57 protein-coding genes and 1 riboswitch (2 of these 58 only partly in view) are annotated in these 55,464 nt (G+C 71.8%); of the genes, 33 read left to right on the forward strand and 24 right to left on the reverse strand.

Going from position 1 to position 55,464, the window contains the following annotated elements; genetic code table 11:
- A protein-coding gene (locus ACZ67T_RS05665; protein WP_469981712.1) for an aminotransferase class V-fold PLP-dependent enzyme crosses the window boundary here: on the forward strand, positions 1-5 show its 3' portion. Its footprint begins 1,357 nt before the window's first position; 5 of the gene's 1,362 nt are visible here — the last part of the coding sequence; its start codon lies beyond the left edge, outside the window; it ends in the stop codon at positions 3-5.
- A gap of 69 nt (positions 6-74) precedes the next feature.
- On the opposite strand, the gene ACZ67T_RS05670 is transcribed toward ACZ67T_RS05665, so the two are convergent.
- Both ACZ67T_RS05670 and ACZ67T_RS05675 read right to left on the reverse strand, forming a co-directional pair.
- Positions 75-356, reverse strand: coding sequence for an Lrp/AsnC family transcriptional regulator (locus ACZ67T_RS05670; protein ID WP_100592167.1), 282 nt, complete (start codon positions 354-356; stop codon positions 75-77).
- A gap of 45 nt (positions 357-401) precedes the next feature.
- On the reverse strand, positions 402-1,151 hold the full coding sequence (locus tag ACZ67T_RS05675; RefSeq protein ID WP_469981713.1) for a rhomboid family intramembrane serine protease: 750 nt from the start codon (positions 1,149-1,151) through the stop codon (positions 402-404).
- A 156-nt stretch (positions 1,152-1,307) separates the two neighbouring features.
- On the opposite strand from ACZ67T_RS05675, the gene ACZ67T_RS05680 reads away from it, so the two are divergent.
- The 5 genes from ACZ67T_RS05680 to ACZ67T_RS05700 all read left to right on the forward strand — a co-directional run bounded on the left by ACZ67T_RS05680 (position 1,308) and on the right by ACZ67T_RS05700 (position 6,835).
- Entirely contained in the window at positions 1,308-1,547 is a 240-nt protein-coding gene (locus tag ACZ67T_RS05680) for a hypothetical protein (RefSeq protein WP_100592168.1), read from the forward strand.
- A 43-nt stretch (positions 1,548-1,590) separates the two neighbouring features.
- Complete coding sequence (locus tag ACZ67T_RS05685; RefSeq protein ID WP_469981714.1) at positions 1,591-2,940, forward strand: NYN domain-containing protein; 1,350 nt, start codon at positions 1,591-1,593, stop codon at positions 2,938-2,940.
- Between the two features lie 317 nt (positions 2,941-3,257).
- Positions 3,258-4,289 carry a C40 family peptidase gene (locus ACZ67T_RS05690; RefSeq protein ID WP_469981715.1) on the forward strand — a complete coding sequence of 344 codons (1,032 nt, stop codon included), beginning with the start codon at positions 3,258-3,260 and terminating at the stop codon, positions 4,287-4,289.
- A 243-nt stretch (positions 4,290-4,532) separates the two neighbouring features.
- Entirely contained in the window at positions 4,533-5,576 is a 1,044-nt protein-coding gene (locus tag ACZ67T_RS05695) for a C40 family peptidase (protein WP_469981716.1), read from the forward strand.
- A gap of 50 nt (positions 5,577-5,626) precedes the next feature.
- The gene (locus tag ACZ67T_RS05700; RefSeq protein WP_469981717.1) at positions 5,627-6,835 is read left to right on the forward strand and encodes a hypothetical protein; all 1,209 of its coding nucleotides are present in this window, start codon (positions 5,627-5,629) and stop codon (positions 6,833-6,835) included.
- 13 nt (positions 6,836-6,848) lie between these two features.
- On the opposite strand, the gene ACZ67T_RS05705 is transcribed toward ACZ67T_RS05700, so the two are convergent.
- Positions 6,849-8,087: a glycosyltransferase 87 family protein gene (locus ACZ67T_RS05705; RefSeq protein ID WP_469981718.1), complete on the reverse strand. Its 1,239-nt coding sequence runs from the start codon at positions 8,085-8,087 to the stop codon at positions 6,849-6,851.
- A 78-nt stretch (positions 8,088-8,165) separates the two neighbouring features.
- Between ACZ67T_RS05705 and ACZ67T_RS05710 the strand changes: the two genes are divergently transcribed.
- Positions 8,166-9,308 carry a glycosyltransferase family 4 protein gene (locus tag ACZ67T_RS05710; RefSeq protein WP_469981719.1) on the forward strand — a complete coding sequence of 381 codons (1,143 nt, stop codon included), beginning with the start codon at positions 8,166-8,168 and terminating at the stop codon, positions 9,306-9,308.
- 86 nt (positions 9,309-9,394) lie between these two features.
- Here the strand turns inward: ACZ67T_RS05710 and ACZ67T_RS05715 are convergent, their stop codons facing one another.
- A complete protein-coding gene (locus ACZ67T_RS05715) occupies positions 9,395-11,191 on the reverse strand; it encodes an AMP-dependent synthetase/ligase (protein ID WP_469981720.1) in 1,797 nt (598 codons plus the stop codon).
- Positions 11,192-11,500: 309 nt separating this feature from the next.
- On the opposite strand from ACZ67T_RS05715, the gene ACZ67T_RS05720 reads away from it, so the two are divergent.
- The 6 genes from ACZ67T_RS05720 to ACZ67T_RS05745 all read left to right on the forward strand — a co-directional run bounded on the left by ACZ67T_RS05720 (position 11,501) and on the right by ACZ67T_RS05745 (position 16,453).
- Positions 11,501-12,262 (forward strand): metallophosphoesterase family protein, encoded by a 762-nt coding sequence (locus ACZ67T_RS05720; protein ID WP_469981721.1) that lies wholly within the window; start codon positions 11,501-11,503, stop codon positions 12,260-12,262.
- An 80-nt stretch (positions 12,263-12,342) separates the two neighbouring features.
- Positions 12,343-12,777, forward strand: a complete 435-nt coding sequence (locus tag ACZ67T_RS05725) for an SRPBCC family protein (protein WP_469981722.1) — start codon at positions 12,343-12,345, stop codon at positions 12,775-12,777.
- Positions 12,778-12,862: 85 nt separating this feature from the next.
- On the forward strand, positions 12,863-14,029 hold the full coding sequence (locus ACZ67T_RS05730; RefSeq protein WP_469981723.1) for an ArsA family ATPase: 1,167 nt from the start codon (positions 12,863-12,865) through the stop codon (positions 14,027-14,029).
- 88 nt (positions 14,030-14,117) lie between these two features.
- Positions 14,118-14,612 (forward strand): DUF5304 domain-containing protein, encoded by a 495-nt coding sequence (locus tag ACZ67T_RS05735; RefSeq protein ID WP_469981724.1) that lies wholly within the window; start codon positions 14,118-14,120, stop codon positions 14,610-14,612.
- A gap of 53 nt (positions 14,613-14,665) precedes the next feature.
- Positions 14,666-15,619 (forward strand): ROK family glucokinase, encoded by a 954-nt coding sequence (locus ACZ67T_RS05740; protein WP_453773548.1) that lies wholly within the window; start codon positions 14,666-14,668, stop codon positions 15,617-15,619.
- A 75-nt stretch (positions 15,620-15,694) separates the two neighbouring features.
- Entirely contained in the window at positions 15,695-16,453 is a 759-nt protein-coding gene (locus ACZ67T_RS05745; protein ID WP_469981725.1) for an endonuclease/exonuclease/phosphatase family protein, read from the forward strand.
- Between the two features lie 6 nt (positions 16,454-16,459).
- On the opposite strand, the gene ACZ67T_RS05750 is transcribed toward ACZ67T_RS05745, so the two are convergent.
- Together ACZ67T_RS05750 and ACZ67T_RS05755 are read right to left on the reverse strand one after the other, a co-directional pair.
- On the reverse strand, positions 16,460-17,167 hold the full coding sequence (locus tag ACZ67T_RS05750; protein ID WP_469981726.1) for a hypothetical protein: 708 nt from the start codon (positions 17,165-17,167) through the stop codon (positions 16,460-16,462).
- A complete protein-coding gene (locus ACZ67T_RS05755) occupies positions 17,160-17,939 on the reverse strand; it encodes an alpha/beta hydrolase (protein ID WP_469981727.1) in 780 nt (259 codons plus the stop codon). Before ACZ67T_RS05755 ends, ACZ67T_RS05750 begins: the two co-directional genes overlap by 8 nt.
- Before the next feature lie 153 nt (positions 17,940-18,092).
- On the opposite strand from ACZ67T_RS05755, the gene ACZ67T_RS05760 reads away from it, so the two are divergent.
- The 5 genes from ACZ67T_RS05760 to ACZ67T_RS05780 all read left to right on the forward strand — a co-directional run bounded on the left by ACZ67T_RS05760 (position 18,093) and on the right by ACZ67T_RS05780 (position 23,218).
- Positions 18,093-18,884 carry a lysophospholipid acyltransferase family protein gene (locus ACZ67T_RS05760; protein WP_469982268.1) on the forward strand — a complete coding sequence of 264 codons (792 nt, stop codon included), beginning with the start codon at positions 18,093-18,095 and terminating at the stop codon, positions 18,882-18,884.
- A 57-nt stretch (positions 18,885-18,941) separates the two neighbouring features.
- The gene (macS, locus tag ACZ67T_RS05765; protein ID WP_469981728.1) at positions 18,942-20,171 is read left to right on the forward strand and encodes a MacS family sensor histidine kinase; all 1,230 of its coding nucleotides are present in this window, start codon (positions 18,942-18,944) and stop codon (positions 20,169-20,171) included.
- Positions 20,168-20,863: a response regulator gene (locus ACZ67T_RS05770; protein ID WP_469981729.1), complete on the forward strand. Its 696-nt coding sequence runs from the start codon at positions 20,168-20,170 to the stop codon at positions 20,861-20,863. The genes macS and ACZ67T_RS05770 overlap by 4 nt, the downstream gene beginning before the upstream one ends.
- 151 nt (positions 20,864-21,014) lie before the next feature.
- Positions 21,015-22,043 (forward strand): 6-phosphofructokinase, encoded by a 1,029-nt coding sequence (locus tag ACZ67T_RS05775; protein ID WP_469981730.1) that lies wholly within the window; start codon positions 21,015-21,017, stop codon positions 22,041-22,043.
- A gap of 170 nt (positions 22,044-22,213) precedes the next feature.
- Positions 22,214-23,218 carry a 2-hydroxyacid dehydrogenase gene (locus ACZ67T_RS05780; protein ID WP_469981731.1) on the forward strand — a complete coding sequence of 335 codons (1,005 nt, stop codon included), beginning with the start codon at positions 22,214-22,216 and terminating at the stop codon, positions 23,216-23,218.
- On the opposite strand, the gene ACZ67T_RS05785 is transcribed toward ACZ67T_RS05780, so the two are convergent.
- Positions 23,161-25,104, reverse strand: a complete 1,944-nt coding sequence (locus tag ACZ67T_RS05785) for an anthranilate synthase family protein (RefSeq protein WP_469981732.1) — start codon at positions 25,102-25,104, stop codon at positions 23,161-23,163. The genes ACZ67T_RS05780 and ACZ67T_RS05785 overlap by 58 nt on opposite strands.
- A gap of 106 nt (positions 25,105-25,210) precedes the next feature.
- Positions 25,211-25,297, reverse strand: coding sequence for a trp operon leader peptide (locus ACZ67T_RS05790; protein WP_469982270.1), 87 nt, complete (start codon positions 25,295-25,297; stop codon positions 25,211-25,213).
- A 70-nt stretch (positions 25,298-25,367) separates the two neighbouring features.
- Between ACZ67T_RS05790 and ACZ67T_RS05795 the strand changes: the two genes are divergently transcribed.
- Both ACZ67T_RS05795 and ACZ67T_RS05800 read left to right on the forward strand, forming a co-directional pair.
- Entirely contained in the window at positions 25,368-26,720 is a 1,353-nt protein-coding gene (locus ACZ67T_RS05795; RefSeq protein ID WP_469981733.1) for a class II 3-deoxy-7-phosphoheptulonate synthase, read from the forward strand.
- Positions 26,721-26,863: 143 nt separating this feature from the next.
- Positions 26,864-27,118, forward strand: coding sequence for a (2Fe-2S)-binding protein (locus ACZ67T_RS05800; protein ID WP_469981734.1), 255 nt, complete (start codon positions 26,864-26,866; stop codon positions 27,116-27,118).
- Positions 27,119-27,157: 39 nt separating this feature from the next.
- Here the strand turns inward: ACZ67T_RS05800 and bfr are convergent, their stop codons facing one another.
- Complete coding sequence (gene bfr / locus ACZ67T_RS05805) at positions 27,158-27,637, reverse strand: bacterioferritin (protein WP_116502549.1); 480 nt, start codon at positions 27,635-27,637, stop codon at positions 27,158-27,160.
- A gap of 164 nt (positions 27,638-27,801) precedes the next feature.
- On the opposite strand from bfr, the gene ACZ67T_RS05810 reads away from it, so the two are divergent.
- Positions 27,802-28,434, forward strand: a complete 633-nt coding sequence (locus ACZ67T_RS05810; RefSeq protein ID WP_469981735.1) for a sulfite oxidase-like oxidoreductase — start codon at positions 27,802-27,804, stop codon at positions 28,432-28,434.
- Positions 28,435-28,478: 44 nt separating this feature from the next.
- On the opposite strand, the gene ACZ67T_RS05815 is transcribed toward ACZ67T_RS05810, so the two are convergent.
- From ACZ67T_RS05815 to thiO, 6 genes are all read right to left on the reverse strand, one after another.
- Positions 28,479-29,003 carry a DUF4396 domain-containing protein gene (locus ACZ67T_RS05815; protein ID WP_469981736.1) on the reverse strand — a complete coding sequence of 175 codons (525 nt, stop codon included), beginning with the start codon at positions 29,001-29,003 and terminating at the stop codon, positions 28,479-28,481.
- A gap of 104 nt (positions 29,004-29,107) precedes the next feature.
- Positions 29,108-29,983 (reverse strand): deoxyribonuclease IV, encoded by an 876-nt coding sequence (locus ACZ67T_RS05820; protein WP_469981737.1) that lies wholly within the window; start codon positions 29,981-29,983, stop codon positions 29,108-29,110.
- Between the two features lie 34 nt (positions 29,984-30,017).
- Positions 30,018-31,964 carry a Stk1 family PASTA domain-containing Ser/Thr kinase gene (gene pknB / locus ACZ67T_RS05825; protein ID WP_469981738.1) on the reverse strand — a complete coding sequence of 649 codons (1,947 nt, stop codon included), beginning with the start codon at positions 31,962-31,964 and terminating at the stop codon, positions 30,018-30,020.
- A 94-nt stretch (positions 31,965-32,058) separates the two neighbouring features.
- On the reverse strand, positions 32,059-32,853 hold the full coding sequence (locus tag ACZ67T_RS05830; protein ID WP_469981739.1) for a thiazole synthase: 795 nt from the start codon (positions 32,851-32,853) through the stop codon (positions 32,059-32,061).
- A 4-nt stretch (positions 32,854-32,857) separates the two neighbouring features.
- Complete coding sequence (gene thiS, locus ACZ67T_RS05835) at positions 32,858-33,073, reverse strand: sulfur carrier protein ThiS (RefSeq protein WP_326776159.1); 216 nt, start codon at positions 33,071-33,073, stop codon at positions 32,858-32,860.
- Positions 33,070-34,254 (reverse strand): glycine oxidase ThiO, encoded by a 1,185-nt coding sequence (thiO, locus tag ACZ67T_RS05840; RefSeq protein WP_469981740.1) that lies wholly within the window; start codon positions 34,252-34,254, stop codon positions 33,070-33,072. The genes thiS and thiO overlap by 4 nt, the downstream gene beginning before the upstream one ends.
- Positions 34,252-34,363: riboswitch (TPP riboswitch) on the reverse strand. Its footprint overlaps the gene before it by 3 nt.
- 60 nt (positions 34,364-34,423) lie before the next feature.
- Between thiO and ACZ67T_RS05845 the strand changes: the two genes are divergently transcribed.
- From ACZ67T_RS05845 to ACZ67T_RS05870, 6 genes are all read left to right on the forward strand, one after another.
- The gene (locus ACZ67T_RS05845; protein ID WP_469981741.1) at positions 34,424-34,768 is read left to right on the forward strand and encodes an avidin-fold protein; all 345 of its coding nucleotides are present in this window, start codon (positions 34,424-34,426) and stop codon (positions 34,766-34,768) included.
- 116 nt (positions 34,769-34,884) lie between these two features.
- The gene (locus ACZ67T_RS05850) at positions 34,885-36,120 is read left to right on the forward strand and encodes an NAD(P)/FAD-dependent oxidoreductase (RefSeq protein WP_469981742.1); all 1,236 of its coding nucleotides are present in this window, start codon (positions 34,885-34,887) and stop codon (positions 36,118-36,120) included.
- 75 nt (positions 36,121-36,195) lie between these two features.
- Positions 36,196-36,561: an Rv2175c family DNA-binding protein gene (locus ACZ67T_RS05855; protein ID WP_100592200.1), complete on the forward strand. Its 366-nt coding sequence runs from the start codon at positions 36,196-36,198 to the stop codon at positions 36,559-36,561.
- A 76-nt stretch (positions 36,562-36,637) separates the two neighbouring features.
- Positions 36,638-37,285: a thiamine phosphate synthase gene (gene thiE, locus ACZ67T_RS05860; protein WP_469982272.1), complete on the forward strand. Its 648-nt coding sequence runs from the start codon at positions 36,638-36,640 to the stop codon at positions 37,283-37,285.
- Between the two features lie 86 nt (positions 37,286-37,371).
- The gene (gene metF / locus ACZ67T_RS05865; protein ID WP_469981743.1) at positions 37,372-38,292 is read left to right on the forward strand and encodes a methylenetetrahydrofolate reductase [NAD(P)H]; all 921 of its coding nucleotides are present in this window, start codon (positions 37,372-37,374) and stop codon (positions 38,290-38,292) included.
- A 47-nt stretch (positions 38,293-38,339) separates the two neighbouring features.
- Complete coding sequence (locus tag ACZ67T_RS05870) at positions 38,340-39,182, forward strand: hypothetical protein (RefSeq protein ID WP_469981744.1); 843 nt, start codon at positions 38,340-38,342, stop codon at positions 39,180-39,182.
- A 19-nt stretch (positions 39,183-39,201) separates the two neighbouring features.
- Here ACZ67T_RS05870 and ACZ67T_RS05875 read toward each other — a convergent pair whose 3' ends face one another.
- The 5 genes from ACZ67T_RS05875 to ACZ67T_RS05895 form a co-directional block, all read right to left on the reverse strand.
- A complete protein-coding gene (locus ACZ67T_RS05875; protein ID WP_469981745.1) occupies positions 39,202-40,701 on the reverse strand; it encodes a phytoene desaturase family protein in 1,500 nt (499 codons plus the stop codon).
- A gap of 59 nt (positions 40,702-40,760) precedes the next feature.
- Entirely contained in the window at positions 40,761-41,375 is a 615-nt protein-coding gene (locus ACZ67T_RS05880) for a DUF4126 domain-containing protein (protein ID WP_469981746.1), read from the reverse strand.
- 372 nt (positions 41,376-41,747) lie between these two features.
- Positions 41,748-42,356, reverse strand: coding sequence for a TetR/AcrR family transcriptional regulator (locus ACZ67T_RS05885; protein ID WP_469981747.1), 609 nt, complete (start codon positions 42,354-42,356; stop codon positions 41,748-41,750).
- Between the two features lie 35 nt (positions 42,357-42,391).
- Positions 42,392-44,476, reverse strand: coding sequence for a YhgE/Pip family protein (locus ACZ67T_RS05890; protein WP_469981748.1), 2,085 nt, complete (start codon positions 44,474-44,476; stop codon positions 42,392-42,394).
- Entirely contained in the window at positions 44,448-45,230 is a 783-nt protein-coding gene (locus ACZ67T_RS05895) for an ATP-binding cassette domain-containing protein (RefSeq protein WP_469981749.1), read from the reverse strand. The genes ACZ67T_RS05890 and ACZ67T_RS05895 overlap by 29 nt, the downstream gene beginning before the upstream one ends.
- 160 nt (positions 45,231-45,390) lie before the next feature.
- Here ACZ67T_RS05895 and ACZ67T_RS05900 point away from each other — a divergent pair, with 160 nt between their 5' ends.
- The 3 genes from ACZ67T_RS05900 (at position 45,391) to ACZ67T_RS05910 (ending at position 47,528) form a co-directional block, all read left to right on the forward strand.
- Positions 45,391-45,945 carry an SAV_6107 family HEPN domain-containing protein gene (locus ACZ67T_RS05900; protein WP_469981750.1) on the forward strand — a complete coding sequence of 185 codons (555 nt, stop codon included), beginning with the start codon at positions 45,391-45,393 and terminating at the stop codon, positions 45,943-45,945.
- Positions 45,946-46,073: 128 nt separating this feature from the next.
- Positions 46,074-46,844, forward strand: coding sequence for a methyltransferase (locus tag ACZ67T_RS05905; protein ID WP_469981751.1), 771 nt, complete (start codon positions 46,074-46,076; stop codon positions 46,842-46,844).
- A 273-nt stretch (positions 46,845-47,117) separates the two neighbouring features.
- Positions 47,118-47,528: a DUF3040 domain-containing protein gene (locus tag ACZ67T_RS05910; protein WP_469981752.1), complete on the forward strand. Its 411-nt coding sequence runs from the start codon at positions 47,118-47,120 to the stop codon at positions 47,526-47,528.
- A 151-nt stretch (positions 47,529-47,679) separates the two neighbouring features.
- Here ACZ67T_RS05910 and ACZ67T_RS05915 read toward each other — a convergent pair whose 3' ends face one another.
- The 4 genes from ACZ67T_RS05915 to ACZ67T_RS05930 form a co-directional block, all read right to left on the reverse strand.
- On the reverse strand, positions 47,680-50,097 hold the full coding sequence (locus ACZ67T_RS05915) for a transglutaminase TgpA family protein (protein ID WP_469981753.1): 2,418 nt from the start codon (positions 50,095-50,097) through the stop codon (positions 47,680-47,682).
- A 34-nt stretch (positions 50,098-50,131) separates the two neighbouring features.
- A complete protein-coding gene (locus tag ACZ67T_RS05920) occupies positions 50,132-51,481 on the reverse strand; it encodes a DUF58 domain-containing protein (RefSeq protein ID WP_469981754.1) in 1,350 nt (449 codons plus the stop codon).
- Positions 51,481-52,500 carry an AAA family ATPase gene (locus tag ACZ67T_RS05925; protein WP_326776168.1) on the reverse strand — a complete coding sequence of 340 codons (1,020 nt, stop codon included), beginning with the start codon at positions 52,498-52,500 and terminating at the stop codon, positions 51,481-51,483. Before ACZ67T_RS05925 ends, ACZ67T_RS05920 begins: the two co-directional genes overlap by 1 nt.
- A 196-nt stretch (positions 52,501-52,696) precedes the next feature.
- Entirely contained in the window at positions 52,697-53,245 is a 549-nt protein-coding gene (locus ACZ67T_RS05930; protein ID WP_469981755.1) for a beta-class carbonic anhydrase, read from the reverse strand.
- A gap of 318 nt (positions 53,246-53,563) precedes the next feature.
- Between ACZ67T_RS05930 and rsmH the strand changes: the two genes are divergently transcribed.
- The 3 genes in view from rsmH to ACZ67T_RS05945 are tightly spaced (at most 25 nt apart) and all read left to right on the forward strand, a layout consistent with a single transcriptional unit that may run on beyond the window.
- Positions 53,564-54,523: a 16S rRNA (cytosine(1402)-N(4))-methyltransferase RsmH gene (gene rsmH / locus ACZ67T_RS05935; protein ID WP_100592215.1), complete on the forward strand. Its 960-nt coding sequence runs from the start codon at positions 53,564-53,566 to the stop codon at positions 54,521-54,523.
- Positions 54,524-54,548: 25 nt separating this feature from the next.
- Entirely contained in the window at positions 54,549-55,088 is a 540-nt protein-coding gene (gene ftsL, locus ACZ67T_RS05940) for a cell division protein FtsL (RefSeq protein ID WP_469981756.1), read from the forward strand.
- 4 nt (positions 55,089-55,092) lie between these two features.
- On the forward strand, positions 55,093-55,464 hold the start of the coding sequence (locus ACZ67T_RS05945) for a peptidoglycan D,D-transpeptidase FtsI family protein (protein ID WP_469981757.1). Its footprint extends 1,596 nt past the window's final position; the window shows 372 of its 1,968 coding nt (coding positions 1-372); it begins with the start codon at positions 55,093-55,095; the stop codon falls past the right edge of the window.

Here is a 55,464-nt window from a genome sequence, read left to right on the forward strand (position 1 = left end):
TGTGATCCGCCGACCTCACCGGACATGACGAAGGCCGCCCCTCGGGGCGGCCTTCGGTCGTCGAGCGGGCCGGATCAGGAGTCGAGCCCGATCGCGAACGCCGCCTCCAGGTCGTGCTGCGAGTACGTGCGGAACGCGACGTGCGTGTCCGTCGCCTCCACGCCCGGGATCTTGCTGATCTTCCCGGGGATGACGTCCGCGAGGTCGTCGTGGCGCGCGACGCGCACCATGGCGATCAGGTCGTACGTACCGGTCACGGAGAAGACCTCGCTGACGCTGTCGAGGGCGGCGATCGACTCGGCGATCTCGGGGATCCGGTCCACGCTGGTCTTGATGAGCACGATCGCGGTGATCACGGCTGGCTGTCTCCCTCGGTGGCCGTGGCTGGGGCTGCTTTCACTTTAGCCCTCCTGTCCGTCGCCACCTTCCTCGCACAGAAGCGCTTCGCGTCCCCCTCTTCTCCCCCTGTAGCGCACCCACGCGTAGAGGAAGCCGACGGAGAACCCGACCAGGTGCGCCAGGTAGGCCACTCCCGGCCCCTGGCCGCTCTGCCGGGCCGCAGCCCACTGGAGCGTCACCCAGAACGGCAGCACCACCCACGCGGGAAACCGCAGCGGCAAGAAGAACAGGAACGGGAACAGGCTCGTCACGCGCGCCCGGGGGAAGAGATACAGGAACGCCCCGAGCACCGCGGAGATCGCCCCCGAGGCGCCCACCAGGGTCTGTTCCGAGCCCGCGTACGCGATGGCGTAGCCGAGCAGCGCCGCGCAGCCGGAGAGCACGTAGAAGAGCGCGAACTGGAGGTGGCCCATTCCCTCTTCGACCATCGCGCCGAAGACGTACAGGAAGAGCATGTTGCCCAGCAGATGCAGCCAGCTGCCGTGGACGAAGAGGGCCGTGACGGTGGTGAGCGCGGCGCGTGGGGAGCCGGTGAGCAGCTGGGCGGGGATCACGCCCCAGCGCTCGAAGTAGTCGCTCTGCGCCGCCAGCAGCCGGTCGCCCGTGCCGTAGACGGGGTTGAGCCCGGACGCCGGGGACAGCATGAACGCCACGCAGCACAGAGCGATCAGCCCGTACGTCACCGGTGCCGGGTGGTTCCTGACAGCCGCTCCGAACGTCCTGCCCGCCGTCGCACCCCGATTGTCGATCATGTAACAGATCATGACGTAACGGTGCACACCTGCCCAGACGGCCTGCCGGGATTCCCCACTGTGGACGCCCGCGCGGTGGGTACCCGCCAGGCCGTAGGGTTACGGGCACCACGCACCACGGAAAACGTACGACCCCGAAAGAAGGCGACAGTCCCGATGACGGTTCCCCTGCCGACCGCCGAGACCCGTTGGCGCTGCACTCTCTGCGGCAACCTCACGCGTTTCGACGTGACCCGTTCGTCGAAGGTCGTCGAATACGTGCACCTCGATCTCGCTGGTGACCCGAAGGTCGAGGAGCGCGAGGTGGTCAGTGAGACCATCGAGTCGGTCCGCTGCCGCTGGTGCAACGCCGTGGATCAGGTCGAACTCGTGGACAGGCCGGGTGCCGGCTCCTGAGAGGGAGCCCAGCCCCCGGAACATACTCACATTGGGGTGACGGATGGTGGAGAGCGCAGGCGGGGAGGCCGGGGACGGCGCCGCTGAGGTGCTCGACCGGCCGTTGCCCGAAGGTGTGCGGCGTCGGGTCGTGCAGATCGTCTCGGACGGCTTCGGCGGGCTGACGGTCGCCGAACTGCCGCCCCAGTTGCGGCAGTATGCGCGCTTCACCCCGACCCGGCGTGCCAAGTTCGCCGGCAATGCGATGGCCGCCGCCCTCGAGGGTGACACGATCTTCCGCCAGCGCATCGGCGAACGTCTCAGAGATGCTCAGCCGGAGCTCGCCGGCGCCCTGGACTCCGGGGCGCCGCCGCCCGCCGCCGACCCCCTCGACGTGGCCGCCGCGGCCTATGTGCTGCGGCCCACCGGCTGGGTGAAGCTCGTCGCGGCCGCCGGCGAGGAGGCCGTGCGGGCCGACGCCGAGCGCGCCGACGAGGAGGCGCGGGCCGAGCTGGAGCGGCTGCGCGCCGAGGTCGGGGCCGCCCGCGACCAGGCCAGGTCCGAGACCGAACGGCTGCGCACGGAGCTGGAGTCGGCGAAGAAAGAGGCCGAGTCCCTCCACCGCAAGCTGCGCAGTGCGCTCAGTGACGTCAAGCGCGGCGAGGCCGCCGTGCGCAAGATCCACGGCGAGACCGAGGCCGTACGGGCCGAGATGCAGGCACAGCTGTCCGCCGCCGACAGCGAGACGCGGCGGCTCAAGGCGCGGCTCGGCGAGACGGAGGCGGCGCTCGAGGCCTCCCGCAAGGCGGCGCGCGAGGGCCGCAGCATCGAGGACATGCGCGTACGGCTGCTGCTCGACACCGTCCTGGAGTCCGCGCAGGGGCTGCGCCGCGAGCTGGCGCTGCCGCCCGTGTCCGTGCGCCCCGCCGAGACCGTGGACGCGGTCGAGCCCGGGCGGATGTCGCCCAAGGACATCGCGGCCCGCGCCCTGTCCGAGCACGACCCCGCCATCCTCGACCAGCTGCTCGCCCTGCCGCAGGCCCATCTCGTGGTCGACGGCTACAACGTCACCAAGACCGGCTATCCGACGATGCCGCTGGAGAAGCAGCGGCTGAGGCTGCTCGGCTCGCTCTCCCAGCTCGCCGCGCAGACCGGCGCCGAGGTCACCTGCGTCTTCGACGGGGCCGAACTCGCCGCGCCCGTACTGCTCGCGCCGCCGCGCGGTGTGCGCGTGCTCTTCTCGAAGGCGGGTGTCACCGCCGACGAGCTGATCCGCCAGCTGGTGCGCGCCGAACCCTCCGGACGGCCCGTGGTGGTGGTCTCCACGGACCGGGAGGTGGCCGACGGGGTCGCCAAGTCGGGTGCGCGTCCCGTCGCCTCCGTGATGCTTCTCAAGCGTCTCTCGCACGGCTGACCGACCGCCGCGCAGGTTCCGACCCTTCGCCGCATTGGCAACGTAGGTCTCATACGTAACCTCTGGTCCTGATGCCCGAATTGGCGGATCGTTTACGCAACGTAGTGTCAAACGAGCATTACCGCACGTGAGTTGAGTGCAAAGAATGCGCTCGGTGACCGACTTTTTTCTCGTCAGGATTTGAACTGATCACAGGAAGGTCACTAAGGTCTGGCCTCGAACCTCCGCTCGGGTGATCGCTCATCGGGAGTGACGGCAGAGGGTCACCGCCCACCGGCGTGTCGGTAGGCGGCTGGAGGAAGAAGGAGCTCGCCTTCGTGGCGTCCCACCGTCGACCCAAGCAGCCGAGCCGCACCCGTGTGACCGTGCTCACCGCAACCGCCGCCGCAGCCGTGGCCCTCACGTCACAGGCCGCGCAGGCCGCGCCGAAGCCGAGCAAGAGCGAGGTCAAGGCCAAGGTCGACAAGCTCTACGAAGAGGCGGAGAGGGCCACCGACAAGTACAACGGGGCCAAGGAGAAGCAGAAGAAGCTCGAGAAGGAGATCGGCGACCTCCAGGACAAGGTCGCCCGCGGCCAGGAGGACCTCAACGAGCTGCGCACCGGCCTCGGTTCGATGGCCAGCGCCCAGTACCGCTCCGGCGGCATCGACCCCTCCGTCCAGCTCTTCCTCTCCGCCGACCCGGACGACTTCCTGGACAAGGCCTCCACGCTCGACCAGCTCAGCGGTCAGCAGGTCGAGGGCCTGAAGAAGATCCAGGAGAAGCAGCGTTCGCTGGCGCAGGAGCGCCAGGAGGCCGCCGACAAGCTCAAGGACCTCGCCGACACCCGCACGGAGCTCGGCAAGAAGAAGCAGCAGGTCCAGAGCAAGCTCAGCGCCGCGCAGAAGCTCCTCAACAGCCTCACCGCCGCCGAGCGTCAGAAGATGGCCGAGGAGGAGGCGCGCGCCAGCCGCTCCGCCGGCTCGCGCGTCGACCTGGGCAACGAGGTCCCCGCCTCGAAGCGCGGCGCCGCCGCCCTGAACGCCGCCGCCACCCAGCTCGGCAAGCCGTACGTCTCCGGCGGCACGGGCCCCAACTCCTACGACTGCTCCGGGCTCACCCAGTGGTCGTACGGACAGGCCGGTGTGGGCATAACCCGGACCACGTACACGCAGCAGAACGACGGCCCGAAGATCGGCATGAGCCAGCTCAAGCCCGGCGACCTGGTCTTCTTCAACAACCTCGCGCACGTGGCCCTGTACGCGGGCAACGGCCAGGTACTGCACGCCCCGCACCCCGGCGCCGTCGTGCGCTACGAGTCGATGAGCACCGTCGGCTCGTTCCAGTTCGGCGTCCGCATCTCCGGCTGAGAACCCCGTCCGGATCCGCCGGGCGAGCGCCCAGCGAAAACGCGCCCGTTCGGGCGAATTCCGGCATCACCCGCTGACCCCACGCCCCGCCCTTGACCTGCGTCATAGGCGGGGCGTCGCGGTTTCCGCCCGCACAGCGGACGTTGGCCGTGCCCGCCCCTCACGGCTACTGTCGCCGCGCATTCCCCTGACCGGGCTCTCCGGCCGGGGGTCGTTCGTCAGCGGAAGGGGGAGCGGCTACCCGTGGGGTCCCATCGCCGTCCCGCGCAGTCCGGCCTCGACCGGAGCGCGCGCGGCTCCACTGTGTACGTCCTGTCGGCCGTGGCGGCCACCGCCGCCGCCGGGCTCACCGCCGCCCCCGCGGGCGCCGCGCCGCAGGACCGCCCGTCCGGCACCCGGGCCGAGGTCGACCGCCTCCTCGAGCAGGCCGAGCAGGCCACCGAGGCGTTCAACAAGGCCGACGAGCGCGCCGACAAGCTCCGCGACGAACTGGGGGACCTCCAGGACAGCGTCGCCCGCGGGCAGGAGCGCATCAACACGATGCGCGGCGCCCTCGGTTCGCTCGCCGGCGCCCAGTACCGCTCGGGCGGCATCGACCCCGCCCTCGCCCTGCTCCTGTCGTCGGACCCCGACGGCTATCTCGACAAGGCGTTCGTCCTCAGCCGCGTCACCGCCCGCCAGGCCGGCGAACTCAGCGAACTGCAGCGGGCGCAGCGCGACCTGTCCCAGCAACGCGCCGAGGCCACCCGCAAGCTCGTCGACCTGGAGCGCTCCCGCAAGGACGTCGCCCGCCACAAGCGGACCGTCGAGGGCAAGCTGGCCAAGGCCCGGCGCCTGCTCGACTCCCTGCCCGCCTCGCAGCGTGAGGCCTACGAGCGCGCCTCGCGCGGCGGCGAACGCGACGGCGTCCCCGACCTGTCGGGCGCGGGCGTCCCGTCGTCCGGCCGGGCCGCCGCGGCGGTCGCCGCCGCGATGTCCGCCGTCGGCAAGCCGTACGTGTGGGGCGCCAACGGGCCCTCCGGGTTCGACTGTTCGGGCCTCATGCAGTGGTCGTACGCGCGCGCGGGCGTGGGCCTGCCGCGCACCTCGCAGGCCCAGCGGTACGCGGGACGGCAGGTCCCCCTCTCCGAGGCGCGGCCCGGAGACCTCGTCGCCTACCGCTCGGACGCCAGCCATATCGGGATGTACGTGGGCAACGGCCAGGTCATCCACGCCCCCTATCCCGGCGCGCCCGTGCGGTACGACCCGGTGGGCATGATGCCCGTGTCGTCCGTGACGCGGGTCTGAGCGGTCGAGGCCGGCGGGGCCCGGCGCGGGGGCGCCGTACGATCGGGAGGATGTCTGGTCGAGGGCGTGGTGCGGGTGGAGCGGGGGCATGCGTCGCCGTGCTGTCCGTGGCCGCCCTGCTCGCCGGGCTCGTCGGCTGCGGCGGGGGACCGGCGCAGGACACGGTCCGGGGCGATGTGCAGCACACGCTCGACCGCAGGGCCGACGCCGTCCTCGTCCGGGATCCGGCCGCGTACCGCGCCACCGGCAGCGCGGACGCCGCGGTTCTGACGAACCTCGCCGACGTCCCGCTGTCCTCCTGGACGTACCGGCTCACGCGCCTGGACCGCTCGGGCAGCCACGCCACCGCCGACGCGGAACTGCGCTACCGGATCGAGGGCTACGACAGCGCGCCCGTCGTCTCCGCGCGCTCCCTCGAGCTCGAGCTGCGCGAAGGACGCTGGTACGTGACCTCCGACCGGCCCGCCCCGAAGGCCGGCGAGCAGCTCTGGGAACAGGGCAGGGTCGTCGTCGAGAAGGGCGCGCACAGTCTCGTCCTCGGCGTCGGCAGGTCCCACGGCGCGCTGCGCGACTACGCGGACCTCGCCGACGAGGCCGTGCCCGCCGTGAGCGACGCCTGGGGGACCGGCTGGGCCCGGCGGGTCGTCGTGCTCGTCCCGAAGTCCCTGGACGGCATGGGCGCGCTGCTCGGGACCCCCGCCGCCGGATACCGGGGCATCGCCGCGGTGACCACCGGCGAGGCGGGCGCGCCGGGGCGGACGCCGGCCGACCGGATCATCGTGAATCCCGACGCCTACGGGGTGCTCGGCTCCTTCGGCAAGCAGGTCGTCCTCACGCACGAGACGACCCATGTCGCCAGCCGCGCGGCGACGTCGGGGGCCACTCCGCTGTGGCTGTCCGAGGGGTACGCGGACTGGGTCGGCTACCGCGGCACCGGGCGCTCCGCGGGGCAGGCCGCGCCGGAACTGGAGCGCGCGGTGCGGCTCGGCCGGCTGCCGGCCGAGCTCCCCACCGACCCCGACTTCGGGTTCACCGGCGACGCGGGGCGGCTCGCGCAGGCGTACGAGGGCGGGTGGCTGGCCTGCCGGATGATCGCGGACCGCTGGGGCGAGGCGAAGCTGAACGACTTCTACCGCGCGGTGGGGAAGCACAAGCGGCGGACCGGGGCGGTCGAGGAGGCGATGGCGAGCGTGCTCGGGACGACGGAGGAGAAGTTCACGGCACAGTGGCGGGATTATCTGCGGGCCCAGCTCGGCTGACCGGCCGGCGCGGTCATGACGTGAGCAGGGTCTCGTCGCGGGCCGTTTGGGGAGGCGGCGCCTGTTCGAGCGTCCGCGGCACCGCGGCCGTCTGCCGCCACAGGCGCCGGGCGGCGGTGAGGGAGGCGGCGACCAGCAGGCCGTTGCGCACGAGGATCAGGGCGAGGCCGAGTCCGTCGCCGTACACGACGTGTCCGAACCCGAGCGGGAACTCCAGGAACGTCACGAGGGACGCCGCCAGGACCAGGCAGGCGGGCGGCGTCATCCGGCTCGCGGAGAACAGCGTCGACACCGCGGCCAGGCCGGTCAGCCACAGCATGTACTGAGGGCTGATCACCCGGCTCGTCGTCGTGAACAGCAGCACCGCCACGAACGCCGCGTCCGCGAGCGTGCCCGGCGCCCAGGCCCGCGCCCGCAGCCGCCACATCAGGAGCCAGCCGAACGCGAGCAGCGTCAGCCCCTGCGCGACCGTGCTGACGACGTCCACGTAGGGGCCGAGGAACTCCATCGAGCCGTAGTTCAGCCCGACCGAGCCCGGCCAGCCGAACTGCCGGGCCACGTGGAACACCAGCGCGCCGAGCGACTCCACCTCCGTGCCGCGGTCGCGCTGGGAGGCGACGAAGTCGAGCGCGCCCGGCATCGCCGCCGCGAGGGCGACGACCAGGGCGCCGGCGGTGAGGGCCGCGCTGCCCCAGGAGACCCGCGTGACGCGCCCGCGGCGGGTCCCGAGCAGCAGGAGCACGGGCCACACCTTCAGCAGCGCGCCGAGCCCCGTGAGCACCCCCATGAGGCGCGGATGCCGGGCCCCGGCCAGCAGCGCCGCCACCGCGACCGCGGTGACCATGACGTCGTAGCGGGCATATGCGGTCGGACCGAGCAGCGGCACGCCCGCCACCCACACCCACGCCCCGCGCCACGACCGGCCGGGCCGCCCGCCCGCGTACGCGAGGAGTCCGAAGGTGATCGCGTCGGCGACGAGGGCGAGCACGAAGAACGCGGTGGCGTAGGACAGGAACGGCAGGAGGCCGGGGGAGAGGATCGCGCCCGCGGCGGCGGGCGGGTACTGCCAGGTGACGTCGTCCAGCGGGAACGTGCCCGTGCGCAGGACCCCGTACCAGTTGCGGTAGATGACGGAGACGTCGACCGTCACGTCCGGCCCCGGGACCGTGATCACCTTCAGGACGCACAGGAGGAGCAGCGCCCGGGTCGCGGCCCACACCAGCACCGCGCGGACCGGGGTTCTCGGCATCATTCGGGCCATGATGCCCGGCAGAACTGTGCAGGGGCCATGAAGCACGGCCCACCGGCGCGTTAGGTACTGTCGGCGACGATGCACAAGACCCTGATCGTGACCAACGACTTCCCGCCCAGGCCCGGTGGCATCCAGGCCTTCCTGCACAACATGGCGCTCCGCCTGGACCCCGAGCAGCTCGTCGTCTACGCCTCCACCTGGAAGCGCACCCGCGAGGGCGTCGAGGCGACCGCGGCCTTCGACGCCGAGCAGCCCTTCACCGTCGTCCGTGACCGTACGACGATGCTGCTGCCCACGCCCCGCGTCACCCGGCGCGCGGTGGGCCTGCTCCGGGAGCACGGCTGTACGTCGGTGTGGTTCGGCGCGGCCGCCCCGCTCGGTCTGATGGCACCGGCGCTGCGCAAGGCCGGCGCCCGGCGCCTGGTGGCCACCACACACGGGCACGAGGCCGGCTGGGCGCAACTGCCCGCGTCCCGCCAACTCCTGCGCCGCATCGGTGAGTCGACGGACACGATCACGTATCTCGGCGAGTACACGCGGTCGCGGATCGCCGCCGCGCTGACGCCCGCCGCGGCGGGGCGGATGGTGCAGCTGCCGCCGGGCGTGGACGAGAAGACGTTCCACCCCGGCTCCGGCGGCGACCTGGTGCGGGCGCGGCTCGGACTGACGGACCGGCCCGTCGTCGTGTGCGTCTCGCGGCTCGTGCCGCGCAAGGGTCAGGACACGCTGATCCTCGCGATGCCGCGGATCCTCGCGGCCGTCCCGGACGCGGTACTGCTCGTCGTGGGCGGCGGCCCGTACGAGAAGGAACTGCGCAAGCTCGCGGCGGAGACGGGTGTCAGCGACTCGGTGCGCTTCACGGGGGCCGTGCCGTGGTCGGAGCTGCCCGCGCACTACGGGGCGGGCGACGTGTTCGCCATGCCGTGCCGGACCCGGCGCGGCGGCCTCGACGTCGAGGGCCTCGGCATCGTCTACCTGGAGGCGTCGGCGACGGGCCTGCCGGTCGTGGCGGGCGACTCCGGCGGGGCGCCGGACGCGGTGCTCGACGGGGAGACGGGCTGGGTCGTCAGGGGAGGTTCGGCGGAGGAGTCCGCGGACCGGATCGTGGCGCTGCTCGGCGACGCGGAGTTGCGGCGGCGCATGGGGGAGCGGGGGCGCGAGTGGGTCGAGGAGCGGTGGCGGTGGGATCTGCTGGCGGAGAAGCTGCGCGGACTGCTGTGACGCCGAACGCCGGACGGGCTGGATGATCCATCCAGCCCGTCCGGCGTTCGAGGGCAAGGGACGCGGGGGCTCGGCCCCCGCGGAGCTCAGCCCCGGTAAAGCGCCTCGATCTCGTCCGCGTAGTCCTTCGCCACGACGTTTCGCTTCAGTTTGAGGGACGGCGTCAGGTGACCCGACTCCTCCGTGAACTGGGTCGGCAGGATGCGGAACTTGCGGACCGACTCCGCCTTGGAGACCGCCGCGTTGCCGTCGTCCACGGCCGTCTGGATCGCCGCGAGGAGATCCGCGTCGTCCCGCAGCGACACCGCCGTCGCGTCGGCCGGCTTGCCGTGCTCGGCGGCCCAGCGGCCGAGGAACTCGTCGTCGACCGTGACGAGCGCGCCGACGAAGGGGCGCCCGTCGCCGACGACCATGCACTCGGCGACCAGGGCGTGCGCACGGATGCGGTCCTCGATGACGGCCGGGGCGACGTTCTTGCCGCCCGCCGTCACGATGATCTCCTTCTTGCGGCCGGTGATCCGGAGGTAGCCGTCCTCGTCGAGCGTGCCGATGTCGCCGGTGTGGAACCAGCCGTCGGCCAGCGCCTCCTCGGTCGCGGCCTCGTTGTTCCAGTAGCCCGAGAACAGGTGCTCGCCGTGCAGCAGCACCTCGCCGTCGTCGGCGATCCGGACCACGGAACCGGGCAGCGGCTGGCCGACCGTGCCGATCTTCTGCCGGTCCCACGGGTTGAAGGCGGTGGCGGCGCAGGACTCGGTCAGGCCGTAGCCCTCCAGGACCGTGAAGCCGATGCCGCGGAAGAAGTGGCCGAGGCGCTCGCCGAGCGGGGCGCCGCCGGAGATCGCGTACTCGCCGCGCCCGCCGAGGACGGCGCGCAGCTTCGAGTAGACGAGCTTGTCGAACGTCTTGTACTTCACCTTCAGGGCGAGCGACGGGCCCTTCGGCGTGTCCAGCGCGCGGCTGTACTCGATGGCCGTGTCGGCCGCCTTGTCGAAGATCTTGCCCTTGCCGTCGGCCTGCGCCTTGGCACGCGCCGAGTTGTAGACCTTCTCGAAGACGCGCGGCACACCCAGGATCAACGTCGGCCGGAACGCGGCCAGTTCATCGGTGAGGTGCTTGATGTCGGGGGCGTGGCCCAGCTTGATCGGGGCCATCAGCGAGGCGACCTCGACCAGGCGGCCGAAGACGTGCGCGACGGGCAGGAAGAGCAGCACCGAGCACTCGCCCGTACGGAACAGGGGCTTGAGGCGCTCGACCACGTTCCCGCACTCGGCGAAGAAGCTGCGGTGCGTGAGGACACAGCCCTTGGGGCGGCCCGTGGTGCCCGAGGTGTAGACGATCGTCGCCGCGTCGTCGGCCTTCGCGACCGCGCTGCGCTCGTCGACGGTCACGTCGGAGACATCGGCGCCCGCGCGGTCCAGCTCCCGGACACCGCCGGCGTCGATCTGCCAGACGTGGCCGAGGCCGGGGAGGCCGTCGCGCACGGACTCGACGGTGGCCGCGTGCGCGGCGCTCTCGACCACGCAGGCCACGGCGCCGGAGTCGCCGAGGATCCACTGGATCTGCTCGGCGGAGCTGGTCTCGTACACCGGGACGGTGATCGCTCCGGCGCTCCAGATCGCGAAGTCGAGGAGCGTCCACTCGTAACGGGTACGGGACATCAGGCCGACCCGGTCGCCCGGCAGCACGCCGGAGGCGATCAGGCCCTTGGCGGCGGATCGCACCTCCGCGAGGAAGGTGGTGGCCGTGACGTCCTGCCAGGTGCCGTTCACCTTGCGGGCGATGACGGCGACGTCGGGGTGCTGCGCGGCGTTTCTGCGGACGATGTCGGTCAGATTGCCGTCCGCAGGGACCTCGTACAGGGCCGGAAGGCTGAACTCGCGCAAGACTGCTGCTCCTCATAGGGCACCGGCGCCACGGCATGGTGTGAGTCGACGATGCGGTCCAAGATCGGGCAGGTGCTCAGCTGCTGAAGCAGTGGTAGCCCCAGTGGTTGAAATGCTGAGCACTACTGGACTGCCCGGACGTTACCCACCGGTACTGCTTTTCCGGTAGGGGGTCCTGGCCAGATGTTCGCTGCGTCACACGCCGTGTAACTGCTCCGCCGACCCTAGTCCACGAAATCGGCCAATAGGAAGTAACCGCAGGTCCGGCCCCCTCTACCCACGATTCCCACACAGTTCTAGGGTGATCGCATGCGCGTACATGTGGTCAGCGATGTGCACGGAAACTCCACAGACCTCGCCCGGGCGGGAGACGGGGCGGACGCTCTCGTCTGCCTCGGTGACCTGGTGCTCTTCCTCGACTACGCAGATCATGCGCGCGGCATCTTCCCCGATCTGTTCGGTGTGGAGAACGCGCACCGCATCGTCGAGCTGCGCACCGCCCGCCGCTTCGAGGAGGCACGCGTGTTCGGAGCCGGGCTCTGGGCCGGGATCGATCGCGGGACCGCCATCGAGACGGCGGTCCGCAGGCAGTACGCCGAGCTCTTCGCGGCGTTCCCCACGCCGACGTACGCCACCTACGGCAACGTCGACATCCCGCACCTGTGGTCCGAGTACGCCGGACCAGGCACGACCGTCCTCGACGGCGAGCGCGTCGAGATCGGCGGGCTCGTCTTCGGCTTCGTCGGCGGCGGACTGCGCAGCGCCATGCGCACCCCGTACGAGATCAGCGACGAGGAGTACGCCGCCAAGCTCGACGCCGTCGGGGAGGTCGACGTGCTGTGCACCCACATCCCGCCGGACGTCCCCGAACTCGTCTACGACACCGTCGCCCGCCGCTTCGAGCGCGGCAGCCGCGCCCTCCTGGAGGCGATCCGGCGCACCCGCCCCCGGTACTCCCTGTTCGGCCATGTTCACCAGCCGCTCACCCGCCGTATGCGGATCGGGGCGACGGAGTGCGTCAATGTCGGCCACTTCGCCGGTTCGGGCAGGCCCTGGGCCCTGGAGTGGTGACCGGGCCGCCGCCGGTGCGCGGTAGCCTTCACGCGATACACACCACCCCTCAGCGGACCGCATCTGGAGGAGCCACCGCGATGGCGGAACACACCAGCTCGAGCATCACGATCGAGGCGGCACCGGCCGATGTCATGGGGGTGATCGCCGACTTCGCCCGCTACCCCGACTGGACGGGAGAGGTGAAGGAGGCCGAGGTCCTCGCCGAGGACGGCGCGGGCCGCGCCGAGCAGGTGCGACTCGTCATGGACGCCGGAGCGATCAAGGACGACCAGACCCTGGCCTACACCTGGACCGGGGACAACGAGGTCTCCTGGACCCTGGTCAAGTCCCAGATGTTGCGCTCCCTCGACGGCACGTACCTCCTCAAGCCGGCCGGCACGGGCACCGAGGTCACCTACCGCCTCACGGTCGACGTCAAGATCCCCATGCTCGGCATGATCAAGCGCAAGGCCGAGAAGGTCATCATCGACCGCGCCCTCGCAGGCCTGAAGAAGCGCGTGGAGACGAAGTAGCCTCCAGCACTCGCGTCCGGCGGCCCGCCGTCTTTGTCCGGCGGCCTGCCGGGGGTGACCTGCGCCCCAGGTAGCCTCACACTCCATGCGCACCGTTCTGGTAACCGGCCCCGGCGGCTCCGGCCGGACCACCGCCGCCGCGGCCACGGCCCTGACCGCCGCGCGCCGCGGAGCCCGCACTCTCGTGCTCTCGGCGGACCCCACGGACACCCTCGGCGCCGCCCTCGCGACCCCCACGGGCGCGGCGCCGACCTCCGTCGAACCCGGTCTCACCGCGATACGTCTCGCCCCGGCGGACCGCTTCCGCGAGGACCTCGCCGGCCTCCAGGAAAAGGCCGCGTCCGCCCTCGACCTCCTGGGGGCCACCCGGCTCGACGCCGAGGAGCTCACCCCGCTGCCCGGCAGCCACGAACTCGCCCTGCTCCGCGCACTGCGCGACAGCGCCCACGGTCCCTACGACCTCGTCGTCGTCGACCTCCCCCCGGCGCCGCAGGCCCTCGCCCTGCTCGCCCTGCCGGAACAGCTGCGCCGCTATCTGCGCCGGCTGCTCCCCCCGGAACGGCAGGCCGCCCGCGCCCTGCGCCCCCTCCTCGGCCGCCTCGCCGGCGTCCCCATGCCCGCGGAGTGGCTGTACGAGACGGCGGACCGCTGGGACACCGCGCTCGCCGCCGTCCAGGCCGTGATCGAGGACCCGCACACGACCGTGCGCCTCGTCGCCGAGCCCACGCCCGCCGCGGCCGACGCCCTGATCACCACGACCACCGGCCTCGCCCTGCACGGCCTGCGCGCCGACGCGCTGCTCGCCTCCCGCCTGCTCCCCGACGGCTCCACCGACCCGTGGCTCACCGACGCGGCCGCCCGCCAGCGCAAGGTCGTCGCCGCCTGGCAGGGCACGTACGACGTGCATGAGCTGCCGCATCTGGGCCGTGACCCGCGCGGCGCCGACGACCTGGCAGCGCTCGGCGCCCCGCCGGTCCCGCCCGCGCCGCCCGCCATCGCCTGGCCCGTCGAGGACCGCATCGCCGACGAGGGCGTCCTCGTGTGGCACCTGCCGCTGCCCGGCGCCGTCCGGGAGGACCTCGGTCTGGTGCGGCGCGGCGACGAACTCGTCGTCACCGCCGGACCGCTCCGCCGCATCGTCACCCTGCCGTCGGCGCTGCGCCGCTGCACCGTCGCCGGCGCCGGCCTGCGCGACGGCGTCCTGCGCATCCGGTTCACTCCCGACCCCGGCCTGTGGCCGCGGGGACGGTGAACCGACTACCGCCGTTCGGGTAACGTCGAAGGTACGCACCCACCTGGTACGCACCCACTCGCATACGTTCTCGCAGGAGTCAGCCGTCATGAGCGACGCCACCGAGCAGCCCGCACCCGACGCCGACGCCGACGCCTGGGAGAAGGCGTGCGCCGAGGACCTCGCTGAGGAGAAGGCCCGCCGCCGTGCCCAGCACGGGCCCCCGCCCGGCTCGGCCGCCGAGGAGCTGCGCAAGCTCGTCGACGCCGTCGCCGAGAAGCTGTCGGGACTCCAGACGCCCCTTCTCGGAGCGGTCGCCCAGGGCACCGCGCAGCAGGTCGTCAACGAGGTCGTCAAGCAGGCGAAGGCGGCCGTCGAGCCGGTCGTCGAACGCAACCCCGAGGTCTTCGACCACCTCGCCGCCGCCGGCAACGAACTGCTCGCCGCCTACCGCTCCGCCGTGGAGCGCCAGGAGCAGCGCTGGACCCAGCGCTCATCGGGCTCGTCGGGCACGCAGGCCGGACGGGCCGCCGGGGACGGCACGGACCCCCGTGACGAGGGCCCCGAGGGGCCTTCAAAAGGTGAACACATCGACCTCGACTGAGAGCCGCTCGGGTACGGTGGGCCGTAGCGGGGCTCGACCGAACTGAGGGATTCATGGGACTCACCATCGGCGTCGACATCGGCGGCACAAAGATCGCGGCCGGCGTGGTCGACGAGGAAGGCAACATCCTCTCGACGTTCAAGGTGCCGACTCCCAGCACGTCCGAGGCCATCGTTGACGCGATCGCCTCGGCCGTCGAGGGCGCACGGGCAGGACACGAGATCGTCGGCGTGGGCATCGGCGCCGCCGGCTACGTCAACCGCCAGCGCTCCACGGTCTACTTCGCGCCCAACATCGACTGGCGCCAGGAGCCGCTAAAGGAAGAGGTCGAGAAGCGGGTCGGCCTGCCGGTCGTCGTCGAGAACGACGCGAACGCGGCGGCCTGGGGTGAATACAAGTTCGGCGCCGGCAAGGGCCACCGGAACGTCATCTGCATCACGCTCGGCACCGGCCTCGGCGGCGGCATCATCATCGGCAACAAGCTGCGCCGCGGCCACTTCGGCGTGGCCGCCGAGTTCGGCCACATCCGGATGGTCCCGGACGGTCTGCTGTGCGGCTGCGGCAGCCAGGGCTGCTGGGAGCAGTACGCCTCCGGCCGCGCGCTCGTCCGCTACGCCAAGCAGCGCGCCAACGCGACCCCGGAGCACGCGGAGTTCCTGCTCTCCCTGGGCGACGGAACCCCGGACGGCATCGAGGGCAAGCACATCTCCATGGCCGCCCGCCAGGGTGACGCCGTGGCCGTCGACTCGTACCGCGAGCTTGCCCGCTGGGCCGGCGCGGGCCTCGCCGACCTGGCCTCGCTGTTCGACCCGTCCGCGTTCATCGTCGGCGGTGGACTCTCGGACGAGGGCGAGCTCGTCCTCGACCCGATCCGCAAGTCCTACAAGCGCTGGCTGGTCGGCGGCAACTGGCGCCCCGTGGCGGACGTCATCGCGGCCCAGCTCGGCAACAAGGCGGGCATGGTCGGGGCGGCGGACCTGGCGCGGGAGCCCGACCCGATCATGTGACACCGGCTGCTTCAGCCACCGGACGCCCGCCGTTTTCCCGGAGAAACGGCGGGCGTTCGTCGTATCTTGATCGTCATGGTCACCGGATCACTCCCCAACTCCCGCACCGAACCCGACGGTTCGGCCGTCGTCCGGGTGCTCAGCTACAACATCCGCTCGATGCGCGACGACACCGCCGCGCTCGCCCGGGTCATCGCGGCCTGCGCCCCCGACCTGGTCCTGATCCAGGAGGCGCCCCGCTTCTTCCGCTGGCGCAAGAAGCTCGCCCGGCTCGCGGCCGCCGCGGACCTGGTGATCCTCTCGGGCGGCGCGAGTGCGGCCGGCCCGGCGCTGCTCTGCTCGCTGCGCGCCACCGTCGAACGCACCGAGGACGTCCTGCTGCCCCTCACCCCCGGTCTGCACCGGCGCGGCTTCGCGACCGCCGTAGTCCGCTTCGGCGGCGCCAGGATCGGCGTACTGAGCTGCCATCTGAGCCTGCAGAAGGACGAGCGGTACGCGCAGGGCGGGATGCTCCTCGACCGGCTCGCGGCGCTCGGTGTCGAGCACGCCGTCGCGGGCGGTGACCTGAACGAACGCCCCGGTGGCCGCACGTTCCGTCGTCTTGCCGGGGCTCTGCAGGACGGCTGGGCCACAAAGCCGTGGCTCGGGGAGTACACCTCGACGCCGTCCGACCCGCATCAGCGCATCGACGCGATCCTCGCGACACAGGGCGTCGAGGTCCTCGGCTGCGGGGTCCCGGTGGGCATGCCGGGGGTGCGCGAGGACGACCTGAGGGCGGCCACGGACCATCTGCCGGTCCTGGCCGCCCTCAGGGTTCCCGCCGCCCGGGGCTGACGCGGGTCAGACGACCGCGCCGCGCCCCGGATCGTCGTCGTCATCGTCGCCCTGCATACGCATCACGAGCGTGCCGAAGCCGCCGAGGAAGCCACCGACGCAGACCGTCGTGAGCCACCACGTCATCTGCCAGCCGAGCAGCACCGCCAGCAGCATCAGGACCGGGCCGCCGATCACGGCGAGCCAGGCGAACTTGGCGGTGACGTCCGCCTCGGGCAGCGGCGGGGGCTCCGGGGGCACGAAGTGGCCCTCTTCGTCGGCGTCGCTGTCCGACGGCTGGGACGGCGCGTAGTCGCGGGGGCCGCCGACGCCGGGTGCGAAGGAGACAGAGGAGCCGAGCGGCGTCGCGGGCCTGCCGGTGCCCGGCTCCGAGTCGTTCGTCCCCGAGTCGTTCGTCTCCGAACCGTTCGTCTCGGAGCCGTCCGTGTCCAGGTCGGGCAGGGCCAGGTCTTCGATCGGCTTGAACGGCCTGGCGCCCGGCGGGTCCGGCGGCTCCGTGCCGTACCCGGCGACGATGGCGGCCCAGACGGCGTCCTCGTCCATGGGCTCGCCGGCGTCCCCGGCAGCCGCCGCTGCTTCCGCGGGGGGCTGCTGTTCCTTGCCGAGCTGCGCCGGACCGGGCAGCGCCGTGCCCGACGCCGCCGTCTCGGCGGACGCGTCCTCCGGCTCGCGGCTCTCGTCGCCGGCGGGTTCACGTCGGTCCTGCTCAGCCACCGGTGGCCGTCCCTTCCTTACCGACACTGGGCGCGAGCCGGCCGATGAACGCAAAGCTCTCGTCGAAGATCCGGTCCGCATCATGGTCCAACGTCGCGACGTGGTAGCTCTGTTCCAGCAGGATCTCCTCGACGTCCGTGGACGAGATCCTGCTGAGGATGCGCGCCGAGTCGACGGGCGGCACGACATGGTCCTGGGTGCTGTGCAGGACCACCACCGGCTGTGTCACCTGCGGAAGTTCACCGTCGACGATGCGGAAGAAGTTCCGCAGGGAGTGCGCGGCGTGCAGCGGCACCCGGTCGTACCCGATCTCCGTCGAGCCCTCCTTCGCGATGTCGCTGGCGATGCCCTTCGTCGTGCGCACGAGGTGCCGGGCCACCGGGAGGGCGTGCGCGGCGAGGCCGTGCACCTTGTTCCCCGGGTTCACCAGGACCAGGCCCGCCACCTCGTCCCCGTGTTTGGCCGCGAGCCGCAGCGCGAGGGCGGCGCCCATCGACAGACCGAAGACGAAGACCTGGGAGCACCGGTCCCGCAGCTCGCGCAGGGCGCGGTCCACCTCCGCGTACCAGTCCTGCCAGCCGGTGACCTGCATGTCCTCCCAGCGCGTGCCATGACCGGGCAGCAGGGGGAGCGAGACGGTGAGGCCGCGCTCGGCGAGGTACTCCGCCCAGGGGCGCAGCGACTGCGGGGAACCGGTGAAACCGTGACAGAGGAGGACGCCGACCTCTCCGCCCTCGTGGCGGTACGGCTCGGCTCCAGGAATGACCGGCACCTTCGGTCTCCTGTTCGTGAGAGGGGGATCGCCCGGGACTGCGGGGCGTACTTCACCGTACGCGACCGCGCTGACACCGACCAGGGTCGTCGGGCCCCCGGCCTGCGGCGCGGGTTAAGGTCTGATCCACGCACAAGGGAAGGCAGTGGGTTGATCTACGGCGCAATGAAGGTGGCCATCGGAGGGCCGCTGAAGCTCGGCTTCAGGCCCTGGGTGGAGGGCCTCGAGAACATTCCCGCCGAGGGTCCCGCCATCCTGGCCAGCAACCATCTGTCCTTCTCGGACTCCTTCTTCCTGCCGGCGGTGCTCGACCGCAAGGTCACCTTCATCGCGAAGGCCGAGTACTTCACGACACCCGGTGTGAAGGGCAAGCTCACGGCCGCGTTCTTCAAGGGCGTCGGCCAGCTCCCCGTGGACCGCTCCGGTTCGCGCGGCGCGGGAGAGGCCGCCATCAAGAGCGGCATCGAGGTCCTGGAGCGAGGCGAGCTGTTCGGTATCTACCCGGAGGGCACCCGCTCGCCCGACGGCCGCCTGTACCGAGGCAAGCCCGGCGGCCTCGCGCGCGTGGCGCTCGCCACCGGCGCGCCCGTCATCCCGGTCGCGATGATCGACACCGAGAAGATCCAGCCCCCCGGCAAGGTCCTGCCGAAGCTGATGCGTCCCGGCATCCGCATCGGCAAGCCCCTCGACTTCGGGCGCTACCAGGGCATGGAGCACGACCGGTTCGTGCTGCGGGCCCTGACCGACGAGGTCATGTACGAGATCATGAAGCTCTCCGGCCAGGAGTACGTCGACATGTACGCGACCGCCGCCAAGCGGCAGATCGCGGACGCGGCGAAGGCCGAGGCCAAGGCCGAGAAGGAGGCCAGGGCCGAGAGGGAGGCCAGGGCCACGAAGGCAGCCGAGGAGAACAAGGGCGGCGGTACGGAACGGCCGGCCTCCTAGCCGCGTCGTCGTTCTGAGAGCGGTCGATCCGGGAGCAGCGGTTCGGGGGGTGGGTGCGTGGCCAGGCGCGAACGCGTCATGACGATGTCCGTCGAGCAGCCGCTGTGGCGCGCGCTGACGGCGTACCGGCTGCTGACGATGCTGTACGCGATCGGCCTGTTCGTCACGGCGCAGGACAGGTTCGACCGCCCCTGGGTGGCGATCGGCTACTTCGTGGTCCTGGTCGTGTGGACCCTGGCCACGCTGCCGCGCGTCGCGAACGCCGCGAGCTGCACCAAGCGCTTCCTCACCGCCGACCTGATCGTCGCGCTCGCCGGCATCCTGCTCACGCCGGTCGCCGTCGAGCACAGCCGGATCGTGGAGGGCGGTCCGACCCTGCCGTCGATCTGGACGGCCGGCGCGGTCCTCGCGTACGCGGTCAAGGGCGGCTGGCGGTGGGCGGCGTTCGCCTCGCTGCTCGTCGGCGTCGCGAACGTGGTGCAGCGCGGCGCCTTCAGCCGCGACACCCTCCACAACGTCCTGCTCGTGTGCATCGCGTCGATCGCCATCGGCTACGTCGTCGAGGTGGCCCGCGCCTCCGAGCGCACCCTCGCCCGGGCCCTGGAGATCGAGGCGGCCACCCGCGAGCGGGAGCGGCTCGCTCGCGACATCCACGACGGAGTGCTCCAGGTCCTCGCCATGGTGCAGCGCCGCGGCACCGCCATGGGCGGCGAGGCCGCCGAGCTCGGCAGGATGGCCGGCGAGCAGGAGGTGGCCCTGCGGACCCTGGTCGCCGGCGGTCTCGTGCCCGCCTCGCGCGCCTGCGAGGACGCCTCGCAGGGCGCGCTCGTACGGGCGGTGGAGGAGCCGGACGAGCTGCCCGACCCCTCGGCGCCCACCGATCTGAGGTTGCTGCTCGCGCCGCACGCCGGGGCGCGGGTGAGCTTCGCCGAGCCGGGCGCCCCGGTGTTCCTCGCGCCGGTCGCGGCGAAGGAGCTCGCGGCGGCTGTCGGCGCGGCCCTGGACAATGTGCGCAGGCACGCGGGGACGGACGCCCGGGCCTGGATTCTCGTCGAGGACGAGCCCGACGCGGTGATCGTGACGGTGCGGGACGACGGACCCGGCATCCCGGAAGGGCGTCTCGCGCAGGCCGAGGGGGAGGGGCGGCTCGGTGTCGCCCAGTCCATCCGCGGTCGGCTGCGGGACATCGGCGGCACCGCCGAGCTGCTCTCGGTCCCGGGACAGGGCACCGAGGTCGAACTGAGAGTTCCGAAGGTTTCACGGGGGAAGGCGGGATCGGGAAGATGACCGGGCAGCAGCAGGAAGGCGCCGTCGCGGGCGCGATCAGGGTCATGGTGGTCGACGACCATCCGATGTGGCGCGACGCCGTCGCGAGGGACCTCGCCGAGGCGGGCTTCGACGTGGTGGCCACTGCGGGCGACGGCGAGCAGGCGGTGCGCCGGGCCGGCGCCGCCGCGCCCGACGTCCTCGTACTCGACCTGAACCTGCCGAAGAAGCCCGGCGTCCAGGTCTGCAAGGAACTCGTGGGCGCCAACCCCGCGCTGCGCGTCCTCGTCCTGTCGGCGAGCGGGGAACACGCCGATGTCCTGGAGGCGGTGAAGTCCGGCGCCACCGGCTATCTGCTGAAGTCGGCGTCCACCGAGGAGCTGACCGACGCGGTGCGCCGCACGGCGGCAGGCGACCCCGTCTTCACCCCGGGGCTCGCGGGCCTCGTCCTCGGCGAGTACCGCCGCCTGGCCTCCGAGCCCGCGCCCGCCGCGGGCGCCGGCGAGCCCAAGGCCCCGCAGCTCACCGAGCGCGAGACCGAGGTCCTGCGCCTGGTCGCCAAGGGTCTGAGCTACAAGCAGATCGCCGAGCGGCTCGTCATCTCGCATCGCACCGTGCAGAACCATGTGCAGAACACCCTGGGCAAGCTCCAGCTGCACAACCGCGTCGAGCTGGTCCGATACGCCATCGAGCGCGGCCTCGACGAGGCGTGAGCGCCCCCGCGGTCTCCTGAAGGATCACCACACAAAGGTCAACTCCCGCACTCTTGAGTGGAATTCACCCTTCACGTGCTGCCGAAGTGACATGGATCACTATTAGCGTGACCCGTGTCAGCTCACAGTGCTGTGGCGAAGGGACATTTCCATGCGGGTCGGAGTACTGACCGGAGGCGGCGACTGCCCCGGACTCAACGCCGTCATCCGGGGCATCGTCCGCAAGGGCGTGCAGGAGTACGGCTATGACTTCGTAGGCTTCCGGGACGGCTGGCGCGGGCCGGTCGAAGGCGACACCGTAAGGCTCGACATCCCGGCCGTCCGCGGCATCCTGCCCCGCGGCGGCACCATCCTCGGCTCCTCGCGCACCAACCCCCTCAAGGTCGAGAACGGCATCCGCCGCATCAAGGAGACCCTCGCCAAGGAGGAGGTCGAGGCACTCATCGCGATCGGCGGCGAGGACACCCTCGGCGTCGCCGCGCGCCTCACCGACGAGTACGGCGTGCCCGTCGTCGGCGTGCCGAAGACCATCGACAACGACCTGTCCGCCACCGACTACACCTTCGGCTTCGACACCGCCGTCGGCATCGCGACCGAGGCCATCGACCGGCTGCACACCACCGCCGAGTCCCATATGCGGGTCCTGGTCTGTGAGGTCATGGGCCGCCACGCGGGCTGGATCGCGCTCCACTCCGGCCTCGCGGGCGGCGCCAACGTCATCCTCATCCCCGAGCAGCGCTTCGACGTCGATCAGGTCTGCGCCTGGGTGACCTCCCGCTTCAAGGCCTCGTACGCCCCGATCGTCGTCGTCGCCGAGGGCGCCATGCCCAAGGACGGGGAGATGGTCCTCAAGGACGGGACGCTCGACTCCTTCGGGCACGTCCGCCTCTCCGGAGTCGGCGAATGGCTGGCCAAGGAGGTCGAGCGGCGCACCGGCAAGGAGGCGAGGACCACGGTCCTCGGCCACATCCAGCGCGGGGGCACCCCCAGCGCCTTCGACCGCTGGCTCGCCACCCGCTTCGGGCTGCACGCCATCGAGGCCGTGCGCGACCGCGACTTCGGGAAGATGGTCGCGCTGCGCGGCACGGACATCGTCCGGGTGCCGATCGCGGAGGCGACCGCCCGGCTGAAGACCGTCGATCCGGCGCTGTACGAGGAGGTCGGGGTCTTCTTCGGCTGAGGAGCGAGGCTGGGGTCGACGCCCGGAGTGACGCCCGGAGTGACACCCGGAGTGACACCGGGGGTGGGCGGGGCGAGGTCCTCCCACTCCCGGGTGTCGTCGGTTTGCCCGGCCCGTATATTCGCCATGACAGGCACACACGACGCGATACGGAAGAAACGGGAGCAGTCGTGGAGATCCTCGCATTCGGCGTGCAGTCCGACGAGAAGCCCCTCATGGAGAAGGCGTTCGAGGGGCATCACGAGGTCCGCTGCGTGGGCGTCTTCCTCGACGAGGACACGGCCCCCATCGCGGCCGGCTACGAGATCATCTCCACCAGCGTCAACGCCACCCTCAACAACCGTGTCCTGCAGACCCTCGCCGCCGGCGGCACGCAGATGATCGCCCAGCGTTCCACGGGCTTCAACAACATCGACCTGGAGGTCGCCGAGCGCCTCGGCCTGACCGTCGCCCGCGTCTCGTACTACTCGCCGTACTCCGTCGCCGAGTTCGCCTGGACCCTCGCGATGGCCGTCAACCGCCGTGTCGTCCGCGCCTCCAACCGCACTCGCGACTTCGACTTCAGGCTCGACGGGCTGATGGGCCGCGACCTGCGCGGCCGCACGGTCGGTGTCCTCGGCACCGGCAAGATCGGCGAGGCGTTCACCCGGATCGCCCACGGCTTCGGCATGAACCTCCTCGGCTGGGACATCGCCGAGAACCCCGCCTGCGTCGAACTCGGCATGAAGTACGTCGACAAGGAGCGCCTCTTCGCCGATGCCGACCTGGTCAGCCTGCACGTACCCCTGCTCCCCGCCACCGAGCGCCTCGTCGACAGTGCCGCCCTGCGCACCATGAAGGACGACGCGATCCTGGTGAACTCCAGCCGCGGCGGCCTCATCGACACCGAGGCGCTCGTCTCCGAGCTGCGCGAGGGCCGCTTCACGGGCGTCGGCCTCGACGTGTACGAGGCCGAGGCCGGGCTCTTCTTCCTCGACAAGTCGCTCGACGTCGTCGAGGACGACACCCTGGCCCGCCTCGTCACCTTCCCGAACGTCCTGGTCACGTCGCACCAGGCGTACTACACCGTGGACGCGGTGAACCAGATCATCGAGACCACGGTGGCCAACGTCCTCGACTACCGGGCGGGCCGGCGCTCCGAGAACGTCCTCGTGCCCTCCGCGCCCAAGAGCTGAGCCAGCAGCTCCCGCACGACGTCGGCCCCGCGCAGCGACAGCACCGACTCCGGGTGGAACTGAACGCCGGCGAAGCCCGGCCCGCGCAGAGCGTGCACCTCGCCGCTCGCCGCGTCCCGGCTCACCTCGACGCCGTGCGCGGCCAGCTCCACCGCCGCGTCGTCGTCGCAGCGCGCCACGAAGCTGTTGTAGAACCCGACGGTCTCGTTCCGTCCGAACAGATCGACGTCCGTCTGCGCGCCCTGGTACGGCACCTCCTTGCGGACGATCTCCAGGCCGAGCTCGGCGGCGATCAGCTCGTGGCCGAGGCACACGCCGAGCACGCCGTGCCGGTGATCACGCAGCACCTCGGCGGTCAGCGCGCGCAGGAAACGCATCTTCGGGTCCGCCTCCTCGGAGGGGTTGCCCGGTCCGGGGCCCAGGACGACGGGGCCCTCGTGGGCGAGCACGGCCTCCCGCAGCCCCGGCTCGTCGTAGCGCCGCACGGAGACCGCGAGCCCCGACGACCGCAGCAGATGCGCCAGCATCGCCGTGAACGTGTCCTCGGCGTCCACCACCAGCGCGTGCCCCTCCAGAGCCGCCGCCTTCTCCTGCATCCGCAGCCAGAACGGCGCCAGCGCCGCCCGCCGCCCGTCGAGCGCCGCCTGCACCCGCGGATCGTCGGCGAGCGCGGGCCGCACGCCCTCGCCGCGCGGCCGCCCGGGCCGCACCCCCAGCGCGGCAAGGACCCCGGCCGCCTTCGCGTGCGTCTCCTGGACCTCGCTCGCCGGGTCGGATCCGCGCACCAGCGTCGCCCCGACCGGCACCCGCAGCCTGCCGCCCGCGTCGATGTCGGCCGTACGGATCAGGATCGGCGAGTCCAGGGTCTGCGCCCCGCCCGCGTCCCGCCCGACCAGCGCAAGCGCCCCCGCGTAGTAGCCGCGCCCGCCGACCTCGTGTCGCTCGATGACCCGGCACGCGTTCTGCACCGGCGACCCCGTGACGGTCGCCGCGAACATCGTCTCCTTCAGCACGTCGCGCACATCCAGCGAGGACCGGCCCCTCAACTCGTACTCCGTGTGCGCGAGATGGGCCATCTCCTTCAGGCGCGGGCCGATCACGACCCCGCCCATGTCGCCGACGGTGCACATCATCTTGAGCTCCTCGTCGACGACCATCGACAGCTCCTCGATCTCCTTCCCGTCGGCGAGGAAGTCCAGCAGGTGTTCGGGCGTCGGGCCTCCGGCCGGGTAGCGGTAGGTCCCGCTGATCGGGTTCATCACGACCGTGCCGCCGCTCATCCGCACATGCACCTCGGGGCTCGCCCCGACCAGCGTCCGCCCGCCCGTCGCCCGCCCCCGCCCGTCCGGGGAAGTCCCTTCGGTCCCCTGCTCGTCTCCGGTGTGCACGACGAACGTCCAGTACGCGCCGCGCTCCCCGGCGAGCAGCCGCCGGAACAGCGCGAGCGCGTCCGCCCGCCCGAACCCCCGGATCTCACCCTCGTACGTCCGCCGGATCACGAAGTTGGCGCCCTCGCCCTGCCCGATCTCCTCGCGCAGGACCCGTTCCACGATGTCCGCGTACTCGGCGTCGTCCACGTCGAAGCCGCCGTCCGACACGCGGACGTCATGGGCCGGGAGCTGCGCAAGGACGTCGGCCAGCGGGAGCTCGTACGTCTCCTCGGGGGTGAGCACCGCGAGCGGGGTGCCGTCGTCGCGGACGTCGAAGCCGCGCTCCCTGATCTGCCGGAAGGGCACGAGGGCGAGGCCCTCGGGGATGTCGGCGAGTCGCTCGTACGTGGTCACCGGGCCGACCAGGAGTTCCACGGTGTCGGGGTCGTGGCCCGGCGCGCGGCGGCGGAGCAGGGCGAAGGGTCGGTCGTCGTGCAGCAGCTCGGACAGGTCCATGGCAGGTGATTCCTCTTCCAGACTCCGGTGACGGAGAGGAACGGCCAGGTCCCGGAAAACACTGAAGGCCGCCCTCGGGGCGGCCTTCGCTTCGCTGTACGCGCAGTCAGTGGGCCGCCGGGTGAGCGGTCCACCACCAGTTACGGGTCGTGTGCGCGAACATGGACGGAACTTTACCCGATGGGCAGCTCATCTGTGGACGACGCGTCTCAAAGGGTGAGCGGTCGGCTGAACCGCTCACCCGACCCCGTAATGTTGAGGATGTGACCGTGAACGCTAAGACCAGCGCAAGCGCTGGCAACACCTGGCGAGACCTGCCCGCGGCGCAGCAGCCCGAGTACCCCGATGCCGAGGCTCTGCGCGATGTGATCGCGGAGCTCGAGTCGTATCCGCCGCTCGTCTTCGCGGGCGAGTGCGACCAGCTGCGCGCCCGACTGGCTGCCGTCGCCAAGGGAGAGGCGTTCCTCCTCCAGGGCGGCGACTGCGCCGAGGCCTTCGACGCCGTCTCGGCCGACCACATCCGCAACAAGCTCAAGACGCTGCTCCAGATGGGTGCTGTCCTCACGTACGCGGCCTCCGTGCCCGTCGTGAAGGTGGGCCGTATCGCGGGGCAGTACTCCAAGCCGCGCTCCAAGAGCACCGAGACCCGCGACGGCGTGACCCTGCCGACGTACCGCGGCGACTCGGTCAACGGCTTCGCTTTCAACGAGAAGGCCCGCGTCCCGGACCCCGAGCGCCTGAAGCGGATGTACAACGCGTCCTCCTCCACGCTCAACCTGGTGCGCGCCTTCACCACCGGCGGCTACGCCGACCTGCGCCAGGTGCACGCCTGGAACCAGGACTTCGTGAAGTCGTCCCCGTCCGGCCAGCGCTACGAGCAGCTCGCCCGCGAGATCGACAACGCGCTGAACTTCATGCGTGCCTGCGGCACCGACCCGGCCGAGTTCCAGACGGTCGAGTTCTACGCCTCCCACGAGGCGCTGCTCCTCGACTACGAGTCGGCGCTGACCCGCGTGGACTCGCGTACGGGCAACCTGTACGACGTGTCGGGCCACATGGTGTGGATCGGTGAGCGCACCCGTCAGCTCGACGGCGCGCACATCGAGTTCGCCTCGAAGATCCGTAACCCGATCGGCATCAAGCTCGGCCCGACGACGACGGCCGAGGACGCGCTGCAGTACATCGAGCGCCTCGACCCGGACCGCGAGCCCGGCCGTCTGACCTTCATCGTCCGCATGGGCGCCGACAAGGTCCGCGACAAGCTCCCGGAGCTGGTCGAGAAGGTCACCGCCTCCGGCGCGACCGTCGCGTGGATCACCGACCCGATGCACGGCAACACCTACGAGGCGGCCTCGGGCCACAAGACCCGCCGCTTCGACGACGTGCTCGACGAGGTCAAGGGCTTCTTCGAGGTCCACAAGGGCCTCGGCACCCACCCGGGCGGCATCCACGTCGAGCTCACCGGTGACGACGTCACCGAGTGCGTGGGCGGCGGCGACGAGATCTTCGTCGACGATCTGCACCAGCGCTACGAGACGGCCTGCGACCCGCGCCTGAACCGCAGCCAGTCTCTCGACCTGGCGTTCCTGGTGGCGGAGATGTACCGCGACCAGTGATCTTGCAGTAAATGCCGTGGGGCGCGGATCACAGTGATCCGCGCCCCACGGCACTTTTGTGCTCCGCACCCGGCGGGTAAGGTTAGGTTAGCCTCACCGTTCGTTGGGGCGGGAGCAAAGAAACCGGTCCTGATCGCTGGGAGGTGAACCGCGTGTACGTCTGCAACTGCTTCGGTGTGACCGAGGACCAGGTCAAGAAGCACGCGGACGGCGGTGCGTGCACCCCCCGCCAGATAGCGTCGGCCTGCAAGGCCGGCACGGACTGCGGCTCGTGCGTACGGCGCATTCAGGCGCTGCTCGGCCGTGGGAGCTGCCCGCGCCGCGAGCTGGTCGAACAGGGAAGGCCCGTTCTGACGGCCGACCCGAACGCCCTCGTGGGCCTTCCGGACGCCGCCTGAGGCTCCGCCCGAGAGTCTGCGGCCGTCGGCTGTCCGGCTCTAGCTGTCCGGCTGCTCGATCTGCTGGGCCAGGTACAGCGCCTCACCGAGACTCTCGATCAGCTCCAGCTGGGTGTCGAGGTAGTCGATGTGGTGCTCCTCGTCCTCCAGGATGTCCTCGAAGATCCGCGCCGACGTCACATCGCCCTTGGCCCGCATGACGTCGATGCCGCGCTTGAGGCGGTCGATCGCCTCGACCTCGACCTGACGGTCGGCCTGGAACATCTCCGTGACGGTCTGCCCGACCCGTACGTGGAAGAGCCGCTGGTAGTTCGGCAGGGCGTCGAGGAAGAGAATCCGCTCCGTCAGCCGGTCCGCGTGCTTCATCTCGTCGATGGACTCTGCGCGGGTGTACTTCGCGAGCTTGGTCCAACCGTTGTTGTCCTGGATCCGGTAGTGGAGCCAGTACTGGTTGATGGCCGTCAGCTCGCCGGTGAGCTGCTCGTTGAGGAATTCGATGACCTCGGGGTCGCCCTGCATCGCAGAGGCTCCTTCCACGTCGTGGACTCGGCAGATTTCGCGCATCCTCGCACCGGCACCGAAAACCGTCCAGTAAGTGCACGCTTAGTAGGAGTTGCCCCTTTCGGAGGTGGCCGGGCTCTCGCTGGTCACGGCCACTGCCCGGGGTCTGTCAGGATGGAGGCATGGGTCAGCCGGTGGGTCGCGAGTCTGGGGGAGCAGTGCAGTCGGAGCTTCCACCGGGACAGCGTCTCCAGCGGGGCTGGCCGGTCACCCACTACGGCCCGGTTCCCAAGTTCCGCCCCGAGCGGTGGGAGTTCAGGGTCTTCGGCGCCACCGCCGACGGGGACAAGCGCTGCTGGACCCACGAGGAGTTCTCCGCCCTGCCGTACGGCACGGTCGTGGCCGATCTGCACTGCGTCACGAAGTTCAGCATGCTCGGAGCCGAGTGGGGCGGGGTGCCCGCCGCGACGATTCTCGAACTGGCACCGCCCGCGCCCGCCGTCACCCATGTGATGGTCTGGGCCGAGTACGGCTTCAGCGCCAATCTCCGCCTCGAGGACTTCGCCGCCGAACGCACGATCTTCGCCACCCACAAGGACGGCGAACTCCTCACCGCCGAACACGGCTTCCCGCTCCGCCTCGTCGTGCCCCATCTGTACGCCTGGAAGGGCCCGAAGTGGGTCCGCGGCATCGAGTACATGACGGCCGACCGCCGCGGCTTCTGGGAGGAGCGCGGCTATCACAACGTCGGCGACCCCTGGCGGGAGCAGCGCTACTCGTACCAGGAAGAGCCCGGGGACGGCCCCGAGCTCTGATCCTGGCGCTGCTCGTACGGGTCTGTCAGTGGTCGTACGGCCCGTCAGTGGTGGTACTGGTGCACCACCGCGTGGCCCTTGCCGCGGCCGATCATCCACTTGTTGACCGGAGTGGTCACCACGAAGGCGATCGCCAGCGAGGCCGCGAGCGCGCCCCAGAAGAGGCCGTCCGACAGATGGGCGTCCATCGCGTCCGGCCACAGCGCGATCACGCCGTTGTCGATCAGCTCCATGACGGCGATGGACAGGGTGTCCGCGGCGAGCGCTACCCGGAACGCGGTCCCGAAGTCGACGCCGGCCTTCAGGATGCCGCGCAGCGTGAGCGCATAGCCGAAGAGGAACGCGAGCACGATCGCCAGAATCATCGTCGGCACGTTGCCCCAGCCGAATGCCGTACCGATGACCATGCCGAGGACCTCGCCGATGGCGCACCCCGTGAGGCAGTGAAGGGTCGCCTGCGCGGCCATGGACCAGCTGACCCTGCCGAGGCCGCCGTGACCGGCGTGGGCGTGCTCGTGCTGATCGTGATCTGTGTGGTGCTCGTGTCCGGCGTGCGTCTCGTGCTTCATGAGTTCCCCCAACGTCAGAGAGCGGTTCCTGTCGCCGACAAGAACCGTATACCCCCTGGGGGTATTCCTCAAGCGATCTCCGAGACGATCCCGGAGGCGGTCTCCTAGCGCTTGCGCAGCTCCTTCAGGCGGGCCACGTCCGCCGCGTGCCCCTCCTTGCCGCCGGGCGTCTCGAGGATCAGCGGCACGTTCTCGGTCGCCGGGTGGGCCATCAGCGCGCGGAACGGCTCAGCGCCGATGTGGCCGGAGCCGATGTTCTCGTGGCGGTCCTTGTGCGCCCCGACGACGTCCTTGGAGTCGTTGGCGTGGATCAGCTTGAGGCGGCCCTCGCCCACGGTGTCGACGAGCAGGTCCAGGGTCTGCCGCATGCCGTCGGGGCCGGTCAGGTCGTGGCCCGCCGCGAAGATGTGGCACGTGTCCAGGCAGACGCCCAGCTTCGGGTGCGCGTCCAGTGCGTCGAAGTACGGCCCGAAGTCCCAGGTCCGCGAGCACAGCGAGGAGCCCTGGCCCGCGGTCGACTCGAGCAGGAGGTACGGGTCGTCGTCATGGGTCAGCTCGTCGAGCAGCGGCAGCAGGCGCTCCCGCACCTGCGCGAGCGCCACGGCGCGCTCACGGCCGCCGGTCGCCGAACCCGTGTGCACGACGACGCCGAGCGCGCCTATCTCCCGGGCCCGGCGCAGCGAGTGCCGCATCGACTCCACGGACTTCTCCACGGTCGCCTCGGTGTGCGAGCCGAAATTGATCAGATAGGGCGCGTGGACGTACGCCGGAATCCCCTCGGCGGCACAGGCCGCGCGGAACTCCTCGTCCTGCTTCGGGTTGCCGGGAGGCGTCGCCCAGCCTCGCGGGTTGGCGACGAAGACCTGGACGGTCTCGGCGTCCAGCTCGCGCGCGTACGAGAGCCCTACGGAGGCCAGGCCGCCGGCGACGGGGACATGGCCGCCGACCGGGTTACGGGATGCGGTGTCGGTGCTGCTCACCGGTCAAGGGTGGCACGCGCGCGTGGGCGCTCCGTCAGCGGATCTGGATGGTGATCGTCGACCCCTTCGGGGCCTTGTCACCGCCCGCCACGGACTGCTTCTTCACGGTGTCGCCGAAAATACCGAGCAGACCACGGTCGTTCTCGACATCGAAGCCGCGGGCCTCGAGCTTCTGGTGGGCGTCGTCGACGCTCATGCCCACGACGTCGGGGACCTCGACCATGACCGGGCCCTTGGAGATCTTCAGCGTGACCGTGTCACCCTCGCCGAGCCGCTTGCCCTCGACGGGGGACTGCAGGGCGACGCTGCCCTTGTCCTCGTCCGAGTTCACCCGCTCCGTGGCGATCTCGGCCCTGAGACCCGCGTCCTGAAGGTCGGCGATGGCGTCCTGCTCGGACTCGCCCGTCACGTCCGGGACGTCCACCGCTCTGCCCCTGCTGACCTTGAGCGCGACGGCCGAACCGGCCTTGCGGGTCGTGCCGGACGCCGGGTCCGTGGCGATCACCGACCCCTTGGGGACGTCCTCGTCGAAGTCCCTGGTGACCATGCCGGGCTCCAGGCCCGCGTCCTTCAGCCGGCGCTCGGCCCCGGCCAGGGGGGTGCCCTCGAGATCGGGAACCTGCACGGTCTCCGGGCCCAGGGACACCGTCAGATCCACCGCCCCGTTGTCCCGGATGCGGGCGCCCGCGCCGGGGTCACTGGCGATGACGGTGCCGCGCTTCACGGTGTCGCTGTACGCGCGCTTGACGTGCCCGAGGTCGAGGCCCGCGTCGCCGAGCCGCTCCTTCGCCTGTGTCTGCGTCTTGTCGAGCAGCGGAGGGACCTTGGTGAACTGGCCCGAGTTGATGTACCAGACGCCCGCGCCGAGGCCGAGGGCGAGCAGCACGGCCGCGACGGCAGCGAGCACACCGCGCCGCGGACGACGCCTCCGGGACGAGGCGGGCGGCGGCGGAGGCGTCTCGAAGCGGCTCGTGCGGTTGAGCTCCGCCTGCGGGTCCTGGTCGTCGGCGGGCAGCGGGAGCTGCACGCCCCTGGTCCGCAGCGCCCGAGGTATCACACTCGTACGGTCGTCGGAGATGTCACGGTCCCCGAGGTCCTCGGGCCGTGCGGCCGGCGGTACGGCATCGAGCTGTGCGTCCGTGAGGGCGGCCCTGGCCGCCCTCACCCGGGCGAGCAGCGCCACCGCGTCGTACGGCCTGAGATCGGGCGTGCGCGCGGTCGCCGAGGCGACGAGCTCGTCGAGCTCCGCGGGCAGGCCGGGCACGGACGCGGACGGGGGCGGCACGTCCTCGTTCAGGTGCTGGTAGAGGACCTGGGCGGGGGAGTCGCCCGAGTGCGGCTTGGCGCCCGTGAGCATCTCGTAGAGCACCACCCCGCACGCGTACACGTCGACGCGGGGGTCGGCGGTGCCCGACTCGATCTGCTCGGGGGCGAGGTAGGAGACGGTGCCGAGGACGGCGCCCGTGGTGTTCGTGACGGTGTCCACGGCCCGTACGAGGCCGAAGTCCGCCACCTTCACGCGGCCGTCGTCCCCTATCAGGACGTTCTCCGGCTTCATGTCGCGGTGCACGAAGCCCGCGCGGTGCGCGGCGCCGAGCGCGGCGAGGACCGGCTCCAGGATGTCGAGCGCGGCACGCGGCCGCAGCGCCCCGCGGTCCCTCAGGACGTCCCGCAGGGTGCAGCCCGCGACGTACTCCATCGCCAGATAGACGTACTGGCCGTCCGCGCCCTGGTCGAAGACCCCGACCACGTTCGGGTGGGAGAGCCGGGCCACGGACTTGGCCTCGCGGATGAAGCGCTCGACGAACGAGACGTCGGCGGCGAGGGCCGGGTGCATCACCTTGAGCGCGAGCACGCGGTCGAGGCGGGTGTCCACGGCCCTGTAGACCGTGGCCATCCCGCCGACCGCGATGCGTGCGTCGACGCGGTACCGGCCGTCGAGCACCTGCCCGACGAGAGGGTCCTGAAGGGTCGTGTCCACCCTGGTGAGTGTACGAGCCGCCGCCGACACCCGGCTCCGCAGTCGTCCACGGACGGCCGTACTGCAGCAGAGCTGTGACCGGGCTGTAAGGCCCTCAGAACGCGGGCCGCTCCGGGTCGAGCCTGGCCTTCCCGGACACGGGCGACGAGGCCTCGGCGAAGTGCCTGCGGGGGATCCGGCCCGCCCGGAACGCCAGACGCCCGGCCTCGACCGCATGCCGCATGCCCTCCGCCATCAGGACCGGCTCCTGCGCGCGGGTCACGGCTGAGGCGAGCATCACACCGGCGCACCCCAGTTCCATCGCGAGCGCCGCGTCGGACGCGGTCCCGGCGCCCGCGTCCAGGATCACCGGCACGCGCGCGTGCTCGGTGATCAGCTGGAAGTTGTGCGGGTTGCGGATACCGAGCCCGGAGCCGATGGGGGAGCCGAGCGGCATGACAGCGGCGCAGCCCACGTCCTCCAGCTTCCGCGCGAGCACCGGGTCGTCGTTCGTGTACGGCAGCACGGTGAAGCCGTCGTCGACGAGGATCTCGGCCGCGTCCAGGAGCTCGATCGGGTCGGGCAGCAGGGTGCGCTCGTCCGCGATGACCTCCAGCTTGACCAGGTCGGTGCCGAGCGCCTCGCGGGCGAGGCGGGCGGTCAGGACGGCCTCACCGGCGGTGAAACAGCCCGCCGTGTTGGGCAGCACCTGGATCCCCAGCTTCTCCAGGACGGAGAGCACGGAGCCCTGCACGCTCGCGTCCACGCGCCGCATCGCGACGGTCGTCAGTTCCGTGCCGGACGCGACGAGGGAGCGTTCCAGGACGTCGAGGCTGGGCGCCCCGCCCGTGCCCATGATCAGGCGGGACGAGAAGGACGTACCGCCGATGACCAAGGAGTCGTCAGCCATGGGTTCAGCCTCCCTGGACTGCGGTGAGGACCTCGACGCGGTCCCCGTCCGTGAGTGCGGTGACGGCCCACTGCGCGCGCGGGACGACGGTTTCGTTGAGTGCGGCGGCGACCCCGGACGGCGCGGTGGTCAGTGCCGACACGAGGGCGTCGAGCGTGGTGCCCGGGGCGACCTGGCGGCCCTCGCCGTTCACGGATACGTGGGTGACGGACACGGTCATACGGACTGCTCCACAGAGACGGGTGCGGGGACGGCGCCGAAGCGCCGCGGGGTGAAGGGGCGGGCCACGTCGGGGAGTTCGCCGGTGGCGAGGACGTGGGCCATGGAGTCGCCGGTGACCGGCGTGAGCAGCACGCCGTTGCGGTGGTGGCCGGTGGCGAGCAGCAGGCCGGGCAGGGCGGTCGGGCCGAGGATCGGCGCGTTGTCGGGGGAGCAGGGGCGCAGGCCCGCGCGGGTCTCCGTGAGCGGCAGCTCCGTGATGCCGGGCACCAGCTCGTGGGCGTCGCGCAGCAGCTCGTAGACGCCGCCCGCGGTCACCGTCGTGTCCCAGCCGAGCTCCTCGCTGGTGGCCCCGACGACGAGTTCGCCGTTGACCCGGGGCACCAGATAGAGGTTGCCGCCGCGCACGACGGCACGCACGGTGCGGCTGAGGAACGGCGCGTACACCTTCGGCACGGTCAGGCGCAGGACCTGCCCCTTCACCGGGCGTACCGGCGGCAGCACGTCGTCCGGGACTCCGGCGAGGCGGCCGCTGAGGCTGCCTCCGGCGAGGACGACCCGGTCCGCGTCGAGCCCGGTGCCGTCGGCGAGGACCACGCCGCGCGCGCCCTCGCGGACGACTGTCAGCCGCTCGGCCCACTGCCGGTGGAACCGGACCCCGGCCCGCTCGCAGGCCGCGACAAGGGCCTTCGCGAGGCGCCTCGGGTCGATCTGGTGGTCACCGTCGACGCGCAGGCCGCCCCGTACGGACGGGGCCAGCATCGGTTCGAGGCGCCGGCACTCACGGCCCGACAGCCACTCCGACTCCAGGCCCGACTTGCGCTGGAGGGCGTGCAGTTCCCGAAGGTGCGCGCGGTCGTCCGCGTCGAGCGCGACGGCGAGGGTGCCGCACGCGCGGTAGCCGAGGTCGAGTCCGGTGGCCTCGGAGAGCTCGGCCGCGAACGCCGGATAGCGGCGCGCGGACTCCACGTTGAGCCCGAGGAGGGTCTGTTCGGCCTCTCCGTAGTGCAGTTCGGTGACGGCGGCGAGCATCCCGGCCGCCACCTGTGCGGCCCCGCCGCCCGGTTCGGGGTCCACGACCGCGGTGCGCAGCCCGCGCTGAGCGGTCCGCCACGCGGTGACGAGACCGATGATCCCGCCGCCCACGACCAGGACGTCGGAGCCTTCTGAAGTACGCGACATGGGCGTCCAGCCCCTCCCTTCGCCGGCATGACCCGGATCAGGTTCGTACGGTCGGAGGCCGTCAGCCTCCCTCTCAGCCCGGTACGTCCGGGCTCCCGCGAGTGCTTTACGGTGGCCACCCTAACCCCACGAACCGCCGCCAAGACCCCCGGTAAGGGAGCCCGCCCGCATGGCCCGTTCGCTCGACGGACTCGTCCTCGCCCCGGTCGCCGACCAGGCTCCAGGTCAGGTGGGTACCCGGACCCGGTTCGCCTACCACGAGGAGGACGGCCGGATCTGGGCCGAGTACGCGGGCGGGGACGTCGTGCGCGGACACCTCGTGGGCACCCGTGAGGGCGACCGGATCGACTTCAGGTACGTACAGCTGAAGACGGACGGGACGACCTCCTCCGGGCACTGCGTCTCGCTCGTCGTGGACCTTCCGGACGGGCGGGTGCGGCTGGACGAGACATGGGAGTGGGAGTCGCAGGCGGGCAGCGGGACGAGCGTCGTCGAAGAGGTCCCCGGCGCCTGACGGCGGGAGCGCGGACGGCCCGAGCGGTCAAACCGGCGGCCGGTGTGGAAGACGTCACGGGACCGGAGTGACGCGGCCCGCTGACTGACTGAACGTCAGGTGCATATGGTGATCCGGTGAGTGAGCAGACCCAGAACCAGGCCCCGGTGCCCCGGGCGGGGCGGCACGTCGTCATCGTCGGAGCCGGGATGGCGGGAGTCCAGACCGCCGTGGCCCTGCGCGAACAGGGCTTCACCGGCGCCGTCACGCTGATCGGCGCGGAACCCCACCAGCCGTACGACCGGCCTCCGCTGTCCAAGGCCGTCCTGCTCGGCAAGGCCGAGGGGTCCGCCTTCGACGTGGACTTCGAAGCCCTCGACATCAGGCTCGAACTGGGCCGCGAGGTCACCGGCGTGCGCCCCGCCGAGCACACCCTCGACACCGCCACCGGACCCGCCCTCTACGACGTCCTCGTCCTCGCGACCGGTGCCGAGCCCCTCCGGCTGCCCGGCACGGAGGACATCCCCGGCGTCCATCTGCTGCGCACGCTCGACGACGCCGAACGCCTGCGCCCCGTCCTCGCCGCACAGCGCGACATCGTCGTCGTCGGCGCGGGCTGGATCGGCGCCGAGTTCGCCACCGCGGCCCGTGAGGCCGGATGCGCGGTCACCGTCGTCGAGGCGGCCGAGCGGCCGCTCGCCGGAGCGCTGCCCGCGGAGGTCGCCGCCCCCATGGCCGCCTGGTACGCGGACGCCGGGGCGGAACTGCGCACCCACGCGCGCGTGGAGCACGTCGAGCCCGGAACAGTGGTCCTCGACGACGGCACGCGGGTGCCCGCAGGTGCCGTGGTCGTCGGCATCGGGGCCCGCCCCGCCACCGGCTGGCTCACCGGCTCCGGCATCACGCTCGGCGCCCACCGCGAGGTCGTGGCGGACAACCGCCTGCGCACCTCCGAGCCCGACGTGTACGCCGTCGGTGACTGCTCGTCCTTCCCTTCGGGCAGATACGGCGAGCGGCTGATGGTCCACCACTGGGACAACGCGCTCCAGGGCCCCCGCACGGTCGCCGCCAACATCATCGGCGAGAACCCGGCGACGTACGATCCCGTGCCGTACTTCTGGTCGGAGCAGTTCGGCCGCTTCGTGCAGTACGCCGGACATCACGCGGCCGCCGACACCACCGTGTGGCGCGGCGACCCGCAGGGCGCGTCCTGGAGCGTGTGCTGGCTGCGCGAGAGCCGGCTCGTCGGCGTCCTCGCCGTGGGCCGCCCGCGCGACCTGGCCCAGGGGCGCAAGCTCATCGAGTCGGGAGCCCCCCTGGACCCACAGGTCATCAGCGACCCGGCCCGCCCGCTGAAGGCCGCTGTCGTCTGACCGCCCCGCCGGGGCGACCGGGCCTTTTGCGCGGCCGCGTTTCCCACTGTCAGTCCGGGATGGCACGCTTGTCCTGTGACCGAGATTGACGCAAAGATCGATGCTCTCGTCCCCGAGTGGCTCACCCTCCCCGACATCGCCGAGCAGTTCGGCGTGGAGGTGACGCGCGTGCGGCAGCTGGTGAAGGAAGGCCAGGTGATCGCCGTACGCCGTGGGGAGAACAGGGCGCTGCACGTGCCCGCCGCCTTCATCGACGGCGACAAGGTCGTCAAGGGCCTCACCGGGACTCTGACCCTGCTCAGGGACGACGGCTACAACGACGAAGAGATGCTCGAGTGGCTCTTCACCCCCGACCCGACCCTGCCGGGCACCCCCGCGCAGGCGCTGAGCGAGAATCGCGGTACGGAGGTGAAGCGCCGCGCCCAGGCGCTTGCCGTCTGACCTGACAACCGTCCGGCGTGGGGGGCGCGCTCACCGCGGCCCGCACGCCACCGACCAGGGGGACTCACCCATGGCCATGGCCGCAACGCAGCGCGCCCAGCTCGCCGACGCCCGGCTGTACCTGTGCACGGACGCCCGCAAGCGCCAGGGCGACCTCCCCGAGTTCCTCGACGCCGTCCTCGCGAACGGCGTGGACATCGTGCAGCTGCGCGACAAGGGCATGGAGGCGGGCGAGGAGCTGGAGCACCTGGCCGTCTTCGCCGACGCCGCCGCCCGCCACGGCAAGCTGTTCGCGGTCAACGACCGGGCGGACGTCGCCCACGCCGCCGGCGCCGACGTCCTGCACCTGGGCCAGGGCGACCTGCCGGTCGCGGCCGCCCGCGCCGTCCTCGGCGAGGACGTCCTGATCGGCCGCTCCACGCACGCCGACACGGAGGCCGCCGCGGCCGCCGTCCAGGACGGCGTGGACTATTTCTGCACCGGCCCCTGCTGGCCGACCCCCACCAAGCCCGGCCGGTACGCGCCCGGCCTCGACCTGGTGCGCTACACGGCCTCGCTCGGCACGGACCGTCCCTGGTTCGCGATCGGCGGCATCGACGCGGGCAATCTGGACGAGGTGCTCGAAGCGGGCGCACGCCGCGTCGTCGTGGTCCGTGCCATCACCGAGGCGGACGACCCGGGCGCGGCGGCGGCCGACTTCGCGAAGCGGCTGCGTACGGCCTGATCCGTTCGGTCGGGCCCCGCCAAGACGCGTGTCCGCAGGGTGGACGGGGATTAGGGACAGAGCCCTCCCGTGGCTAACCTGCCCATATGGCCCTTGGCACCGCTTCCACCAGGACTGATCGCGCACGCACCGTGCGCGACATGCTCGCGACCGGCAAGACGACCTTCTCGTTCGAGTTCTCGGCGCCGAAGACCCCGAAGGGTGAGCGGAACCTCTGGAACGCGCTGCGACGGGTCGAGGCCGTCGCGCCCGACTTCGTCTCCGTGACGTACGGCGCCGGTGGCTCCACCCGCGCGGGCACCGTCCGCGAGACCGAGCAGATCGTCGCCGACACGACCCTGACCCCGGTCGCCCACCTCACGGCCGTCGACCACTCCGTGGCCGAGCTGCGCAACATCATCGGCCAGTACGCGGACGCGGGCATCAGGAACATCCTCGCCGTGCGCGGAGACCCGCCCGGCGACCCCATGGCCGACTGGGTCGCGCACCCGGAGGGCCTGACCTACGCCGCCGAACTGGTCCGGCTCATCAAGGAGGCGGGCGACTTCTGCGTCGGCGTCGCGGCCTTCCCCGCGATGCACCCGCGCTCCGAGGACTGGGACTCCGACGTCCGCCACTTCGTGGACAAGTGCCGGGCGGGCGCCGACTACGCGATCACCCAGATGTTCTTCTACCCCGAGGAATATCTGCGGCTGCGCGACCGGGTCGAGGCAGCGGGTTGCGACACCCCCGTCATCCCGGAGATCATGCCGGTCACGAGCGTGCGCATGCTGGAACGCCTGCCGCAGCTCAGCAACGCCACGTTTCCGCCCGCCCTGAAAGAGCGCATCCTCACAGCCAAAGACGATCCGGCGGCTGTACGCTCCATTGGCATCGAGTTCGCGACGGAGTTCTGCGCGAAGCTGCTGGACGAGGGCGTTCCGGGTCTGCACTTCATCACGCTCAACAACTCCACGGCGACACTGGAGATCTACGAGAATCTGGGCCTGCACGACCAGCAGGCCTGACCCGGCCGTATTCCACCAGGGGCGGCGGCCGTACGAGAGGGGCGTACATGGGCTGGACGGTCCTCTACATCGCGTTCGGAATCGTCGCGTTGTGGCTGCTCGGTGAGGTACTGCTCCAGTACAAGGCGAGGCTGCGCTTCCGGCTGCTCGCCTTCGTCGGCTTCGTCGGCGTCGTCCTCGGCGTGCTGATCCCTTCGGTGATCGTCATCGGGGTCGGCGCCATCACGTTCGCGGTCGGCCAGACGTATGTGACGCTGTCGTTCCGCAGGGGCTTCTCCACGGGCTGGGCGCTCGGCGGGAACCCCGGCGAGAGCAAGCGGCGCAAGCTCAGGGAGCCGGTCGACCAGGACCCGGTCCTCGAGGTGTCCGACCTGGAGTACGAGTCGGCCGCCCCGGACGACCCCGAGCCGGAACCCGAGTCCGCGGCCGAGGCGACGTCCGTCTACGCGCCGCAGCCGATGCCCGACGACACCGGCCAGTACGGCGTCTACACCCCGTCCGCCGCCCACACGGACGCTGCCGCACAGGGCTACGCCTACGACGCGTACGCGGGCTACGAGCAGCAGCAGTACGGCTACGACAACGGCCAGCAGCAGTACGCCGCCTACTCCGACCCGTACATCGGGACGCAGACCTACCCGGCGCAGCCCCAGTACGACGACGCGTACGGCACGGGACAGCAGTACGGCGACCCGTACGCGAACGGCGGCTATGCCATGGAGACGCCGCCCGGCGGGGTCTGGGTGCCCCAGCAGCGCACCGGCGACGACCAGCACCAGCAGTACGGCGGCGAACTGCCCCCGGAGCAGCCCTACCCGTACGAGCAGCACGGCCAGGGCGGCTACGACGGCGGCTCCGGCTACAACGAGCAGCAGCAGTACCGCTACTGAACCCGGCGGGCGGCGCCCGTCACTGCGAGCCGCGGAAGTCCGGGCCCTCCACGATCAGCCCGGCCGCCAGCGCGCCCGACATCCCCGCGTGCGGCAGTCCGCCGCCCGGGTGCGACCAGCCGCCGACGGCGAACAGGCCCGGAACGAGCGTGCTGTTCGACGGGTGCAGAAGCCTGCCGGAGGCCGCGGCCAGGGCAGGTGCGGGCACCGAACCGCCCTCGGCTCCGGTCGCCTCGGCGACCTCCGACGGCGTGCGGGCCTCGTGCCACAGCAGGCGGTCGCGCAGCCCGGGGACCGCCTGCCCGGCGGCGTCGATGACCCGCTCCACGTCCGCGTCCGTCACGCGCGCGCCGCGCGCCACCGTGACCACCAGCGTGACCGCCTCATGGTCCGGGTCCGGCACCACGGAGGCGTCGTCGGGACGCAGGACCGTGACCGTCGGCCGCTCCGCCACCGCCGTGCCCCCGCCGAACAGCGAGGCCAGCTCGGCCTCCCGGTCCGCCGTGTGCACGACCGTCCGGTGCGGGGCGTCGCCCGGACGCGCGCCGCGCAGCGCCAGGAACACCGTCAGCCGGCTCGGCAGCGCCGACTGCGGCGCCACCTCGGCCTCGCCCCTGAGTGCCCGCCCGGGCAGCAGCTCGTCGAGGACATCGGGCGCCACACCGGCGACCACGAAGTCGGCCTCCACGACCCTGCCCCCGGTCAGCTCGACACCCGTCGCCCGGCCGTCCTTCTCCACGATCCGCGCCACCGGCGCGTCGAACTCGAACTCGACCTTCCGCTGAAGACACCGCTCGTACACGGCCCGCGCCAGCTCCCGCATCCCGCCGCGCACCGCCCAGGTGCCGAACGTCTGCTCCATGTACGGCAGCACGGCCGCGCTCGCCGGAGCCGTCCGCGGATCGAGTCCGGACGCGAGCGCGTACTGCTCCAGGAGTGCGACGAGCCGCGGGTCCCCGCCCAGCTCAAGAGCGGCGACCTCGGAGAGAGTCGTCGCCGACAGGTCCTTGCGCAGCATCCGGCGGCGGACCACCACGGGGTACGGCTCGCGGTCCGCGAGGATCCGCCAGTTCGGCCACAGGGGCTCTTCGAGGAGCGGGCGCCGGGTGCGGTCCCAGGCCTCGCGCGCCCGGTTCATGAACGCCGACCAGTGCGCTCCTGAACCCTCGCCGAGCGCCGCGTCCAGGGCGTCCGCGATGCCCCCGCGCCGCGCGTTCGGCAGGTCCGCCGCTGTGCCGTCCGCGAAGACATGCCGCACGGCGGGCTCCACCTGGGTCAGCTCGACCGCGTCCTCCAGGGGCGCCTTGCCCGTCTTGATGAACAAGTCCCGGTAGACCGCGGGCAGCTGGAGCAGCCCCGGGCCAGTGTCGAACGAGAAGCCGTCCCGGGCGAAGCCGCCGAGCGCCCCGCCGTACGTCGACGCGCGCTCGTACACCGCCACCCGGTGGCCTGCCACGGCCAGCCGGGCAGCGGCCGCCATCGCGCCCATCCCGGCGCCGATCACCGCAATCCGTGCCATGCCAGCGACTTTATCGGCCCCCGCCGACACCCCCGCCGACAGCCCGGCCGGGAGCCGGATCAGCCCGGCGGAGCGCCGGTACGGTCCGCGATGCGCCGCTCCTCGCGCCGTTGCGCCCGGCGCCGCAGGAACCGCCGGATCCGCGAGATCAGGAAGTACAGCATGAGCAGACCGAGGAAGAGCAGGACGGCGGCGATGATCGCGGCCGCCTCGGGATGGAACATGGCGAACGTGATGATCCCGGCGACCCCGAGGTCCTCGGCCGAGCTCACCGCGAAGTTGCTGAACGGCTCGGGCGAGGTGTTGATCGCCATCCGTGTCCCGGCCTTCACGGCGTGGCTCGCCAGCGCCGTCGACCCGCCGACCGCGCCCGCCGCGAGGTCGGACAGCGACCCGCTCTGGCCGGCGAGCAGCGCGCCCACAACCGCACCCGACACCGGCCGGATCACCGTGTGCGCGGTGTCCCAGAGCGAGTCCACGTAAGGGATCTTGTCGGCAACGGCCTCGCACAGGAACAGCACCCCGGCGGCGATGAGCACGTCGGTGCGCTGGAGCGACTCGGGAACTTCGTCGGTCAGCCCGGTCGCGCCGAAGACGCCGAGGAGGAGGACCACCGCGTACGCGTTGATCCCGCTCGCCCAGCCGCTGGTGAAGACCAGGGGGAGTACGGACACGGACGTGATCGTAACCAGTCGCGAACTCGGGGGTCCTGGGCATGAGCACCCAGGCCTGAGTATCCGTACCTAGTACGTGAGATGAGTAGCTGCGCGGATGGGGCCGGACCTGCGCGGACGGGAGAGTGGAGGCACGGAAGGGGGCGCGGCGCCGGTACCGCCGACACGGGGCGGCGGAACAGCGCTTCGCCCCCTTGGCCGCTCCTCCCGCCACGGCGGGGGCGAGGTACGGGGGCCCGCACGACCGACGGGCCCACGGGGGAACACGGGGGACACGGGGAACACGGGGGACGCGCCGGTCCGGTGAGGCCTGAGAATTCGGGCCACGCCGGACCGGCGCTCTGTTGTCTCCGCCTTCGCGTCCGGGAGCGGTCAGCGGCCGCCCGTCACGCGTCCCTGGAGCAGCCGCGACAGCGCCGCGTGGACGTCGTCCAGGGAGCGCTCCGGCTGGAAGGCCTGCCAGTCGAGCGCGGCCACCAGGACCATGCCGACCAGCGCCGCCGCCGTCAGCGGGATGTCGATCTCCTCGCTCAGCTCACCGCCAGCGACGGCGTCCCGCAGCACGTCCTCCACGACGGCGACGGCCTCCTGCCGGACCACGGCGAGGGTGGACTGCCAGGCGCGGTTCGTGCGCCACAGTTCGGCCACGTACAGCTGGGTGAAGGCCGGATAGCGGTCGATGAAGACGAGGCCGGCCCGGATCATCGCGTCCAGGGCGTCGATCTTGCTGCCGCCGCTCGCGGCCGTCTTCTCCGACGCCTCCCGCAACGAGGCGGTGAGAAGCCCGACGCCGTGCCGGAGCAGCTCTTCGAAGAGCACCGACTTGCTGGCGAAGTTGTAGTAGACCGTGCCTTTCGCGACCCCGGCGCGCTCGGCGATCTCGTCGACCGTGGTGGCCGAGAACCCCTGCTCCGCGATGAGCGTGACCGCGGCCTCGTACAGCTTCTGCCGGGTGGCCTGGCGCCGTGTGCTGCTTTCCATGCCCCTGATTCTCACAGGCGCCGGTGCGGGCGCGCTCACAGGCTGAGCTCGGGGTGCAGCCGGTCCAGTGTCCACACCTGCTTTCCGCGGGCGCTCAGCGCGGTCAGGGCCAGCGCGCCGGCCGTGAACGCGGCGAGCACGGCACACGCCTGCCACACGGGTCCGAGGCCGCCGCCCGAGATCAGTCTCCGCAGCGCCTCGACGACGTACGTCATCGGCAGGAAGGGGTGGATCGCGTTGAAGAAGCCGGGGCTCGTCTGTACGGGATACGTACCGCCCGCCGACGTCAACTGGAGCATCAGGAAGGCGAGTACGAGGATCCGCCCCGCCGCTCCGAAGCGGGCGTTCAGCCACTGCACGATCGCCGCGAAGCACGCCGTGACGAGGAACAGGAAGCCGACCGTTCCGGCCGCCCTGACCATCTGGAGCCCCAGCGCCCAGTGCAGCACCGACATCAGGGCGGCCACCTGGAGCACCCCGAGCGCGGCCACGGGCAGCCAGCCGGCCAGCGCGATCCGCCAGGCGGAGGCGCCCGCGGCGAGTGCGCGCCGGTTGAGCGGCTGGATCAGCATGTAGGCCACCATCGCGCCGACCCACAGGGACAGCGGGATGAAGTAAGGGGCGAACCCGGTGCCGTAGTTGGGCGCCTTGTGCAGGGACTGCGAGGCGAGCTGGACCGGGTCGGACATGACGCCGGTGCGCCGGTCGCGGTCCTTCTTGTCGTAGTCGGGGATCTGCTTCACCCCGTCGTGGAGCCCGCCGGCCAGCTGTCCGGAGCCGTCGGCCAGCTGGAACATGCCGCCGTTGAGATCGCTCGCGCCCGTCTTCAGCTTGCCGACGCCCGTGTCGAGGTCCGCCGAGCCCGTCTTCGCCGTGCCGAGCCCGGTGTGCAGCTGCTTGGCACCCTTGGCGACCTGGCCCGCGCCCTTGTTGAGGGCATTGATCTTCGAGACGGCGGTGGCCACGTCCTGGTCGAGCGTCGGGGCCTGCTTGGCCAGCGCCTCGGACTGCCGCTGGAGCGTGGCGAGATGGCGGTCGAGGGTGTCCAGGTCGCCGTGGTCGTCCTCGATCAGGACGTTCAGGTCGTCGGCGACCTTCGCCACGTCGGCAGCCGCCACCTTGGCCTTCTTGAGGTCGGGGCAGACCGGGTCGGACAGGGGCAGCGTCTCGCAGCGTGCCTGGTAGACCCCGTCCAGGACATCGGACCCCGCGTGCGCGCCCTTGGCGGCCGTCGGCGCCGTCCTCACCAGGACGTCGAGGTTGTGCCGGATGCCCTTCGCGGAGTCGGCGACGAGCCGGGCGGTGTCTCCGATCGCCTTCTTGTTGTCCTTCAGGAACGGGCGCACCTGCCCGGCGACGCCGTTGACCTTGTCGGCGAGGAGCTGGGTGCCGTCGGAGACCTGCTTCGAGCCGGACTCCAGATCCCCCGCGCCCTTGTTCAGCTTCTTGATCCCGCCGGCCAGCTCACCGCTGCCCTTCTTGGCGTCCTTCAGACCGTCCGCCAGGTCCTTGGACCCCTTCTTCGCCTTGCCGATACCGCCCTTGAGCTGATCGGCCCCCTTCGCCGCCTTCTTGGTCGCGTCGTGGATGTCGGAGAACGAGATGAAGATCCGGTCGAGGAACGAGCGCGACGCGTTGGTGGACGCCGCCGAACGCACCTCGGAGAACACCGTCCGCGAGATCTGTCCGACGATGTAGTTGTTGGCGTCGTTCGTCCGCACCTGAAGAGCGCCGGTCTCCGGGGTGTCCCCGGAGCTGGACGCGATGCGCTCGCTGAAGTCCGCGGGCATCGTCAGCGACAGGTAGTACGTCCCGTCCTCGACGCCCTTGCGGGCCTGTGCCGCGCTCACCTCGTGCCACTCGAAGGTCTTGCTGTCGTGCAGCCCTTCGGTGATGTCGTCGCCGGCCACGATCTTCTGGCCGGCGGCCCGCGCGCCCCTGTCGTCGTTGACGAGCGCGACGGGAATCCTGTCGAGACGCCCGTACGGGTCCCAGAACGACCACAGGTACAGGGCGCCGTACAGCAGGGGCAGCAGCAGGAGCGCGGCGAGCGCGGCGCGCGGCAGCTTCCCCCTGCCGAAGCGCCTGAGCTCAAGCGCGGCCAGCCTCGGCGAGCGCATCCGCCGTCTCCTTCTTCTCGGTCCCGGGATTCTCGGGGCTCTGCTCGTCCGCTTCGTCGTGGGGCGCCGTCGATACGAGGACCGCGTCCTTGGGCGCCTCGCTGCACACCGCCACGACCGTCGTGCCGGACTCGGCGACGGACCTCAACAGGTCCCAGACCTGCGTCCGTTCGGCGTCCGAGAGCTTCAGGTCGGTGTCGTCGACGCCGAGCAGCCGCGGCCGCCCGATCAGCGCGAGGGCCACCGACACCCGGAGCGCCTCGATCCGTTCCAGGTCGCGCACGGCGGTGCGGGTGCCCTTGGGCAGCGCCTCCCGGTCGAGGCCCGCGGCGGCCAGCGCGGTGTCGATCCGCAGCCGCGAGGCGGCGGCCCGCTCGGCCCGGGGCCGCAGCAGCGTCCGCAGGGAACCGTCGAACCGACGCTGCAGCAGCGCCCGTTCGCGCAGATGCTCCTCGACCGTCAGCGCGGGATCGAGGTCGGTGACCCCGGGCACATGGGCGAGAGCGCTGATCCGCCGGACCGCGGACAGCTGCTTCGGCAGCCGGAAGGGGCCCACGGACGCGGCGCCCTCGGTGGGTCGCATACGTCCGGTGAGGGCGAGCAGCAGGCAGGTGCGGCCCGACCCGGACGGCCCTTCGACGGCGACGAGCGCCCCGGGCTCCGCGTCGATGTCCACCCCGCGGAACGCCCAGCCGCGCGGGCCCTTGAGCCCGAACCCCTCGGCGCTGACGGCGACCGCGTTCGGACCGTCCATGGTCGGGCCCCCCCACTTTTTGAACTGACTGGTCAGTGCAAAAGTTAGCCCGAACTGTCGCTCGAAGCAAAAGTGCAGGTCAGGGCCGATTGTCAGTGGCGTACTCCACGATGGGCACATACGGCCACTGAGCCGTCACGCAGACGACAGGAGGTTCGTCATGGCTGGACATTCAGCAGCAGCCGCACGCCGGCCCCGCGCCACACGCCCTGCACCCTCGCTGACCGGACCCGCCGCCGACGTCCACCCCGTACTCCGCCGGGCAACTGCCCCTCCCGCCGCTCTCGACCTGCTCGCCCAGGCGCGCACGGGCCTCGACGAGGCGGCCCTTCTCGAAACGCCCAACGAGCGGTACGCCACGGCCCATCTGGCCGCGCTGCGTACCGCGGCCGCCGTGCTCGCCGCCCGCGGCCGCCCCGAACCCACGCCCCGACGGCGCGCCCGGATACGGAGCGCCTGGGAAGTGCTCCCCGAGATCGCGCCCGAACTGACCGAGTGGAGCGCCCTGTTCGCCTCCGGCGCCACCCGCAGGGCGCGCGCCGAAGCGGGCATCCGGGGAGCGGCCGGCATCCGCGACGCGGACGACCTGCTCCGCGACGTCGCGATGTTCCTGCGCCTCGTCGAGCGGATGCTGGTCCTTCAGCCGATACTGCCCCAGCCCAGGGCGCAGGACGAGGGCCCGGTGGCGGGCCGGGAGGTGCCCGACGTGGGGTGACCGGACAGCTCTCACGAGGCAATAGGGTGGAGGCGCCCGAACCCTCCACCCATCGCCGTGCCGGTGGGGGAGGAATCCCCATCGCTCCGCAGCCCATGAGCCGGAGCCGCGCCGAGGAGTCACCTGTCGTGTCGGACCCGATGCGCCCCCGCGCTTCTCTCCGTACCGCCGTGGTCTGGGACGTTCTCAAGGACGCCCTCGACCGTCGCGTCAAGGCCACGGGGCGCGAGTCGCTCGACGTGCTCGACACCGGAGGCGGCAGCGGCAACTTCGCGGTGCCCGTGGCCGGCCTCGGTCACCGCGTCACCGTCGTCGACCCCAGCCCGAACGCGCTCTTCGCACTCGAGCGCCGCGCGGCCGAGGCCGGCGTGGCCGACCGCGTGCGCGGGGTGCAGGGCGACGTCTCCGGTCTCTTCGACGTCGTCGAGCGCGACGGATACGACGTGGTCCTGTGCCACGGCGTTCTGGAGTACGTCGACGACCCGGCCGAGGGCGTACGCAACGCGGTGGGCGCCCTCCGCTCCTCCGGCGTCCTCAGCCTGCTCGCCGCAGGACTCGGCGGCGCCGTGCTCGCCCGGGCGCTCGCCGGGCACTTCAAGGAGGCCCGGCAGGCCCTCGGCGACCCGGCGGGCCGCTGGGGCGACGGCGACCCCGTGCCGCGCCGCTTCAGCGCCGAGCAGCTCACCCGGCTCGTCGGATCCGCGGGCGTCGAGGTCGGTGCGGTGCACGGCGTACGGGTCTTCGCCGACCTCGTGCCGGGCGTCCTCGTGGACACCGAACCGAGCGCCCTCCAGGAGCTCCTCAAGCTGGAGGCCGCCGCCGCCGAGCTGCCCGCCTTCCATGCCGTCGCCACGCAGTTGCACGTCCTCGGCGAGAAGCAGGGGGCCCCGGAGGCCTGAGTGCTCCGGTGACGCGCCGCTGATCAGCGGCGCAGCGGCGGATGGAGTACGCCACAGGCCCCCCGCTTCGGCGCCGGGCGCCGTATGATCGAGGGAGCCGGTCCGGCATGACGGGACGGCCGCCGGGGCATTAAGGCTTCAGCGAGCCGGAGCGGAGTGGTGGTCCTGGTTGGCGAAGTTGGCGTAGAGGGGCGGGTTTCACGGGGGCGATTCCCTGCCTATCCTGAAGGGGACCCCCGGTCGCCCCGGCGACTGCACGATGAGGAGGACTCCGTGCCGCTCTCGGAGCACGAGCAGCGAATGCTCGAGCAGATGGAGCGAGCGCTGTACGCCGAAGATCCCAAGTTCGCGACAGCGCTTGAGGGAAGCGGGCTGCGTACGTACACCCGACGTCGGGTCTACCAGGCAGTCGCCGGCTTCCTGGTGGGTATCGCGCTCCTCATGGCCGGAATGGTCGCCAAGCAGATCTGGATCAGCGTGGTGGGGTTCCTCGTCATGCTGGGCTGCGCGGTCCTCGCCATGACCGCATGGCGCAAAGCGCCCAAGCCCGGTGAACAGCCGGCTGCCGGAGCAGCGCCAGGAGCGCCGCCGGCGGCGCGGCGTCAGGGCAAGCAGCGCCGCTCGATGATGAACCGGATCGAGCAGCGCTGGCAGCGGCGCCGAGACGAACAGGGCGGCCACTGAGCCCCCGCCGGACGAAGTCCCCACGGGATCAATGGTCCTCACAGGAACAGACGTAGCTGAGGGGTGACCACTCACGGGTGGTCACCCCTCAGGCGTGTCCGCGCGCCGGCGCCTCGGCGTGGCCCGCTTGCGCAACGAGCGGGCGCCTCCCTCAGCTCTCCTGGCGGGAAGGCCGCCGCGGACGCCGCAGGAGCGTCGACTTCCGAGCCGTCCAGCGGGAGCCGAGCTCCGCCCAGTGCTGCGAAAGTCTCCACGCCACTCGAACGGTCGAGCGCGGTGCGAGCGTCGCCCGCAGCCGGGCCGAGCGGCTCGACTTGGCGCGCAGGCCCTGCTCAAGGCGGCGCACGTCGTCCCCGAGGCCCGCCGTCGGCTGCGGCCTCGGCGCGTAGAGGACCTGTTCCACCGCGGCCGCCACCCGGTGCACGGAGTCCGCCGCCACCTGGTCGAGCTGTCCGACGCGGACGATCCGCGCGGCCGCCGTCCGCGGCGTCTGCGACTCGTCCGGTGCGATGCCGTGGTCCCACGCCGTATCGGTCACTTCCAGCCACGCCGCGAGGGCGCGTGCCGCCGCGTCCCCGTCCGTGCGGCCGGGCGAGCCGAGCCGCACCGCCCGTACCCGCTGCCGCCACAGCATCGGGAGCAGCGGCACGAGCACCACCAGCAGTACACCGAGCGCGATGAGGGCGATCGTGCCGTAGGGCGGGCCGTCGTCGCCGGACGCGCCGATCACCGCGGGCGCGGTGTTCGAGCAGCCGCCCAGCTTCCGCTCGGCCGCCGGGCAGTTGTCCGACGCGGAGGGCTGCCCCGCCGAGGGCTCCGACGAAGCGGCCTCGCTGGGCGCCGCCGGGTTGCTCGGGCTGCCCGCCGGGGTGTCGCTACGCGTGTACTCGGGCGCCGTGCCGCGGTTCGGCGTCGGCTCGAAGCGGGTCCAGCCCACGCCCTCGAAGTACAGCTCGGGCCACGCGTGAGCGTCCCGCAGGCCGACCGACATCTGCCCGTCCGCCTGCGGAGAGCCCGGCGTGAAGCCCACCGCCACCCGCGCCGGAATCCCCAGAGTTCTGGCCATCGCGGCCATCGAGAAGGAGAAGTGGACGCAGAAGCCTTCCTTGTCCTTCAGGAAACGGGCGATGGCCGAGGAGCCGCTGCCCGCCCGGACCTCCGTGTTGTACGTGAAGCCGCCGTTCACGGCGAAGTAGTCCTGGAGCTTCACGGCCCGCTGGTAGTCGTTCGCCGCGCCCTGGGTGACGCGCAGCGCCGTCTTCTCGACGATCGCCGGCAGCGAGGACGGCACCTTGGTGAACTCCCGGCGCAGCTCGCTCGGTGCCGCGGGAGCGTTCGCCAGCTGCTCGGCGGTCGGCTGCACGATCAGGCTCTCGACGCTGTACTTCTTGCCCCGCGTGGTCTGGTCGTGATCGCCGACGAGGGTCCGGCCCACCGGCTCGTACCGCCAGCGTCCCGAGATGTCGACCTTCGTCGCCGGGTAGGGGAGCGGCAGCCAGTCCTGGGCGTACCAGCCGGCCGCCGCGATGTTCGTGCGGATCTCCGTCCTGCGGACGTCCGCGCCGAGGCCACGGGGGCTCGGGAACGGCGAGGGCACGTCGATGATGCTGCGCTTGGCGGGCCGCCAGGTCGTCCCGTCGAACTCGTCGAGGGAGACGATCCGCAGATACAGGTCCTGGGTGTTCTTCGAGTTCGTGCGGTACGACATCACCTCCCGGTCCTCGGGCTGATTCAGGCTGTTCTGAAGGGAGACCAGGGGGTTCACGGCGGAGATGGTGCCGCCGCCTCCGGAGCCCACACCCGTCCCCGTGCCCGACGGGCCGAGCAGGCCGCCGTCGAGCGCGGGCAGTGCGAGCGGCACCACGAGGGCGATGCCGAGCGCGAGCGCGCCGATGCGGCGGCCCGTACGGAGCGGGGCCACGGCGCCGGCCCTGCTCTCCACCGCGCCGCCCGCGCGGCCCGGTGAGCGGGCCGTACCGCCGAAGACGCGCCCCCACTGCGAGAGCCGGTCCCGGCCCTCGGCGAGGAGCAGCAGCAGATAGCCGCCGGCGGCGAGCAGGAACCACAGCCAGTCGGCGGAGCCCTGGGAGAGGCCCGCGGCGACCGAGTAGAGGGCGAGCAGCGGCAGCCCGGCGGGCGCCGCGCTGCGGAACGTCACCGCGAGGGCGTCCACCGCGAGGCCGATCACCAGGACACCGCCCACCAGCATCAGCCGGATCCCGTCGGACAGCGGCGCGGGGATCGCGAACCGCCCCACGTCGTCGCCGCCCGCCTGGAGCAGCTCCCCGAAGTGACGGAACGCGTCCGGCCCCGGCAGCACCCCGCCGATCGCCTGGGCGTTCGCGAACAGCAGAGTCAGCAGCAGCAGCGACACGAGCGCCTGCACGGTCACCGTGAGCGGCCGCGCGAGAGGCACGCGCCGGGTCAGTGCACCCACCCCGGCCTGGACGACCAGGAGGAACGCGGCCTGGACGATCCAGGTCGCCATGTCGACGAGCGGCAGCAGGGCACACGCCGCCATGAACGTGGCTGCCGTCGCACACAGCGTCAGCCGAGCGCCTCCACTCATGACCGCGCCTTTCCCCCTGTGACATCACGCATGATCAAGAACCCCACCCCGCCACCGCCGGTCCGCTCTCCGCGCCCGTGGCAGCCCGTTGCCGGTCGGCGTCCTGCCACAGCTCGGTCAAGGACCTGCCGGGCGGGACGGCGAGGGCGGACCAGCCCGCCTCGCGCAGCATCCGCAGCCGCTCCTCGCAGCGCTCCGAAGGGGCGCCGCCCGTCCAGGCCCCGCTGTCCAGGACGAAGGCGACGGCGCCGCCGCTGCGCTGCCGCATCTTGGCGGCGACCGCCGTCTGTTCCTCGTCGAGATCGCCGAAGAAGGCCACCAGCAGCCCCTCGTTCCCCCCGCGCAGCACGTCGTAGGCGCGCGAGAGCCCCGATCCGTCCGAGTGGTCGACGACGGCGAGCGTGTCCATCATCAGTCCGGCCGCGTCCGCCGACTCCTGGCTGGCGCCCGCGAACCCGTCGGACCCCTCGCCCGGCACCGAAGTGCCCGTATCGGTCAGCAGGCGTACGGAGAAGCCCCGTTCGAGCATGTGGAACAGCGTCGAGGCCGTACCGGACACCGCCCACTCGAAGGCCGAGTCGGGACCCGTGCCCTGGAAGGCGAGGCGCCGGGTGTCGAGGAGCACCGTGCAGCGGGCCCGCTGCGGCTGCTCCTCGCGGCGCACCATCAGCTCGCCGTATCGCGCGGTCGAGCGCCAGTGCACGCGGCGCAGGTCGTCTCCGTAGCGGTAGCCGCGCGGGATCACGTCGTCCTCGCCGGCCAGGGCCAGCGAGCGGTTCCGCCCGTCGCCGTACCCCTTGGCCTCTCCGGTCAGCCGCACCGCGGGCAGCGGCTCCACGCGCGGGATGACCGTGAGGGTGTCGTACGTGGAGAAGGAGCGGGACAGTTCGCACAGGCCGAACGGGTCCGTCAGGCGCAGCTGGAGCGGGCCGAGCGGATAGCGGCCCCGCAGGTCCGAGCGCACGCGGTACGACACCTCGCGGCGTCCGCCCGCCTCCACCCGGTCCAGGACGAAACGAGGGCGCGGCCCGAGCACGTACGGCACCCGGTCCTGGAGCATCAGCAGGCCGGTGGGCAGCCGCGAGACGTTGTCCATCCGGAGGTGGACGCGGGCCTCGCTGCCCGCGGGCACGCGCGCGGGGGACAGGCGTCGGCTGCTCGAGACCCGGTAGCGCGTGCGGTAGAGCACGATCGCGCAGACCAGCGGCAGCACGGCGAGCAGCAGGCCGACCCGGAGCAGATCGGCCTGCCCCAGGACGTACGCGCAGATCGCCGCCGCGATCCCGGCGGCCAGGAACGAACGGCCCCTGGTGGTCAGCCCCGAGAGCGCGACCCGGAGGCCGCCCTTGTCGTCGTCACCCCCGAAGCCTCCCCCGTCGGCCATCACAGCCTCCGGGCGCCGGGCGGCTGCTGGCCGTACATCGGGGATCCGTGGCCCGAGGCGGCCGGGACCGCTGTGTGCTGGAGGATCTCCAGGACCACCTGCTCGGACGTGCGCCGGTTCAACTGGGCCTGGGCGGTGGGCAGCAGGCGGTGCGCGAGGACCTGCACGGCGAGCGCTTGCACGTCGTCGGGCAGGGCGTACTCACGCCCGCTCAGCGCCGCGGATGCCTTCGCCGCCCGCAGCAGATGAAGCGTGGCGCGCGGCGAGGCGCCGAGTCTGAGGTCGGGATGGCTGCGCGTGGCGGCGACCAGGTCGACCGCGTACCGCCGTACCGAGTCGGCCACGTGGACCGAGCGGACGGCGTCGACGAGCTTCACGATGTCGTGCGCGTGCGCCACCGGCTGGAGGTCGTCCAGCGGGGAGGCACCGCCGTGGATGTCGAGCATCTGCAGCTCGGCCTCGGGGCTGGGGTAGCCGATCGACACCCGGGCCATGAACCGGTCGCGCTGCGCCTCGGGCAGCGGGTACGTGCCCTCCATCTCGACCGGGTTCTGCGTGGCCACCACCATGAAGGGGCTGGGCAGCTCGTACGTCTGCCCGTCGATGGTGACCTGGCGCTCCTCCATGGACTCCAGGAGCGCCGACTGCGTCTTCGGGGACGCGCGGTTGATCTCGTCGCCGATCACGATCTGCGCGAAGATCGCCCCCGGCTTGAACTCGAAGTCCCGACGCTGCTGGTCCCAGATGGACACACCGGTGATGTCCGACGGCAGCAGGTCGGGCGTGAACTGGATGCGACGCACCGAGCAGTCGATGGACTTGGCGAGCGCCTTCGCCAGCATGGTCTTGCCGACGCCCGGTACATCCTCGATGAGCAGGTGTCCCTCGGCCAGGAGCACCGTCAGCGAAAGCCGTACGACCTCCGGCTTGCCCTCGATCACACCCTCCACCGACCTGCGGACCCGCTCCACAGTGGTGGTCAGATCAGTGAGGCTCGCTCGATCGTCATAGGTCGTCACCCGGCCCTCCTCGGCCCGTACTTTCCGGGCCGACGCTCTTGGCTGCGGCCCGGCCCACCCCGAAACACGGACACCACGCGCGAGGAGTTCCGTCTCCTCGCGCGGGGTGCCACTCCGCATTCTTGTTGCCGTTACCGGTTCGTGTCATCCGCCTGTGGATAACTGCCAGTGATATGTCGGGTCTTGCGGCCGTTTGTTACGCGGGATCGATCTCCCGGAGGAGACCCGTCTTCACATCGAAGACGAATCCGCGCACATTGCCGGTGTCCATCAGGAACGGGGACGTCCGCACGCGCTGCATCGACTGGCGCACGTCCTGGTCGACGTCGCGGAACGCCTCGACGGCCCAGGCCGGGCGCTGGCCGACCTCCATCTCCAGCTCGTGGCGGAACTCCTCCGTGAGGCTCTCCAGGCCGCAGCCGGTGTGGTGGATGAGGACCACACTGCGGGTGCCGAGCGCCCGCTGGCTGATGGTGAGCGAGCGGATGACGTCGTCGGTGACGACGCCGCCCGCGTTGCGGATGGTGTGACAGTCGCCCAGTTCGAGACCCAGGGCGTCGTGCAGGTCGAGCCGGGCGTCCATGCACGCCACGACGGCCACCTTCAGGACGGGCCGGGCGTCCATGCCGGGGTCGGTGAACGCCGCTGCGTAGCGCTGGTTCGCCTCGACGAGTCGGTCGGTCACGGTGCCGTCGACGGTTATGGCGCCTTCGGACTCGGCAGGGAGGGATGCGGAAGTCGTCATAGCTATGACGGTAATGGTCACTCCCCGGACAAGCCCGCTGTGAGAGGGGACAAAGAACGTCATCGCGGCTTGTTGTGAGGTAACCCACAGAGGTGTCGCCGACTCGCCCGTACGGGTGATTCCTCCTGATCCGTGGCATCGCGAAGAGGCGGCGCGCGACGCGCAGGCCGGTTGATTGACCGGGCGACACGGTGGACTAAAGTGACGCGGAAACCCCAGGAAACACCGAAGATCCCGGCACTTCACCGGACTCTTCACCACGTGCGCGACGAGCACCCCGGCGGTGCGTGGGCGCCGCGCCGGAACTGAGAGGGCCCCTTGAGCCAGACCCGACATGTCCCGGTGATGCTCCAGCGCTGCCTGGACCTGTTGGCCCCGGCCCTCGCCGAGCCGGGAGCGGTCGTCGTCGACTGCACGCTCGGCCTCGGCGGACACAGCGAGGCCCTCCTCTCCACGTTCCCCTCCTGCCGCCTCGTCGGTCTCGACCGCGACAAGGAGGCCCTGCGCCTCTCCGGTGAGCGCCTCGCCCCGTTCGGCGACCGCGCCACCCTCGTACACGCCGTCTACGACGAGCTGCCCGAGGTCCTCGACCGGCTCGGTGTCCCGCGCGTGCAGGGCGTCCTCTTCGACCTGGGCGTCTCCTCCATGCAGCTCGACGAGGCCGACCGCGGCTTCGCCTACGCGCAGGACGCGCCGCTCGACATGCGCATGGACCAGACGACCGGAATGAGCGCCGCCGAGGTCCTCAACACGTACCCCCCGGGCGAGCTGGTGCGGATCCTGCGCGCGTACGGCGAGGAGAAGCAGGCCAAGCGGATCGTCTCGGCGGTCGTGCGCGAGCGCGAGAAGGAGCCCTTCAGTAACAGCGCCCGGCTCGTGGAACTGATCCGCGACGCGCTGCCGCAGGCCGCCAAGCGCACCGGCGGCAACCCCGCCAAGCGCACCTTCCAGGCTCTGCGTATCGAGGTGAACGGCGAACTCAGCGTCCTGGAGCGGGCGATCCCGGCCGCCGTGCAGGCGCTCGCCGTCGGGGGACGTATCGCGGTCCTGTCGTACCACTCGCTCGAGGACCGGCTCGTGAAGCAGGTGTTCGCGGCCGGCGCCGCGAACACCGCGCCGCCCGGGCTCCCGGTCGTCCCCGAGCGCTACCAGCCGCGGCTCAAGCTGCTCACGCGCGGCGCCGAGCTCCCCACGGAGGAAGAGGTCGCCGAGAACCGCCGGGCGGCCCCGGCTCGGCTGCGGGGTGCGCAGCGCATCCGCGAGGAGGTCGCCGGGTGAGTTCCGGGCGCGCGAGGAGGGGTCGATGAGTCCCAGGGGCGAACTGCGGGGGAGGGCCGCGCGACTCGCGCGGCTGCTGCCCTCGGGGCCCGCGGGCGGCAGGCAGGCCGCCCGCACACCGTTCGTGCTCCTCGTCGTGCTTCTGCTCGGCGGCGGGCTGATCACGCTCCTGATGCTGAACTCGGCGCTCAACGAAGGGTCGTTCAGGCTGAACGACATCAAGAAGCAGACGACCGACCTCACCGAGGACGAGCAGGCGCTCCAGCGCGACGTCGACGCCTACGCGGCCCCCGACTCCCTGCAGCGCCGCGCCCGCGAGCTGGGCATGGTCCCCGGCGGCGACCCGGCCTTCCTCAACCCCGACGGCACCGTGCGCGGCGTTCCCAGCGCGGCGGCCCCCTCCGCGCTGTGGCGCCCCGCGCCGCCCCCGCCCGAGGTCGTGGGCAGGACCCCGAGCGCCTCGCCGACCCCGAGCGCCTCGCCGACCCCGTCGGCGACCCCCAAGACCACCCCGAACCCCACGTCCTCGCAGGTGAAACCCGCGCCCTCGACCTCCGGCAGGTGACGGAATGACCGACAGGGAGCCCCCGCGACGCCGGATCCCGGCACCCGCGAGGAACGGCCGCCCAGCCCCCCGGCGCCCCAGCCCCGGCGCGCGGCGCCCGCGCCCGGCCCCCGTCAAGGCGCCCGCCGCCCTGCGCCTCGGCAGCCCGCGCCCCCGGCTGCGCATGGTCAGCCTCGGCCTCACCCTCGTCCTCATCGCCTTCGTCGTACGCCTGCTCCAGGTGCAGGCCGTCGACGCCAGCGCGTACGCGGCCAAGGCCGAACAGCACCGGTACGTCGAGCACGTCCTCGCGGCCGAGCGCGGCGGGATCACGGACCGCAGCGGTGTCGCGCTCGCCACCAGCGTGGATGCGTACGACATCACGGCCGACCCCACG

The sequence above is a fragment of the Streptomyces sp. NPDC107517 genome (genome assembly GCF_055582645.1).

Excerpts from the sequence above, each read along its gene's own strand:
- ACZ67T_RS05675 (WP_469981713.1), bottom strand. The coding sequence starts at position 1,151 with ATGATCGACAATCGGGGTGCGACGGCGGGCAGGACGTTCGGAGCGGCT.
- ACZ67T_RS05680 (WP_100592168.1), top strand. The coding sequence starts at position 1,308 with ATGACGGTTCCCCTGCCGACCGCCGAGACCCGTTGGCGCTGCACTCTC.
- ACZ67T_RS05685 (WP_469981714.1), top strand. The coding sequence starts at position 1,591 with ATGGTGGAGAGCGCAGGCGGGGAGGCCGGGGACGGCGCCGCTGAGGTG.
- ACZ67T_RS05700 (WP_469981717.1), top strand. The coding sequence starts at position 5,627 with ATGTCTGGTCGAGGGCGTGGTGCGGGTGGAGCGGGGGCATGCGTCGCC.
- ACZ67T_RS05705 (WP_469981718.1), bottom strand. The coding sequence starts at position 8,087 with ATGATGCCGAGAACCCCGGTCCGCGCGGTGCTGGTGTGGGCCGCGACC.
- ACZ67T_RS05710 (WP_469981719.1), top strand. The coding sequence starts at position 8,166 with ATGCACAAGACCCTGATCGTGACCAACGACTTCCCGCCCAGGCCCGGT.
- ACZ67T_RS05720 (WP_469981721.1), top strand. The coding sequence starts at position 11,501 with ATGCGCGTACATGTGGTCAGCGATGTGCACGGAAACTCCACAGACCTC.
- ACZ67T_RS05725 (WP_469981722.1), top strand. The coding sequence starts at position 12,343 with ATGGCGGAACACACCAGCTCGAGCATCACGATCGAGGCGGCACCGGCC.
- ACZ67T_RS05730 (WP_469981723.1), top strand. The coding sequence starts at position 12,863 with ATGCGCACCGTTCTGGTAACCGGCCCCGGCGGCTCCGGCCGGACCACC.
- ACZ67T_RS05735 (WP_469981724.1), top strand. The coding sequence starts at position 14,118 with ATGAGCGACGCCACCGAGCAGCCCGCACCCGACGCCGACGCCGACGCC.
- ACZ67T_RS05740 (WP_453773548.1), top strand. The coding sequence starts at position 14,666 with ATGGGACTCACCATCGGCGTCGACATCGGCGGCACAAAGATCGCGGCC.
- ACZ67T_RS05745 (WP_469981725.1), top strand. The coding sequence starts at position 15,695 with ATGGTCACCGGATCACTCCCCAACTCCCGCACCGAACCCGACGGTTCG.
- ACZ67T_RS05770 (WP_469981729.1), top strand. The coding sequence starts at position 20,168 with ATGACCGGGCAGCAGCAGGAAGGCGCCGTCGCGGGCGCGATCAGGGTC.
- ACZ67T_RS05775 (WP_469981730.1), top strand. The coding sequence starts at position 21,015 with ATGCGGGTCGGAGTACTGACCGGAGGCGGCGACTGCCCCGGACTCAAC.
- ACZ67T_RS05785 (WP_469981732.1), bottom strand. The coding sequence starts at position 25,104 with ATGGACCTGTCCGAGCTGCTGCACGACGACCGACCCTTCGCCCTGCTC.
- ACZ67T_RS05790 (WP_469982270.1), bottom strand. The coding sequence starts at position 25,297 with ATGAGCTGCCCATCGGGTAAAGTTCCGTCCATGTTCGCGCACACGACC.
- bfr (WP_116502549.1), bottom strand. The coding sequence starts at position 27,637 with ATGCAGGGCGACCCCGAGGTCATCGAATTCCTCAACGAGCAGCTCACC.
- ACZ67T_RS05810 (WP_469981735.1), top strand. The coding sequence starts at position 27,802 with ATGGGTCAGCCGGTGGGTCGCGAGTCTGGGGGAGCAGTGCAGTCGGAG.
- ACZ67T_RS05815 (WP_469981736.1), bottom strand. The coding sequence starts at position 29,003 with ATGAAGCACGAGACGCACGCCGGACACGAGCACCACACAGATCACGAT.
- ACZ67T_RS05830 (WP_469981739.1), bottom strand. The coding sequence starts at position 32,853 with ATGGCTGACGACTCCTTGGTCATCGGCGGTACGTCCTTCTCGTCCCGC.
- thiS (WP_326776159.1), bottom strand. The coding sequence starts at position 33,073 with ATGACCGTGTCCGTCACCCACGTATCCGTGAACGGCGAGGGCCGCCAG.
- thiO (WP_469981740.1), bottom strand. The coding sequence starts at position 34,254 with ATGTCGCGTACTTCAGAAGGCTCCGACGTCCTGGTCGTGGGCGGCGGG.
- ACZ67T_RS05845 (WP_469981741.1), top strand. The coding sequence starts at position 34,424 with ATGGCCCGTTCGCTCGACGGACTCGTCCTCGCCCCGGTCGCCGACCAG.
- thiE (WP_469982272.1), top strand. The coding sequence starts at position 36,638 with ATGGCCGCAACGCAGCGCGCCCAGCTCGCCGACGCCCGGCTGTACCTG.
- metF (WP_469981743.1), top strand. The coding sequence starts at position 37,372 with ATGGCCCTTGGCACCGCTTCCACCAGGACTGATCGCGCACGCACCGTG.
- ACZ67T_RS05870 (WP_469981744.1), top strand. The coding sequence starts at position 38,340 with ATGGGCTGGACGGTCCTCTACATCGCGTTCGGAATCGTCGCGTTGTGG.
- ACZ67T_RS05875 (WP_469981745.1), bottom strand. The coding sequence starts at position 40,701 with ATGGCACGGATTGCGGTGATCGGCGCCGGGATGGGCGCGATGGCGGCC.
- ACZ67T_RS05885 (WP_469981747.1), bottom strand. The coding sequence starts at position 42,356 with ATGGAAAGCAGCACACGGCGCCAGGCCACCCGGCAGAAGCTGTACGAG.
- ACZ67T_RS05890 (WP_469981748.1), bottom strand. The coding sequence starts at position 44,476 with ATGCGCTCGCCGAGGCTGGCCGCGCTTGAGCTCAGGCGCTTCGGCAGG.
- ACZ67T_RS05895 (WP_469981749.1), bottom strand. The coding sequence starts at position 45,230 with ATGGACGGTCCGAACGCGGTCGCCGTCAGCGCCGAGGGGTTCGGGCTC.
- ACZ67T_RS05900 (WP_469981750.1), top strand. The coding sequence starts at position 45,391 with ATGGCTGGACATTCAGCAGCAGCCGCACGCCGGCCCCGCGCCACACGC.
- ACZ67T_RS05915 (WP_469981753.1), bottom strand. The coding sequence starts at position 50,097 with ATGAGTGGAGGCGCTCGGCTGACGCTGTGTGCGACGGCAGCCACGTTC.
- ACZ67T_RS05920 (WP_469981754.1), bottom strand. The coding sequence starts at position 51,481 with ATGGCCGACGGGGGAGGCTTCGGGGGTGACGACGACAAGGGCGGCCTC.
- ACZ67T_RS05930 (WP_469981755.1), bottom strand. The coding sequence starts at position 53,245 with ATGACGACTTCCGCATCCCTCCCTGCCGAGTCCGAAGGCGCCATAACC.
- ftsL (WP_469981756.1), top strand. The coding sequence starts at position 54,549 with ATGAGTCCCAGGGGCGAACTGCGGGGGAGGGCCGCGCGACTCGCGCGG.